Raw genomic sequence first — 57,671 nt, 5'->3', positions numbered from 1 at the left:
AAGTAGACCTTTACCTGATCGTACCCTGTCTTCACAAACACATGATCCAGGGCCTCCACCGCATTTCGACTGTTGTATAGTTCCAGCGCCTTATTACATCCCTTGATAAACCGGGTGAATGAAAAAGGCTTTAACAGGTAGTCTACCGCATCCATCTCATAGCCGGTTACGGCGTGGTCCGAATAGGCGGTGGTAAAGATCAGCAGGGGCTTGCGGGGCAGACTATTAAAGAAATCGATGCCGGATATATCCGGCATTTTTATATCCAGAAATATCAGATCTATACTTTCAGTTTGTAAGAATTCCAGCGCCTTGAAGGCATCCGTAAACTCCGCAACCAGTTCAAGGTAGGGTACTTTGGAAGCATGGGACTTAACGATCTCCAGAGCAATGGGTTCATCATCAACGGCAATGGCTTTCATAGGTACTTATATAGTAGGGGGCACGATCATGCCAGTCGCAGAGTCAGGTGAACAAAAAATTCTTTTCTGGTTTCGCGTATCATTAACTCGTGTCGACCCGGATAGAGCAGCTGCAACCGTTGCTTTACGTTGGTCAGTCCTATTCCACTCTTATCTTTTTCCGGATCGTTGGCCAGTTTAGGGTGCTTGCTGTTATGTACATCAAAGTAAAGTACTTTATCTTTTACTTCTAGCGTCACTACTATATGCGATGGCTCCCGCAGGCTAATGCCGTGTTTGAAGGCATTTTCGACGAAAGGGATCAGTAGCATGGGAGCTATCTGGACGGGCTGTACCTGCTCTTCTATCTCGGTCTGTACAGTTATCTGCGGATTCGGGTCGGTACGTAATTTCTGTAGGCTGATGTAATTATTCATGTACTCAACCTCCCGGGCTAGTGGTATTTTATCCTGCATATTTTCCTGTAACATAAATCGCATCATATCTCCCAGTCTTTCGATGCCTTCACTTGTTCTCTCGGCTTTTTCCTGAATGGCTGTCCCATAAATCGTATTCAGGGCATTGAACAGAAAGTGTGGGTTAATCTGTGACCGTAGAAAGTCAAAATTGGCGTGGGTTTGTCCCAGTTCCTTCTGGAGTACATAGAGTGCTTCGTTGCCTTTGGTATACCGCTTGAATAGTACCCAGGCCAGGGGCACTGTGATCAGGAGCTGGCAGACTACATTAAAAAAAGCAGTTCCCATAGAAGTTTCCGGATCATCGGATAAGATAGTCAGGATCAGAAACAGCGCGGGTAACAACAGGATCAGGGCCGGTACCATGCGAAGCAGGTACGATCGGAAGGGCTTCCTTTTGGCCGATGCTGCCGGAATGAACCAGAAAAAACCTAAACAGTAGACAAGAATACCGGCAGGAATCATCGAACCCCAAGACAGAATAAGAAATGAATCAGCCTCCACAACAAGCAGTAGAATAATACTGATAAACCAGACCACCATAGCTCCCAGACTATCCTTGGTGACGGTACGATACTTATGCGGAATAGCGTCTGAATCATTGATCAGTAACAACCCCAGGTATTTGATTAAAGAGTAAATACTAACCAGAAAGACAAGGAGTAAGGCGACACCGTAACCATTACGGAAAACTATACTATATACTTCCTCATTGGAGGCATAGGTACCATAGAGGTAGTATCGCGAGTAGGTTTCGGTTACGCCCAAAGTAAAACCGGTGATCAGAAACACTAAAAAAACTAGGTACAACTGGTTTTGTACCTCTTCCCGCTGGAATAACCGGGGCGCTATCCGGAAATTGAGTAAGAGAAAGGCCAGATATAAGGCAGTGTAGCGAATACTATTTGGAATTAAGTAGTTCTCGTAGAAGTCAAAGGGCAGACCAGCTTTTTTGAAGAGATGCTGAGGAGTATCCTGCAACTTGTCCGCGGAGAACAGTGTAGCCAGAATGGATATATAAATAAAGGTGGCAAGCCAAAGTTCGACTCTACTGATGGTTTCAGGTTTTTTAAGGGTAGCTAGCATAATGTAGTTATAATATTAGTACTCAAAGCAGGCATAATCTACTTACTCCTTTACCTTTTTAGTGTTAAATTCCAGAAGCGCCAGCCCAAGAAAAAGGACAGCGTACCCTACTGATATCAAGGTCAAAGTTGAAAGACCAGGAGCGAGCTTTGGAAATACTACCATCATAGGAATGACATTGGGGAAGTACTTTGCATAGGGCCAGTGGAGTTCTGCAACCATTACGGCAGATAGAATCCATAAGCCAATGCCTACTCCAATAGGCAGCAGGAAGCTTTTAGAGCGGATTCCCAGCCAGAACTGGAGCCCGAGGGTAGCCAGGATGGACATGTAGCTGATGGCATTCATTTTTAAGAACTCCATCCAGTTTATGGTATGCTCCCAAAGAACCAGGGTAGGATATAGTACTGATTTGGTTGTAAGCGAGACAAGCATGAACAGGTTATGGAGCAGTATGAACAGGAGGATCAGCACCTGAATGACCAGTAGTTTGGAGAAAAAAATATGACTGGTGGATTGAGGAGAAGTGAGTACTTGTTTCCAGGTGTTGTTTTTGTACTCTATCTGAGGTAGTAGTGTAGTAATGAGAACAATGTACATGGGCAGAAACATAATGTTCATAGCCCGCTGGCCCTGCCTGAAGTATATATTCCACGGGTCGGTCTTCAGTTCATTCAGGCCTTCACCCGATTCATAGTCAAAGAACATGAAGAAAGGCACCAGGATGGCCGCGGTACAGCACAGGTACCAAAGCGAGGTTCGGCGAGTCTTGAGTAGCTCAGTCCGGAAGGAGGTCAGCAGGTTCATTCGTGGCTGGGGGTTAAGGTAGGGGTAGTGGTTAAGTCAATGAAAAGCTGCTCGAGGTCGTGTACTTTGGGCTGAAGCAGGTAAATATCAAGGTCCTGCTCAAATAGGGTGCGGCTGATCTCAGCGGCCTGTTTGAAATCCTTGATGGTTATAGAAAGGGTTTCTCCGCTTCGCTCGGGGTGGTAATGATACAAGGCTCGGATGGCAGCGTCGTTATCAGAGGTGTGCACCAGCAGCCGTGAACTATATTCCTGCAGCCGGAAGAGTTCCTGAATAGAGCCCTGAAACTGCATACTGCCCTTGAAAATAATACCCAGGTGGGTGACCATCTTTTCAACTTCAGATAGGATATGGCTGGATACCAGTATAGTCATCCCCTCCTCCCGGTTAAGCTTTTTAATCAGTTCACGAAGTTCAATGATTCCGCTGGGGTCCAGTCCGTTAGTAGGTTCGTCCAGAATAAGCAGCTCCGGCTGAGGTAACAAGGCCAGGGCCAGGGCCAGGCGTTGCTTCATGCCCAACGAAAATTGCCTGAACATTTTACGTCCTGTCTGGCCCAAGCCTACCAGCTGAAGCACATGGTCCATCCTGGCTATGGAGGCGCCATATATAGGCCGGTATACTTCCAGGTTTTCGCGGGCTGATAAATGTCCGTACAGCGAGGGTGACTCGATCAGAGAGCCTACCTTTCTTAAGATGTCACTCCGATTGGTGTGTAGCTCCTGCCCGAATATCTCTATATTACCCTGCTGTACCTTCAGGAGGCCAAGTAGCAGGCGTAGTGTAGTGGTTTTACCGGAGCCATTAGGTCCCAGAAAGCCGTAGATCTGTCCCCGCTGAATATGCAGGTTAATATCTGCCAGTGCCTGGAACTCTTTGGAGTAGCTGTACTCCAGAGCGGTGGTTTTGATGATGGAAGAGTCTCTCATGGTTACAAATAAGAATGGTATAATGGCTAATTGATGAGTAGGTACTAGTTGGTCGCTTTGACTTCCTGGCTTGTAGTTTGATCAGGATTGCCAGGTTTGCGTAAGGCTATCGTTACATCCCATCGGCCTTCCTGATGCTTTATGCTTTCGGCCAGATTATTCCTGGTCCGGAAAACCAGTCGCTCATCTTCATCAATGGAAGGAATGAATGCATGATTGCCCTGGTAGAGCAGCCGGAAAGGTCGTCCTCCCACAAACTGCGCCTTTAATTGGCCATTTTCACCAAATACGAGAAGTTCACGCGTCCCCTGTTTTAGCTGATAAGTGTAGGTACCTGCGTAGCGTGCTATTGCCTGAGGAGTCAGTGGAAGGTCATGTACCTGTACTCCCAGCGCTTCGCGGGCCAGCGCTTTAACAATTTGCCCCGGATTTCCTTTTCCGGAGTTGGTCAGTACTGCAACGGAAAGGTCAGAGTCAGGATAGTGAGCCAGCGCGGTAACAAAGCCGTTAGCTCCTCCCCCATGGAAAACCTGCCAGTGCCCATTGAGCTCGTCCAGCTGCAAACCGTACCCATAGCCAACTGTATCGCCTGACATAAGTACGGTGGGTGTAGTCATCTGTGCCAGGGCCTTCGGTGAAACCACTTTCCCGGTGTGAAGCAGATACGACCACCTTACCAGCTCACCGGCCGTAGCACACAGGGCCCCTGCCCCACTGCCTATCTGCATACTCAGATAGCGGGCATTTTGTAGTTTATTCTTTTCGAATTCGTATCCTTCCGCCCGATTTGGAATAATTCTGGCCTCATTACAGTAAACTGTTTTAGTAAGTCCCAGTGGCTGCAACAGCTCCCGCTCTACATAGTCGGCCCAGGGAGTACCAGTCACCCGGCTTATGATTTCGGCCAGTAGATAATAAGCGGTATTGTTATAGGCATATTTTTCTCCGGGCTTGAAATCAAGCGGTTGCTTTCCAAACAGTTCAACCATCTCATCATAGGTTAGATCTTGTCTAAACCGTTGCCGGTTTTCTTCTGCGAGCGCACGGTACCCCTTGATGCCCGATGTATGATTAAGCAGATGGTGAATGGTGATGTGATGACCCTGTGCCGGATACGCAGGCAGGTATTGGGTTATCGAATCTTGCAGCGAGATTTTCCCGGCTTCCACGAGCCGCATGATGGTGGCCGCCGTAAACTGCTTGGTTATTGAGCCTATCTTATATACCGTTTCGGGGCCGGCGGCAACTCCCATCTCTACATCGGCGATACCATACCCACGGACAAACACAGTTTCACCCTTATGAGCGATGGCTATGGTCAATCCCGGTGCGTGTCCGGCCTTGATATAGGCCTTGGCTAACGAATCAGCGGTGGCTTCCACTGTGTTAAGGTGATGTACTCTACCTGAAATGCTTTTTGTAGTTGAAGCTTGGTACTTACTAGCTTCAACCTGCTGAGCGGAAGCTGTATTCATCAGCCTTAAAACCAAAAACAGGATGCTCACGCAGATTTGTGTAACAAATAGTCTTGTAAGAAATGAGGTTTTCATGATACGTGGAATTAGTTCTCAGATGGACGCTGCTAGTAGGCAAACAAGGTTAGGCAACTAATGCGGCGACTGAAAACAGATGTGACGAAAGCCCCGAAATATGGGACGGAATCACTGATCAGAGCAGTATGCCAGTAAAATTGACGACTGCTGGCAGTAGCTGGTATTGCTCAGAATTGGGAAGTTTGCGATATTGTAGCCACTATTCAGGAGATGGCCTTAGGACAGTTAGTTGGTGCTCTCCCTGTACACATGCCTCCTAACTACCTCTTATCATGGAAAAAGCTCAGCTCGAAACGCTCAATACCCCGACGGACTATCAGCGACTGCCCCGATTAAGTTCTACTTTTTTACATTGGTCTTCGGTCATACTGGTAGCTACAGTCTGGGCCAGTGCCTGTCTATTTGGCTTGTATATACTGGCTTTTTACGCCGCTGCTTTGTATCAGGGGGATATGGAACGCTGGAATGAGGTACTACCCGGCCTGTATGATCGGGGCTCGGCGGCCACTACTTCGGGTATAGGGCTTCACTTTGCTACGGGCGGGATCATCCTGATCCTGGGTAGTATTCAGCTTATGAGCAGCGTCAGGGAGCGATACCCTGCCGCTCACCGGTGGATAGGCCGCGTGTACGTTCTGGCCTCTCTACTTGCAGCTGTGGGTGGCTTATCATTCATTGCTCTGAAAGGTACCATAGGTGGTCCTGTTATGGACATTGGATTCGGACTCTACGGAATATTAATGTTTATAGCAGCCATCCAAACGTACCGCCACATCAGAGTGGGTCGTGTGGAACAGCACCGGGTGTGGGCACTCCGGTTATATGCTTTGGCGATTGGCTCCTGGCTGTACCGTATGGACTATGGCTTCTGGTTTTTCTTTACCAAAGGCATAGGTCATACCGATACATTCTCTGGTCCCTTTGATCAGGTAATGGCCTTCTTCTTTTACCTTCCCAATCTGCTGGTTACCGAAGCATTCATTCGGGCTAACAACTACCGGGCCTCTACTGCATTGAAAATACTAGCCTCTGTCATCCTGCTACTAGCAACCTCTTTTCTAATATTGGGCACATACTTTTTTACTATACACTATTGGGGACCAGCTATATTGAACTGGTTGCCTGATCTTACATAGTAGGTAGCTGTTTCAGTAGATGCAAAATAGCAATTATTGAAGAAGTGTTGAACTTCATAGACAGAAGTCTGAGGAGCTCTTTGCCCACTCTTATACCCATTCAACATCTACTCATAGTTATAACTCCACTTTACATTCGTTTTTTTACCCCAACTAAGCACTTTCTTTCGCTTTCTACTGAATATCAGCCTACAAATCAGGAATAAGAGCTTATGTCACCCGTTTATATTTAAATTTTTTACTAGTATAGTCCAAATCTGTTCACTAATAACCTGTCTGGTACACTATTTTATTATTTATACTATATGCTGAATGTACCATTTCAGATTTATGTCTGGTAAGTCATTCACCATTTAAACAGTATAAGTTACACTTATAGATTTGTTAATCTTAATTGTAATAAAATTAGAACATATCCACTCAAAATTATGAACAGGATAAAATCACCTCATCAACTCCAACCCGGCGATTGCTTTTACTACCGCAATAGTATCGGCGAAGATATAAAGCTTTGGAAAGTAGTAGCAACCGGTCTTAATAGCCTGATTGCTTCTGGCGAAAATGTATATTGTAAAGTACCTTTTTACTACGAAGAGTTAGCAAAGCCGGAGGGACACTTCTGCTACGTGCAACCTCAGCCGAGTTTCTTTAGCTCGATCATGTCGGCTTTCGCTCACCGGCAACACCAGAGCGAAGCGGATTGGGATGATTTGCCTGCTCAACCTGCAGGTGGTTTTGCCATGTGAGCTTGTGTGACTTCTGACACATACCAGATCAAATAATGAAGTCACCAAGAGGACTATCTACATGGTAGTAAGTACCTACTGATTCAGGCTGGATACACTATATAGAGGTAATGGGGAATGGACATCAGCCTTAGACCAATTATCATGTAGTGTCCATTTTAAAAGCTACACGTCCAGATACGTATAAGCCGGAGCGACTCTGGTGAATACAGATCAGGAGTACATGCTGTTTTTAAGGCTAAAGCCTCGATATTTCTTGTATCCTATACAACTACAAACGAGATGTAGGGGTGTATCTACTATAGATAGTAAGCCAACTGGCAGGATATTGATCTGGTATCCTATTTTTCATCCTTCCTCCTTATTTATTCACTGGCGCAAAGTCTAGTGACTTCACTCTATAAATCCATAGATGCATAGCCATGTAGGGCTTGCTGCATACCATACCTATTATGAATAAGTCCTTACTAAAAAAATTTGTTATTCCTGCTGCACTTACTGTCACAGCCCTGATATTACTTGATGCTTATTTTCTGGAAAAGTACTTTTTTGAGATTAAGAAATTCAGGATTGGTCGTATTAACTCTTCCGGACGCCCTATCCGACTACTACAACTTTCAGATCTACACCTCAAGGACCACCTTACCTATAACTACATTCGTTTAGCAAAAACCGTTAGAAGGTTACAACCTGACCTCATTCTGATTACCGGCGATGCCATTGATACACATGGCAGCATAGACATATTACAATCATTTCTTGATCTGCTGGACACGGATACTCCAAAAGCTGCTATTCTTGGAAACCATGAATACAGTGCTGACATAGATATTAAAGAGTTGAAGAAGCTTTATGAACAATATAATTGTAACCTGCTCATTAATGAATCCAAAGCATACCAGATCCGGGGGGAAAGAGTTATGGTTACGGGTTTGGATGATTTACTCAACGGCGAAAATGATATTCAGAAAGCTTTTAAAGAAGTAAAAGCCGAAAAAAACCACCTGGTATTGATACATAGCCCCCAACATCAGGAAAGCCTGAAAGAAGTTCTTGCGGATATAAATGGGTCACGCAGGTCAGAAGATAGAATCAATGTGCAGTACCTATTCGCCGGACATAACCACGGTGGTCAGATAACTCTTGCGGGACAGATTGTTCCGTACTTACCTGACAAATCAGGTAACTACCTTAAAGGTTGGTATAATCAGGCCCCCCCTTACTTGTATTTATCCAAAGGATTTGGTACCTCAACTGTCCCCTTCCGATTTGGGGCCAGGGCTGAGATTACAAGCTTTCTGTACAATACCTAAAGATCAACCTTAATGACTTTAAAGGTGCAGAATGAGTTGTAGGAAATAAATAATATACTATATAATTGTTAGGATAGTGTAGTGGAATAAGTTAGTGTGGGTCATCTGGTAATAAGTCCTGTCAGGTAATAAGCATTGCCTGACGGGACATTAATTATTCATTGATTAATGAATGTAGCTCTACCTATATAGAACTACTAACCTTGGTACCTTCAGATGAGCCACCTTCGGTTATAGCTATTAAGAAACTTCACCTCCTTTGTACCACTCATCAATCAACCGGGAAGCAATAGATAGTGGAGGAGGTAGTTTTATGGTACCATTTTGAAGCTTTTCTGCAAGTTCTTCCCTCGTCACCCATACGGCCTTCTCTATTTCCACCTGGTCAAGTTTGTAGTCCATACTAGTGGACTGTGCCGTAAATCCAATCATAATAGAAGCCGGGAACGGCCACGGCTGGGAAGAGTGATACTGGATGTTTTCCAGCACCAGGCCTGTCTCTTCCATTACCTCACGCGCCACGGCATTTTCCAGACTTTCCCCAGGTTCCAGAAAACCAGCTACCGTGGCATACATACCCTCCGGCCATATTGATTGTCGTACGAGCAGGCAATGCTCACGGTAGGTAATCAGCAAAATAATGGCAGCATCGGTTCGGGGAAAATGTCGAAGCACACAGTTCGGATTTATACACTGCAGTACATGGCCGCCCTCTATACTTAAGGTCTTACTACCACACCGGCCACAGTACTGATGCGTACGATGCCAATGAACCAGGGCTCTGGCGTAGGCATAGAGGCTGCCTTCGTCCTGCGTTAGGAGCACTCCTATGTCCCTGAGGTCTTTGAAGTGTTGTTCAGCCGGGAACAGAGTGGCAACGGGAGAGTCATCGGGCAGGGCAAAGGCAAAGTAGGTAACCCCTTCAAGAATACCCAGAAAAATAAGCGGTGCTGAATCTGTAAGCAAAGGAGTAGCTTGGTCATAGGAAAGATACACCGACTGTATAGGATCGACTGCCGTTACCAGGTTCTTATTCTTCCAGACCGGAATGAAGCGGGTGGCCGGATCATGTAGCTTTGACTGTATATACTGCTCATCTACCCTTGATTCAGATACGCGCTGCAAGGTACCGGCTGCAAAAACATTGGTTTTCTTGGAATGATAGCTTAGCATAGAAGCCCTTATGTTTGACATCATGCAGTATAGTACTACGAACAACCAAATCTGGGCTGTAGTTTTTGAAACTACTACCACAGCAATCTCTCTCCCCTACTTGAAGCTAAACATAGTTTTGATACTTTTAAGAATTGATTTTGCTTTCGCCTTATCACCAACTGCTTATACTTGTTTCACACTATAAATAATTAGCCAATGAAATTCAGAAAACTTGGAAATACCGGTGTAGAATTGTCTGCCATCGGACTGGGTTGTATGGGGATGAACCACGCCTATGGCCAACCCGATGATAAAGAATCTATTGCAACCCTGCAAAGGGCCATTGAGTTGGGCATTACCTTCTGGGATACAGCAGACATGTACGCCAATGGGGAGAATGAAAAATTAGTGTCGGAGGTACTGGTACCTAATCGTGATAAAATATTCCTGGCTACCAAATTTGGTTTCAAGCTGGATGATGACGGGAAGCAGGTATTTGATGGCTCTCCTGCCTATCTAAAAATTGCCGTGGAGAGGAGCCTCCGGCGGTTACGTACCGATTACATTGATCTTTACTATGCCCACCGCGTAGATCCTAATGTACCCGTTGAAGAAACCGTAGGTGCTATGGCCGAACTGGTCAAAGAAGGTAAGGTTAGGTACCTGGGACTATCAGAGGCTTCGACCGCATCCATCCGGAAAGCCCATGCTGTACACCCGATCGCTGCGCTGCAGAGTGAGTACTCGGTACTGACCCGTGAGGTAGAGGATGAAATACTCCCTCTGACCCTCGAACTAGGCATTGCCTTTGTACCATTCAGTCCGCTGGCCCGGGGTCTGGTAACGAATACCCTTGATATTTCAAATCTAGGTGAAAACGATTTCCGGCGGAAGCTACCCCGCTATCAGGACGAATATGCCATAAACAATCAGAGGTTGGCGGAAGAATTCGCAGCAATAGCCAGCTCTAAAAATGCGACACCGGCTCAACTTGCCCTGGCATGGGTACTTGCACAGGGCGAGACGATTATTCCAATACCCGGTACCAAGAAAAGAAAGTACCTGGAAGAAAATGCTGCCGTGGTTGACATAACCCTGACAAACGAGGATTTAGTCGCAATTGAGAAGTTACTCCAGAAGTACCCTAATACTGGCCCCCGCTACAATGCTGAAATGGCTAGAATGACGAATCATTGATAGAGAGCTTAGAATGTGTTTGGGATATGAGAGAAACTGGTAGCCGTGTCATCTTTGTGGTCGCCAAACAACAAAGCAATGACCAAACAGTTTACTAAACTGACGGCACAGGCCGCCCTGCGACTCCCAGTGGGCTGCAATATCGCCCTATCTCAACCTTAATCGCAAGCGTAAAATTGATTTATACGAAGTTATGAATGCTATTTTATGGTTACTCCGTACAGGGTGTCAATGGCGAAACCTGCCCGATAGTTTCCCGCCTTGGCAAGCTGTATATTACTATGGCTCCGGCCACCCGGTTTAGCCACTGGAAAACTGATGGTACTCTTGAGCGCATCAATCGGGAGTTGAATCAGTTAGATCGAAAACAAGAAAACCGCGAAGCCTATCCATCCGTATTTTGTATTGACTCTCAGAGCGTTAAATTAGCTCCGATGATCTGTGAACATCGAGGCCTTGACCCGCACAAGAAAATTAACGGCCGAAAAAGAGAACGCTTAGTGGATACGGGCGGGCGTTTATGGGCTGCTGACGTGCATGCGGCAAATGAGGCTGATGGCAAGGCATTTTTACCTTTGATAAGTGATATTTTATGGCATGGTGAACGAGTTGAAAAGGTTTTTGGCGACCAGTCTTATGGAGGCGTTTTTGCCAGGGAGTTATCAAAATGGGATATCGATTTTGAAAAAGCATCCCGCCCAGAATCGGCTCAAGGCTTTGTACCTGTCGCCAAGCGATGGGTCGTTGAGCGAAGCATTGCCTGGACGAATTTCTTCCGCCGAGTAGTTAAAGATTATGAGTATACAGTATCTTCTTCGGTTGCATGGTTGCTTCTAGCAAATATTCAGATAATGCTGCAACGAATCAAGCCAAGGAACCAAGCTTAATTCCCAAACACGTTCTTATGGTGATTCTGGAGAGGCACCCAGCTTCGCGTGAATTAAATTTACAGTAGTAGCTCATTACGCTACTAAACCAAAGCCCGAAAGACTAACTACGTTGGACCTTCGGGCTTTTTAGCTATTCAGCTATACTACTCCATTCTCACTTCGCAAACTATACCGTACACGCAAAGTAACTTTTGCAAAGAAAGTAGTAAGGCTTCCAGTAAAATTTTTGTTCTTTTTCTAAGAAAACGTAGACACGTAATCAATTCAAATACAGTGACTAGATAGATGTCAATAAATTTATATGTGTTATTTTCACACAAAGCCCGTAGGGGTAAAAGAATCGCCAGGTAGTCCATGATTAAACTTAAACTATAATTTATTAAGTATAATACCGGATACTTGTACTCTTTCTTTTATGAATAGGATCAAAATATTTAAATGATTTTAGATTAGTAAACTATTCAACCTCCCCTCGCTCCTGACGTGGTAGATACTTTGATGATTCGAGTAGATGACCTTTAAAATGGTACTATTCGCACAAAGAGATAAGTCTAAATCCACCTGATGTACTTAAAAAAACAAATTATTTGCCTATGCCTAAACCCTAAATGCTTCCAAAATTCCTAAAACTGGATTGCGCTACGACAGTACTGGACAACCTATTGTCACAACCGGTAACGGTGCCATCAATAATCATATACAATGTCTTTTTTGATATTAGCATCCTTAACAACTCAATTTATTTATGAATAAACCTTTGACTAATTCCAAACCTAACCATCGGCTTCCAGGACTACTCCTGCACATAAGCCTGGCCGTTGGTATATCGAGCTTAGCCATGGCTACTCCCTCTGAAAGGGATAGATCTCTATGGACTGTAAGTCAAAAGATCAACGTAGCCGACGTGACTGTTAGAGGTACTGTAACCGATGAAACAGGCGCACCCCTGCCCGGTGTAAGTATACTTGTAAAAGGCACTTCCAGAGGTACTACTACGGATGTAAACGGTACCTTTAGCATAGCCGTACCCGATCAGAGCGCGGTACTGGTATTTAGCTTTGTCGGTTACGAAACGATGGAGACGCCAGTTGGTAACAATACCAATCTGAATATCCAGCTAGCCACCAATGTAAAAGCTCTGAGTGAAGTCGTAGTAGTTGGGTATGGTACCCAGAGCAAGAGAGATGTAACCGGTTCTATTTCGTCACTCAACACCCAGGTAGTTAAAGATATGCCTATCACCAATATAGGTGAAGGCATGGCGGGTCGTATGCCTGGCGTACTGGTACAGCAGGCGTCAGGTTCACCGGGAAGTGGCCCTGCTATCAAGATCCGGGGTTTGGGTTCTATCAGCGCCGGTAATGGCCCGTTGATCGTGGTAGATGGTCAGCCGTTGAACCCTGGTGATCCAATCACTGGAAACCTGATCAGCGGCAGTGGTCTTAACCTCATCAACCCCAATGACATCGAATCTGTAGATGTCTTGAAAGATGCCTCCGCCACGGCCATATTTGGTTCGCGTGGAGCCAATGGGGTGGTGATGATCACGACTAAGCGGGGTAAAGCAGGCAAGAGCACCGTTAGCTTTGACTACTATACGGGTATTCAGGAGGTAAGCAAGACCATGGATATGCTCAATGCTCAACAGTTTGCTGATTTTAATAAAGATGGTTCGAACAATGCCTATCTGGATCGCGTGCCTGGAGCCTCTATTAACGATCCTAATAGTGCTCGTCCCTCCGGTCAGCGCTACCGTTACCCCAGAGGTGAATTTCCTAATCTGAATTTCGATGATCCGGCCAGCTTACAGTCTTACGACTACCAAAGCCTGATTTTCCGGAAGGCTCCCATCAGCAACTACCAGCTATCCGCCTCCGGCGGTACCGATAAGGTACAATACATGGTATCGGGTAACTACCTAAAGCAGGATGGTATCATCCGAGAATCGGGTATAAACCGTTATACATTTCGTTCCAATATTGATGCTCAGCTTCTCCCGAAGGTAAAGGTAGGTATGAGCCTTAGCCCCAGCTACACCATGGATCGCCGGGTGAACTCAGATGGTCACTGGGCCAGCAACGGAGTTATTAACTCGGCCCTGGCGCTGGTACCTGTCATTCCTGTATTTCAGGCAGATGGTGTAACCTATAATTCGCAGGCTTCGGTAGCTGCTCCCTACGACTGGCCAGGTGTAACTAATCCTGTAGCTAACATTACCGAAGCTGATAATCATGTCAATACACTTCGTCTGTTAGGTAATACGTACCTGGAGATTGGTATCTGGAATAACCTGAAGTACCGGGGTAGTGTAGGTGGTGACCTTACTTTCCTGCGGCAGAACCAGTTCCGCGCCTCTTCGATGCCTCTTAACCAGCTACTCCCCCCTAACGTAAGTACAGGTTCCTCGGCCACGAACGAGAACATCAGCTGGGTAACCAACCACGTACTTGACTATAATTTTGAGATGGGTACCGACCACCGCTTCAGCGCGTTGGTGGGGGTGGAAGCCCAGAAGAATACCTTCGAGCTCAATCGTATCGAAGCCAATAACTTCCCAACTGATATTGTACGTACAGTCAATGCCGGAGTAATATCGGGAGGTACTTCGCTTAAAGAACAATGGTCCATGGCCTCTTACTTCGGTAGAGTAGGTTATACCCTGCGCGACAAGTATATATTCAATGCCTCGGTACGTCGTGATGGCTCCTCACGCTTCGGAGCCAACAAACGCTATGGTACATTCCCTTCGGCATCAGTAGGCTGGCGTGTCAGCGAAGAGCCTTTCCTGAAAGATGTAGCCGCAATCTCGGAGCTGAAACTGAAAGCCAGCTTTGGTCTGTCCGGTAACAATGCTTTTGCTAATTATGGCTCAGTAGGTACACTGGCTATTGATAACTACGTATTCGGAGGTGGACTCAGAAATGGATTGGCTACCAACCTGATCGGTAACCCGAACCTGACCTGGGAAAAGAGCCGCCAGACGGACATAGGTATGGAATTGGGCTTGCTCAGAAACCGTATTTTCCTGACCGCCGACTACTATTCCCGTATTACTTCAGATCTGCTTCTTCAGGTACAGGTACCATCGGTAACCGGCTTTACATTTGCTAACCAGAACATCGGTAAGGTAGAGAACAAGGGAATGGAATTAGGCCTGATGACCCGTAATGCCGTGGGTAAATTCACCTGGACTACGGATCTGAACTTCTCCTTCAACCGTAACAAGGTACTGGCTCTCGGGCCCACCGGTGACGCTATTCGTAGCGGATCGGGCGTAGGCGAAACCAATATCACAGTCATTGGTCAGCCCCTTGGTAACTTCTTCGGTTATCAGCAGCTGGGTGTATTCCGTGATCAGACCGATCTAGACTCTTATCCTCACTTTGCGGATGCCCGTCCCGGCGACGTAAAATTTGCTGACGTTAACAATGATGGTATTGTGGATGCCAATGATCGTACAATCATCGGGAACAACCAACCTAACTTTGTGTATGGCTTTAACAACACTTTTACGTACGGTGGATTTGATCTTAGCATCTCAACCCAAGGTGTGCAGGGTGGCGAAATCCTGAATCTCAGCCGTCGCTTTATCGAAAACCTGGAAGGAAACCAGAACCAGCTTACAACCGTACTGGATCGCTGGCGTTCGCCTGAGCAGCCCGGTAATGGCACCGTACCCAGAGCTAACATGCGTACCACCGGTAATACCAATGCTATTTCCAGCCGCTGGGTAGAAGATGCCAGCTACTTCCGGATCCGGAATATTACGTTAGGTTATAACATTCCCCGTACCCTCTCTGAGCGTGTAAAGGTTCAGAACGCCCGGGTATATGCTGGTGTTCAAAATGCCTTCACATTCTCAAAGTACCTGGGATACAACCCGGAAGTAAGTGGATACGAAAGTGCGTTGACCGGCGGAGTTGATTACGGTTCTTATCCCCTAGCCCGTACCTATACCATCGGTGTGAACTTCTCTTTCTAGTCAAGGAAGGTTTGTGATCAGGAAAATCCCTAAATAAGAAACAACATGAAAAAGAAAATAATAGTAGCATTCCTGGCAACGCTTAGCCTGACTGCATGCCGGGAAGAGTTCCTGGACCTGACTCCGGTTTCGACCACCAGTACCAATAACTTCTTTAAGACGCAGGCTGACATGGTTACCGCCATCAATGCTGCCTATGCCATACTACAGGCCCCCGGTCAGTACGGCAACTACTACATTGTAGCAGAGATTCCTTCGGACAATACGACGCCTGTACTATCTGGATCAGTAACGGATCAGGATGAGTTTGATAAGTTCTATATCCGTACTACGAATCCGGTGCTGCTTGAGCGTTGGAATGACGGCTATAAGGGTATCTACCGTACCAACACGATCCTTGATCGCATCGGTTCAGTGAACATGAATGAAGAACTTAAGATCCGGATAACCGGAGAAGCTAAGTTTCTGCGTGCCCTGATGTACTTCAACCTGGTGCGGGTATTTGGAGATGTCCCCCTGGTACTGAAGGAGATTTCTGATCCGGCCGAAGGGTATGAGTACGGCCGTGCGCCCGTTACAGAAGTATATGCTCAGATTGTAAAGGACCTAAGTGATGCAGAAAAAGCACTTCCTGCCAGCTATACCGGCGCTGATATAGGCAGAGCAACCAGTGGTGCCGCCAAAGCACTATTGGGAAAGGTATACCTGACCAACAAGCAGTACGCCGAAGCCGCTGCCAAGCTCAAAGAGGTAATTGATAGCGGTCAGTACGCATTACTTCCCAACTATGCTAACGTATTCAATGCTGCTAATAAAAACCACCGGGAGTCCATCTTTGACGTACAGTACAAGAAGGGACTGGTACCGCGTGAGGGTAGTGGATTTGCCAACGCTTTCGCTCCCGAAAACTCCGGTAACGCTGTCGTATTGTTTGGTGGTGGTGGTAACAACCGTCCTACGCCCGACATGGAACAGGCTTACGAAGCTGGTGACGTACGTAAGAATGTTTCGATGGCCACTAATTACGTCAATGCAGCGGGCAACCGTGTCGACTACTACTTCGTTAAGAAGTACCTTGATACTCCCGTTGTATCCGGTGACTCTGACGACAACTGGCCAGTACTACGCTACGCCGATGTGCTATTGATGTATGCTGAGGCTTTGAACGAACTGGGAAGAACCGCCGAGGCTCTCCCCTACCTGAATCAAGTTCGTACCCGCGCAGGGCTAAGTGCAGTCTCTATAACCGGCCAGCAGGAGATGCGTCTGGCCATTGAAGAGGAGCGCCGGGTTGAGCTGGCTTTCGAAGGTCACCGCTGGTTTGATCTGGTCCGTACGGGACGTGCGCTGCCTGTATTAAAGGCCAAGGCAGCGGCAATCGGAATTAAGACAGACATAGACCAGGATAATCTGATATGGCCGATACCACAAAGCCAGATCGATATTAATAAAACCAAGATCCAGCAGAACCCTGGATATTAATAATCTTACATTGAAAAAACAGCCGCCCTTGCACTATGCAAAGGCGGCTGTTTTGTTTAAATCCAGGAAACGAACGCTTCTTTTATTAGTATTTCATATATGGTCTTTGCTGGGCAGCTGCGACTTTACTTCTATTTGATCACTACCTATTGAAGGTAATGTAGTATATTAGCCCTGGTATCTACTTATGTAGGCAGTATTAAGTATTAATTCATACAAGTAAAATTTAAAGCATATGTTACTGGCATTATTAAATTTCTTTAAAGGTCGGGTTACCAAAGAAGCTATCAATGACGTGAAGAATAACAAAAACCGGATGTCCCGTCAGGAAGCCCTTCAGCAGATGAGGAACATAGCTTCCAAGCGCACCAAAGAGTAGAGAATTACTATCCACCTCTCCCTTTACTTTAAGGCACCCTCTCCTACCCTAACTTACGCCAAATACCTTGGCGGTATAGGCGCCAATATTCCCAACACTGCCATCGGCTATTTTAAGACTGATGTCGTACAGGCTCTTGTTTATTTCCGGCGTAGAAAACTTTTCTACGATCAGGGCAGCCTGGTCACGACGAAGACGGAAATCATTCACCAGGCGGCTAAATAGCAATGTGTTAGTATCATCAATCGTCAGGGGTATCTGCTTGCCGTCCTTTAACTTGATCGAAAATTCCACCTCTACATATTTTCGTCCCTTCTTGATGCCCTTGTAGTCTACTTTCAGGTCCGTCTTTTCGTTGATCTCCTTTTTAGCCACATTCAAAATCCTGCGTACAAAATCATTCCAATTCTGGTACTGCTCTTCCCCTTTCTTTTCATCGTAGAGGTGCAGCCTCTTTTTTATTTCCAGCAGGTTTAGTTTCAGGTGCCCCAGGTCCTTGTACTGCGACAGCATTTCATAGATCCGCTTGGCGTACTTGCTGTTCAGGCTTAGCGCCATGTGCAGCTGAAAGGTGGTGAAGTTCTTTTTCAGGTCAAAAAAGTAGGGGCGTATCTTAGGATCAAGGCTGATTTCAATGATGCCCTGCCCGTAGATATATTCGGCTGATGAGATCAGCGAAGCCTGCAGGAGGTTACCATTGGGCCTGGGTATGCTCAGCACGCGCCCTACGAGGCTCTCTGTGGCTCGTTTGAGGTCTTCGTAGGAGTTCTTGGTATGGGTTAGGTCCATCAACTCCCTGACGGAAATGTAATACAGTGTATCGGATTGGTCGGTTTGCTTAAGTTGCCCCATCAGCAGGTACACAATATTCTTTTCCAGAGCGGACATCTCATACCGGGCACTGGTAATCGCATTATCCTGCGTAATAAGTTTATGGGCGACTTCCTGGGTAGCGTTTTTTTCCTTAGCTTTCATTGGTGTTTAGGAGATAATCTAATGCAATATAAGAAAAACAAGTATACTACTGCGACAGTGGATAAGTTTTGTCGCAATTGACGAGGATTTTGTCGCAGGTCTCCGAGGATTCTGTCGCATCAAACGAGGATTAAGACGCAGATCAACGAGGAAAGTGTCGTATGTAACGAGGAATATGACGTACCAAACGAGGATTATGTCGTAGCACCACCTCATAACTAGTTGTATTACAATCTATTATAACACCCTCAAATAACAAGTATTAAAATCATAAATAAATACACAATAGATTGCTGTAGACTATTAGGGGGCTTTATAGTGTGGATAACTCTAGAAATAGAGGAGAAAACTAGAAAAAACAAAGAAAAACAAGAATCAATAACCTATTGAATTAAGTAGGCCCGGCACGAGGATTTTGTCGTAGTTAGCGAAATAGTTCTGATATATAAGGAGTTATCACTATCCTGGATTTACCAGGTTTAGTATCCGGTTCTTACATAAATAGTTGTTGGTGACTCCACCTTCTACCCGTACTGAGAATAACCAAAATAGAGCTCCTCCCCCACTCTATAAGTGATCTTATTTCTTTCATCCCACACCAACTTCGAAAAGTCTAACAAACTGTTAAACCCATACCTGAACGCTACTATTTTCACGAGGATTTTGTCGTAGTAGCATTTTTTTTTGAAATCAATGGTGGACTATCACGAGGATTCTGTCGTAATTGAGCCTATACACTACCTTGCGTTTTAGATACTCTTTCACTAGGTTTTTGTCGTAATTCCGAATTAAACCTTAAGTGATGATGCTCCGCTTCTACTAGGATTTTGTCGTAGTTTACACTACTTCTCCTGATGACAAGTCTCACTATTTCCCATTCCGTATCACAAGTAAAACAAACAAGAATAATCACGAGGATTTTGTCGTAGTTGCTCAACTGATACTACTAGTAAAACCTGAAGATCTTCGTACATTAATGTATATCCTCACTAGGATTTTGTCGCAATATATTTCTGCCAGCCCCTGCCAGCTTTGTCTTTTCTACGAGGTTTTTGTCGCAGTTAGTACTTCTTAAGTTGACGAAAAAATGGACATGCATCCACACAATCCGATGGATGCAGACCATAAAATACACGAGGATTTCGTCGTAATTAAGGGACCATTATTTAATCTGCTCCTTACATTCACTAGGATTTTGTCGCAATTGAGCCTCTACTGGTCTAGCTACTCCTACCTGCATGGCTTAAATAAGAGTCCGTTTCACGAGGATTTTGTCGTAATAAATCATATAAACCCATTTTACATCAACCACTTACATATGAAACGGGAGCATAAGGGACAAAATGTCCTATATGCTCCCGCAACAGTTACTAAGCTTACTACTACTTCTTTGAGAGTTCTTTAAGGTCAGAAGCGCAGGCAATGATTTCATCACATATCTTGCCTATCTGGGTAGCTCCTTTATCGAGTTTGTAGAGCAGATCTGATAGCTTTTTCTTCAATTCCAATTTCCTGTCAGCATATATTGCCGGGTATTGAGCTTTTTCCTCTGACTTACCTCCTTCTGATATCTGTACAAACTGGCTCAGATCATCTATCGTCTCACCCGTTGTTAAAAAGGCTTTGGCTAGTTGCTGGATATCGGATTTCTTTACGCTGGCCTTACCACTCAGGATATCTTTACGCAATGAGGGAGATAACTTATCCAATCCTTCCGCAAATTCGGCGTCACGTTTGATCGTTTTCTCGCTGACATTAAACTGCTTAGCTAAGCGCTGGGAGGTAGATCCCTGGGTGTCGCTACCAAAAGGGTCATTTTGTCCCTTATGATCTTTAGCATCCTCTTCATCAAATGGGACATTTTGACCCTTTTGCGCCGATCGATCATATTTGCCTCTACTACTCTTCTGAGCATTGTATTTTTTACCACGCAGGTAGGATATTTGCTCCGGCGACAGGTTTCTTCTACCCAGTTGGTTGTCAATCATGTATTCACGTACTTCAGTAAGCGAGGGAAATGATACCAGGTGAATCTTGAAGTCAAGCCCATTTTTCTGACATATCCGGTAGCGGTTATGCCCATCAATGAGTACAAACGTATGGGAGTTATTATCACCAGTGTTGCTGATCTTATCTTCAGTGGTTTCCCATATCAGTAGAGCTTCGCGGCATCCCTCCTTGATTATATTTTCTTCCAGTTGTCTGAATTCATCCTCCTGCAGGGGCGGAATCAACTCTTCCAGTTCTGGTAGTACTTTGATCTGCCTACGGATTTCCTCGTGTCGGAGAAGACCCTGATCTTTTATCATCTTTTTCTCCCCTAAGAAGCTCTGGTATTTCTTCATTTGTACAATAAGTTAAATGCGGGCAGCAGCCCCTCTCCTACTATTGTTTTATTAATTTGAGTAATCATTTCCGATAGCTTCCGGATATTAGCTCTTTGGCCAGGTTCATGTAGTCCTCAGCTCCATTGGAGTTTTCGGAGTAGCTGAATATATCCTGTTGCGCTATCTGGGATTCCTTGATCGTTACATTATTCCGGATTTCGGTCTTAAAAATTGGAAAGTCGCCCAGAGACTTATACACGTATTCAATCATGTCACGATGTACCTTAAGTCGCTTATCCACCATAGTAAGTACAATACCCTCTACTTTTAACTCATAGTTGATACGGTCACGTACCTGGAATATACGATCAAACAGATTACTTACCCCTTTCATGGCGGAGGCTTCGGGCTGTAAGGTTATAAGACACGAATTGGATGCTACCAGGGAAGAGTTGGTGAAGATATTGAGAGCGGGCGGACAATCGATCAGGATGTAGTCGTACTGGGGACGAAGTGGTGCCAGAGCATTGCGTAGCTGATTGACCCCTCCTACTGCCTGTACAAGTTCCAGATCAGCATAGGCCAGTTCCAGATCACTTGGAGCCAGATCATAACGCTCCGCAATGGAATAGAGCGGTAGTGGTTCGCTCTGCAGTAGTGCATTGACCACCTGACGGTCCAGTTCATCTATCCCAAGTGCCTGGGTCAGATTACCCTGTGAATCCATATCTATCAGCAGTATCCGGTTGCCCAGGATAGAAAGTGCCCTTCCCAAGTTAATGGTAGTGGTCGTTTTACCTACTCCTCCTTTGTGATTGATGATAGAGATGACCTTGGCTTTGGCATGTTGCTGATCTTTGAATCCGTACTTCGTAACAACCGGTTGCAGAGCCTGAAGGTGTTTATCATTCAGGTTGCGTTTGCCGGCTACTGCTTTGGATAAGGTACTGGATGGAAGTCCCGCTTCCTTTTCTATAACTGACAGCGATAAAGCTGGATTTTTTTGAAAAAACTCTACTGCTTTTTCGTGAGTAAGCATACAAAGACTTTTAGGGTTAGGCGTGTTATTTAGACAAATAAAGGTTTTTGTAAAAGGAATGTCAAAGTTTATGGACACTTTTTTCAGTTTCAGACCTATTATTTATCATATAGTAGTTGTTTTTTATGATGCTGCCTTTCTTTATGAAGACAAAAGCATCTTCTACACTGACAAACAAATGAAAATGGTGGAAAAAGTAGGTGGAAAATGTACTATTCTTATTTAGTTTTACACTCAGTTCTTCATTTAGCTATGGACGACCTCAGGTCCTTCTTCTATGGAATACATTAAACAAATTGAATCGTACTACAATAGGATTGACACAGAAGCAATACCTTACCTATCGGTTGACTGCATCATTTTTGGCTTTCATGAAAATCAACTGAAGGTACTGCTGGTCCGATGGAAGAATACCGATGAATGGAGTTTGCCCGGTGGATTTATACATAGGACGGAGTCGGTGGATGACTCGGCTAAGCGGGTACTTGAGGAGCGCACCGGGCTTAGAGATATTTTCCTCAGGCAGTTCCAGACCTTTGGTTCAGCTGAGCGATATGATACGGAGGATACCTGGAAACGGTTAAATCTGCCCATGGTGCAGTTCAGATGGACCAATCGGACCATATCCATTGGCTACTACGCGCTGGTTGATTTTTCGAAGGTAGTCCCCCAGCCCGATTTTCTGACTGAGGTATGTCAGTGGTGGGATGTAGACCGTATACCACCGTTGCTCTTTGACCATAACGCCATTATAGAATCAGCCCTGAAGACCCTGCGGATACAGCTCAACTGGCAGCCCGTTGGCTATAACCTTCTGCCGGAGAAATTCACCATGCCCGAGCTGCAACGCCTTTACGAAACAATACTGGGGCGGTCACTGGACCCACGCAACTTCCAGAAGAAGATCCTGGGCCTTCAGATTCTGGATCGGCTGAAAGAACGGCGCAAAGGAGGAGCACATCGTTCCCCGTACCTGTACAGTTTTAATAAAGAGCGGTATGAGGCGGCCCTCGAAGAGGGAAGTCTGATGTTCCTATAAAGAAAAGGCCCTGCTACTGATAGCAGGGCCTTTTCTTTATATATAAAATTGTAAGTACTATTACTGCTTTACCAGCTGGATATCAGCATTAAGCCGTATTTCATCACTTACCACTACACTACCGGCTTCGGTTACGGCATTCCAGTTAAGTCCAAATTCTTTTCGGCTTATTTTACCATTTACGGTAAAGCCGGCTTTTGTCTGTCCGTAAGGATCAACGACAATCCCACCATGTTCGACATGTACGGTTACTGGCTTGGTAATTCCTCGTATGGTAAGTTCACCCTGCAACTCAGCTGTATCGTCACCGGGCTGTTCGTAGGACTTGCCTACGAATCTGAGTTGGGAGTGATTCGCTGCATCAAAAAAATCAGGTGATTTGAGGTGTGTATCACGCTGGTCATTATTGGTATTGATCGAATCTACATCCGCTGTAAAAACAAGATCTGTGACATTACTAAAATCGTCTCCTTCGGTTTGGGCTGTCACATCAAAGGTGCGGAAGTACCCCGTAACCGTCGTGATCATCAGGTGCTTTACCTTAAATTGCACTTCGCTGTGCGCAGGATCCAATGTCCATGTAGCCATACTTTCTAATTTATTTGTGGAACATATATTAATGACAACTCTGCTTTACTCCATCCGGTACTTATCTACAAAATCCTGGGTAGCCTTATCCCCTTTCCGGACAAATGGCCTGATAATGAGACGGGTACCATTCTCATAAGTAAAGAACTTATACAGCCAGTTGCTGAGTACAACCAGCTTGGTACGGAAGCCGATCAGGTACATAATGTGTACAAACAACCAGGTAACCCAGGCAAAAAATCCTCCCAGATGAATATTACCCGGCAGGTCAGCCACAGCGCGATTACGGCCTATAATGGCCAGCGAGCCCTTATCAAAGTATTCAAACTCCACCATGGTTTCATTCCTGATCTTACGTTTCAGGTTTTTGGCAAGTAGCTTCCCCTGCTGTATAGCCGGCTGAGCTACTCCCGGGTGACCTTTGGGATATTTATCTGTTCTCATCAAAGCAACATCCCCTATTGCATAGATGCCTTCGCAGCCTAGTACCTGATTATAGCGGTCGACAAGTATTTTGCCCCGTTCGACCGACTGTGGTGGTAACCCCTCGATGACTGCTCCCGTTACACCGGCAGCCCAGATCAGCGTATGTGCCCGTATCTGTTCACCACCTTTGAAGGTAACCGTGTTTCCATCGTAGGATTCTACGAGGGTATTAAGATGAATGATAATTCCCAGCTTCTCGAGGTACTTTCTGGTCTTTTCGCTACTCTCGGGTGCCATGGGGGGAAGTACCCTATCCAAACCTTCGATCAGGTATATATTCATTTTTGTAAAATCCAGCCCCGGGTAGTCAGTTGGGAGAATGTGGCTGCGCATCTCGGCCAAGGCTCCTGCCAGCTCTACCCCCGTTGGCCCTCCTCCTACGATCACAAAATTGAGTAGACTTTGCTGTACTTCGGGATCTTTGATCATACTGGCCTGCTCAAAACACTGCAGAAGCTGACTCCGGAGGTTAAGGGCATCGGGTATTTTCTTAAGTGGGAAGGAGTACTTCTTGATCTGATCATTCCCGAAATAGTTGGACTTGGTACCAGTGGCTATAACCAGATGATCGTATGTAAGATCACCAATGACGGTTTGTACAGTTTTGGCGACCGGATCTACGGACGTAACACGTACCAGTCTGAAATGAAAGTCTTCGTAGTCGTCACTACCAAACATTTTGCGGAGTGGCTCGGCAATGGAATCTGGTTCCAGTCCGGCGGTAGCCACCTGGTACAGCAGCGGCCAGAATCCGTGGTAGTTCTGTACGTCGAACATGACGACTTGGAAGTCTTTACCTGCCAGTTTTTTTGTGAGATTGATACCACCAAAACCTCCCCCTATGATCACTACTCGTGGTTTGGTAGTGTCGGGTATATTGAGTGAAAGCTTGTCTATTTCGAGCATAGTCAATTGGAATGAGAAGTGAGTATGAATAGGTTAATCTGTATTGAGGGCAAAAAATTATGCCACGTCCGGGAAGGGTAATGCTTACCTCCTGCCTCACGTATCCCTCATTCACTGCTGCATAAAATCCTCAGTATTCAGCCCGTCCGGTGCAGTTGCCAATCCTTAACTACATATTTATTAATGAACAGCGACTTTATAAGGTTTAGGTATATGCATCTATACGAATTGACCACGGTTGCTATACCGAACTTAGTATTTCATAGATAAAGGAAAACGTATTCGGAACAAAGTACCTTTACCCGGAAAGGATTCAATGTCCATAGAAGCATTGAGCATTTCGCAGAGGCGCTTTACTACGTACAAACCAATACCTTCGCCACCAGCTCCGGTAGAGCTAAAATTAGTCTCATTCTTCAATATAGATTCGTTGAAGGCGACTGATTGCTTATTGTCGTTGTTTTTCAACGCTTCCTTATCGTAGATGGCGGTGTTTTCGAGGGGCGGCTTCAGGTGGTTGGCAAGCAGGATTACCAAGCCTTCCGGGAGTCCGGGTCCGGAGTCCTGAACAGTGATGGTCCAGCGCGATTCTTTCTCAGAAGCCCAGGTAACAGATACTACGCCCGTAGCTGTATAGTGGAGCGCATTCAGCAGCAGGTTCTGTACTATTCTTTGAATCTTGAGTTCGTCCAAAGTTACCTGTAGCTGCTTAGGTCCATCAACCAGTAGCTTCAGGCCGCGTTCTTCGGCCATAGGCGTGGCACTCTCGACTAATTCATGAAGCATTATGGACGCATCAAAAGTGGTGATTTCGAGCTTTTCCTGTCCGGCTTCAAGGCGAGCCAGGCTCATGAGCTGCTGTAGCATGTTCTGGACATTGTTAAGGTTCCGGTTCAGCATTTCTACCAGCTGCTTTTTTTCCTGTTCAGTTTTTCCCTCAATATCCAGCATAAAAGCTGTACTTTGTATCACACTCATACTACCACGCAAGTCATGGGAGGAGGTACGTAATATATTATCTCTTTCCCTGGAAAGCTCATTAAGTCGTTCCATGGCCTTTTCCAGATTGGCCGCACGGCTGGCTGCTTCCAGATGCTGTAATTCTGAAAATCGACTGGCACTGCCATCAATATTGTCACCCATAATCGCTATAAGCGAATGATAGGCTTGTTGGATCACAGCGGGCTGAGTCTGTGGATACAACCGCCAGTAGAGTTCCAGCTCGTTGGTGAGGCACTGGTACAGATATTTTATTTCGGTGAGAAGAGATCTCAATGAAAACCCATTGTGCCAGCGATGAAGGCCATGATGGCTACTAATGATTACAGGATCGTCATCACTTTTGACAGATTGTAATCGGGCGTCGAAGATATTCAGGAGTACTGGCACGAGATTGTTGAATTCCTCACGTGACATTGTCTTCAGCGATGGCATATCAATATCCTCTTCGCAGGTTCTGCGCCAATTGTTCAGGATAGCTTCCCGCCGACTGAATAAGTACGTAGCTAGATGAATTGACTGTTCATTGTTTTCATTAGTTGCTGTTGACATGCTCGTTATGAATTTTAACCAACAGGTTAGGTAACTTATATGATTATTTAGAAGCGATTGTATGGACTGTAAACAGCTATTGTATGAAGTCTGAAATAGAAGTTTACAAGTACTTAGGGGTAAACAGTAAAATATAACCCTTACCTTGTCAGGGTTGTTGATGGGGAGTCGCCACCAGACAAGGGTAGTGGAGCCCCATATAGATACAACCGCTATTAACCCCCCTTGTTATAAATGAATTATAATAGTTCACATATATTAATAATAGAGGACAATCCGGATCAGTGGGTCATTATAGAGTCTGCGATCAGGGATAAACTTCCCGGAGTAGAAGCTGTGCTGGCAACCAATGAGGGGGAAGCTATGTCCCACCTGCATACGTGTCTGGATAGCAAGGGTAATATGCCCAAGATCATATTGTTGGACTTATACCTGCCAAAGCCGGAGAATGGCTGGCAACTATTAAAAGAATTGAAAAAGGAGGGATCAGCCTTTGTACAGATACCTGTTGTAATCCTTAGCTTCTCTAAGGATACAAATGATATATCGAAAATGTATAATTACGGAGCTACTGCTTACCTGGTGAAGCCGACGGACTATAGCGGCTGGCTGAAGTACTTTGAAACGTTGCGACAGTACTGGTGGGATACAGTCACCTTGCCCGGTCAGAGTTTCTGATTACTTGTAAATAAATGAGGTTCAGGACTAGTAAAGTAAAGTCCTGAACCTCATTTATTTATAACAAAGGGCTTTAGATCTCCTTGTTGTAGACCTGAGCATCTACGACCGCAATGGCTACCATATTCACAATATCCCGGGTAGATGAACCCAGCTGCAGAATATGAACCGGCTTGCGCGTACCCATCAGGATAGGTCCAATGGTTTCGGCTCCGCCTATTTCCTGTAGGAGCTTGTAGGCTATATTGCCTGAATTCAGATCAGGGAATATCAGCGTATTGGCTCCTTTTTCCGCTAATTGGCTGAATGGGTAATGCTCCTGAATCAGCCCCTTGTTAACGGCTGTATTGGCCTGGATTTCGCCATCAATGATCAGATCCGGATATTTCTTTTTGGCTTGTCTGACGGCTTCGGCTGCCTTGGAGGGGATAGGCCCCCGGCTAGATCCAAAGTTGGAGTAGGAGAGTACCGCCATACGAGGTTCAGTATCAAAGAACCGCACTGCCTTTGCCGATAATCCGATAATATCACAGAGTTCTTCGGCCGTAGGATCTACATTTACCGTCGTATCAGCCAGGAAGTAGGGCTCCTTACGGGCCTGTACAATGTACATACCAGCTACGCGGTTGACACCGTCTTCAACGCCAATTACCTGCAGGGCAGGAATGATAGTCTTGGAATAATCACGCGTAAGACCCGAAATAAGGGCATCGGCCTGGTTGGTTTCGACCATGAGGCTACCGAAGTAGTTGCGCGACAGCACCGCTTGGCGGGCATCCAGCAGGGTCATACCTTTCCGGTTGCGCTTCTGGTACAGGAGTTGAGCAAACTCTTCGCGCAAAGCTTCTTCTTTGATAGGATCGACAATCGTTGCCTCTGAAAGATCCAGGCCGTGTTCTTCTATGATAGCATTAATTTTTTCCTCATTACCGAGCAGGATAGGGTTGGCTATTTTCTGTTCGAGTACTTGCTGGGCAGCTTTCAGGATCTTGATATGGTCCGCCTCGGCAAATACAATTCGCTTTGGACTTTTTTTGGCTCTGGATACAATCCGGTTCATCAGCTTCTGATCAATACCGATTCTTTCCAGGAGTTCCTGCTCATACTGTTCCCAGTTCTCAATAGAGCGACGCGCTACCCCGGACTCCATGGCGGCCCGGGCCACGGCCGGACTTACGTGCGTAATCAGTCGGGTATCCAGGGGCTTAGGAATCAGGTATTCCTTGCCGAAGGTGATTGTATTATCTTCGTATGCTTTGTTAACCAGTTCAGGTACAGGCTCTTTGGCTAATTCGGCCAGTGCCTTCACGGCAGCCAGCTTCATCGCCTCGTTGATCTCCGTGGCCCGTACGTCCAGCGCTCCACGGAATATATACGGGAATCCAAGTACGTTATTAACCTGATTAGGATGGTCAGAACGTCCGGTAGCCATGATCAGGTCCTCCCGGATGGACATAGCCAGATCATAGGAAATCTCAGGGTCAGGATTGGCCAGGGCAAATATGATGGGATCTTTGGCCATGAGTTTCACGTATTCTGGCGGCAGTACATTCCCCGCTGACAATCCAATGAATACATCCGCACCGACCATGGCTTCTTCGAGTGTGGTGATGTTTCTATTGGTGATGAACTGGGTACGGTATTCATCCAGGTCCTGACGATCGGCATTGATAATACCATCCTTGTCAAAAACGACTACGTTTTCTACGTTTAGCCCCAGCGACAGGTACAGTTTCAGGCAGGATATAGCTGCCGCGCCGGCACCATTCATGACCAGTTTGATGGTACTGATGTCTTTGTTGACCAGTTCGAGGGCGTTGAGCAGGGCGGCGCTGGATATGATAGCGGTACCGTGCTGGTCATCGTGCATGAGCGGGATATTCATTTGCTCACGCAGGGCTGTCTCGATCTGAAAACACTCCGGCGCTTTGATGTCTTCAAGGTTGATGCCCCCGAAGGTAGGCTCCAGTGACCGCACAATGCGGATAAACTCGTCTGGATCGGTACAGTCGATCTCGATATCAAACACGTCTATACCGGCAAATTTCTTAAATAGTACGCCTTTCCCTTCCATAACGGGCTTGGAGGCATCAGGACCAATGTTACCAAGTCCCAATACGGCCGTACCGTTGGAGATAACACCTACCAGATTCCCCTTTGACGTATATTTATAAACATCTTCCTTGTTCTTAGCTATTTCCTTACAGGGTTCGGCTACTCCCGGTGAGTAAGCCAGGGCCAGGTCAAGCTGGGTACTGAGCATTTTGGTAGGGACTACCTCTATCTTTCCGGGTTGATCCAGTTGGTGATAGTTAAGGGCGTCCTGTTTGTTAATTTTTATCATGGTACTTGTTGAATGAAGTGTCTCAATAGCAGAGATAGTTTTGCTCTAGGTGCTTTTTCGGATCAAAAGTAAAATCAATTTACTGATTTGAGGCACTGATTTGCCAATTGAATGTAATTTACAACCTGAGAGTAGATGGTGCCAACAGACAATTTACGGTAGATTCTCAATTAGTAAACTCACAGAATCAAATAAGTTCACCAACAAAAAAGCGGGCGGCTGTCAGCGCAATGCCCACAACCGTCCGCTCTCTACTAATGTAGTGCTTTATTCCGGCTCGTATACGGGAGCGGTTTCTTTATTTTTGTTTTTGATCAAGAATGAAGAGAGAAAACCGGTCAGGAACAGGGTCGTAGTACCAAAAACAATGGTCAGATAGCCATGGAAGGGACTGACGAATTGTTTGGATGTACTGTCCGTAAACAGGATAGGGGAGAGGCTCATCCAGAGGATCACGATCAGCCCCAGAATCACGCCTGCGATGGCTCCTTTTCGGTTGATCTTATCTACGAATGCTCCCAGCAGAAACAAGCCCAGCATGCCCCCGCTAAATACAGAGGCCATTTTCCACCAGGCGTCCAGTGCACTTTTGACATTGATCATGGCAATGGCTATGAGTATACCCAGTATACTTATACCCAGCGAAGTACCATACAAAACCCGCATAGAGGTCTGATCCGTGACTTCTGTGCGGCTGAAGCGCTTGAAGTAGTCGGTCAGGAAAACGGTAGCCGAGCTATTGATACTCGTCGATACGGTACTCATACCTGCCGCGAATATGGAGGCAATCAGTAAGCCCGTGAGACCCGGAGGTAGTTTATTGACTATAAAGTAGGGGAAAACCCGGTCGCTCATAGCTGCATCACGGAGTACTACCGGAAGATCAGCCGGGACGGCTGTGTAGTAGGAATACAGGGAAGTACCAATCAGAAAGAACAGGAACGAGACCGGCAGGTACAATAACCCGCCAAAAAAAGCGGAACGTTTGGCTTCGCGGTCCGAACGCGAAGCCATATACCGTTGTACGTAATTCTGGTCAATGCCGTAATTCTGGAGGTTGATAAATATACCGTAGATTAGTACTACCCAGAAAGTAGACTCAGTGAGGCTTGACCCAAAGCTACCCAAACTGAATTTATCATCCTGACTGGCAATGGTAAAAACCTGTTCGACGCCACCGGGCATCAGGTACCAGATGTAAAAAAGACATAGCAATGCCCCGCATATCAGAATGATCCCCTGTATGGCATCTGTCCACATAACCGCATTGATCCCCCCCAGCAGCGAATAAACCATGACTGTAAGGCCTGTCACAATGATAATAGTCTGGATGTCCCAGCCCAGCAGGGTCGTGACCGGCAGCGCCAACAGATATAGGATAGTACCGATCCGCATAATTTGGGTAAGCAGGTAGCAGGCCGACACGTAAATCCGGGCCCAGAGCCCAAAACGCATCTCCATATAGGCGTAAGCGGATGGGCTGTTGATCTTACGATAGAGCGGTACAAAAAACTTTACCGCCATCATGGACGAAATCGGCAAGGACAGACTGAATACAAAGGCGTTCCAGTTGGATAGGTAAGCTGTACCCGGCAGGGCCAGAAAACTAATACTACTCACAAAGGTCGCGAAGATGGACATGGTCACTACCCAGGCGGGGAAGTTGCTGTTACCAAGCGTAAAGGCGGATGACGAGTTGCTTTTGGAGTAAAAAGAGCTTCCAAAAAGGGTGATACCACCCATATAAAGCACAAATACCAGCAGATCCGTGAGTTGCAGATTCATATCAGAGGGAGGTAGTTATGTCCGAGTACTGAGCAGGTTGTAACACCAGCGGGAAACCGTGCTGACTGGCCAGAGACTGGAAAGAATCCATAAGCGCCTGGAAGCGGAGGCGATCCACCTGTGGCATCGTTTCACAAGGCACGCGAGTGGTAGTTTCGATCTTCAGCCCACGTTGCTGTAGGAACAGCTTGGCCGCATAGGGATAGAAGCTGTGCGTGACCCGGTCCATCATGGTCAGGTGGGCGTGCAGCCGGGTTACTTCCTCATTTCTTCCATACTTCCTGTACTGATCCAGCAGGTAGCGGTAAGGCTCGGGATAGTAGTTGGCGGATATAGGGGAAATACCACTGGCTCCCGCATCCAGCGAATCAAGGGCGGTGGTGGTATCGGCATTGTATAGGTTAAAATCGGAGTCTTTAATGGCCTGCGCTTTATGCTCAATGGCTCCTGAGTGGCAACTGGTGTCTTTGTGGTACAGGAAGCGGCCCGTCTGCGCCATCCACTGCATCAGGCCCGGGCTCAGCAAACGCTTATAGGGTACCGGACATTCATATACTCCTAAGGGTACCTGCCCGGTCTGTTCCAGGATTTGTTCCAGTCTCTGGCGAAGTACGTCTTCTCCTTCATCCGGCTCGACCAGCATACTGGTGATCAGTATCACAGCCTGTACACCGGTATCATGGATCTTCCTGATAAATTCGACATTCTCAGTTACTGACCGGCTGAATGTACCCGTGGCTACCACCGGCACCCGCTCATTGCTATGCTTCACTACCTGTGACGTTACCAACAGACGCTCTTCTTCAGTCATCTGGTACATCTCACTCGAAAGGCAATTGGCGAATAACCCATTGGAACCGGCATCAATATAGAATTCCGTTAGCCTTTCCAGCCCGTCCAGATCTACCTCATTTGATTTAGTGAAAGGGGTAAGCATTACGGGCCACAGCCCCTCAGGCAATTTCATCAATTGTAACATAATAGCTGAACAAGGTTAAAGTAAAGGCTCCTGATTAGGATTATATATAAAAACTAAAGGCTTCTACCCGGAGTCTCTAATCAGTAGTACCTTCTTAATTATGATTCAGGCTATTTGCAGCATTTGATTTCGTAGTTTCTTAGAGCAGAATATTACTTCTGATAACTTGTGACTCCTGCTAAGGCAATGAATCATAGTTTAATAAAGACTTTTTTACGGTAAAGCAGGTAGGCCGGGATAAAGTTGATGCCCACAAAGATGAGGGCACACGTCATACTAGCAAGCTTTGGAGCTACTCCTGCCGTGGTAAGTCCAGCCACAACATGATCATTCAGGGGGGAGCCTCCGAAGGGAATCTGGTAAAAGGGGATGGAAAGAATATCGGCCAGAACGTACACCGTGATGGCATTAGCCCCGAATATAATACCCGGTGCCATACCGCCTTTTCGATCCAGCATATCAACCAGGAAGATCATTGCGCCCAGTAGGAGGGAGGCCATACCTGATGTGACCAATACAAAGGAACTGGTCCATAGATTTTCATTCACCGGGAAAAGGAGCCCCCAGAAGTATCCCAGTGCAGCGGTGAAGAGTCCGGACGTCATCAGGTAGTTTACCTTGCGGCCCTGGTCATTACTACTAAACAAGAGCCTTCCGGCCAGCATACCCGTGATACCCGTTGCGATGGCGGGAAAGGTACTCAGGATCCCCTCCGGGTCCCAGGTTCCCTGCCACATCCGGCCCGGCAGGTACTGAGAGTCAACCCATGCGGCCAGGTTTACCCCCGGCTCCAGCATGACCCGCCCCGTACCGGGTGTTGGAATCAGGGTCATAGCCAGCCAGTAGCCTATGAGGATCAGAGCTCCAATAAAGGCTTGTGCCCGCCAGGTGGTACGTAAGAACAGCAGGGCACATACCAGAAACACAATGGCTATCCGGTGGAGAGTACCCGTCCAGCGTAGTTCGGCAAACTCAAAGTTGGGCAGGAGGTTCAGGAACATTCCTACGGCAAAGATCTTCAGCGAGCGAATACTAATTTTCCGGTATACCCCCGAGCCGAGTTTTCCTTCATCTTGCTTTCTGCCATATGCCAGGGCGATGGAGACGCCCACGATGAATAGAAAAAAGGGAGCGATCAGATCCGTAAAGGTTAATCCGTTCCAGACCGAGTGCTTCAGCGTAGGGTATACCTGGTCGCCATCCCCTGGAAAATTTACCAGTATCATGGCTGCAATGGTAAAGCCACGCATGGCGTCGAGCGAAATCAGACGGTTTCGGGGGCGCTCCATTATCAAAGTTTTAGAAATTTTGTTGATTAGTAGTAATTTGATTACTGCTTTCAGTACTATACAGGCTACTTAACCGCCCTTGAAGATGATAAAAAACATATATATAGCCTTATTCCTGCTCAGTATAGTGGGTTTGGTAGGGTGCTTGTCGTCTGGGAAAACGGCTTCCGAAACCGAACCTCATGTGTCGGTGACTTGGGAACTAGTAAGCAATCTGACGCAGAAGAATGATGAGTTTGAGGCTATGTTCGTCATGACCAACAACAGCAAACTGACACTAGGCGATGAGAACTGGGCGCTTTTCTTCAACATGGCTCCCCGGCCTATTGTGGCCCATTCCAATCCGCAGCCTGCTTCCATCCAGCATATCAACGGAGACTACTACAAACTAGTACCTGAGCGGGGATTCAAACTGGAGCCCGGTGCTACGATCGAAATCAGGTACAAGGGTACCGAAGGGGTGATTAAGGAAACGGACGCGCCGGTAGGTTTGTACTTTGTATATTATGGCAAAAAACAACAGATCGTACAGGTAGATGATTACAAGATCAAGCCATTTGTCAGGGACGAGCAGATCCGTAGAAGCCGGGATGATCTGGAACCCTTGCCTACTCCCGAACAGACCTATCAGGAGAACCTGGGGCTGAATGAATTAGATAGTGAAGCCATTCTTAAGATTATACCTACCCCGGTACGCGTCGTGACCGGGACCCGTACTTTTCCCCTCGATGGCCGCCTGACTATACATTATGAGAAAAGATTTGAAAACGAGGCTCTGTTTCTGAAAACAAAACTGGAAGCCCTTACCGGCCGCAGTTTTCGGGCTAGTAGTACTCCACAGGTGGCACCCATGGGTATTTATCTGAGAACGGGGAATGTGAGTGTTAACAACAAAGAGAAGGAGGCTTACCGTCTACAGATTGGTGAAAGTGGTATAGCCATCACCGCCGGTGATCCGGCGGGGGCTTTTTATGGGGTACAGAGCCTGCTGGCTATGATCCCGGCTGAGCACTACCTTGCTTATTCCAGATCTATTCAGCTCCCTTTTAGTCTGGTGGAGGATGCCCCCCGTTTTGATTTTCGCAGTCTGCACCTGGACGTGAGTCGCAACTTCCAGACTAAAGAATCCATTTTTCGTATCCTGGATCTGCTGGCATTTTACAAGATCAACCATTTCCTGTTATACACGACCGAAGATGAAGGCTGGCGCCTGGAGATTGATGGCTTGCCCGAGCTGACGGAGGTAGGTGCGCAGCGTATGCATACTGCCTCTATGGATGATTCGGTCATGCACCCCGCCTACGGTTCGGGACCGGTGGCATACCAAACCGGAAAGCACGGAAGTGGGTACTATACCCGGAAAGATTTTATCGAAATTCTTAAATATGCCAACGAAAGGCATATCAAGGTTATACCAGAGCTGAACCTCCCGGGACACGCCCGGGCTGCTATCAAGGCCATGGAGGCCCGGTACCAGCGGCTGATGAAGGCAGGAAAAGAAAAGGAAGCCGAAGAGTACCGTCTTATTGATCCGGATGATAAATCGGTGTACCTGTCGGCACAGGGGTATAAAGATAACGTAGTGAGTGTGGCGCGGGAATCGACTTTTCGTTTTTATGAGAAAGTAGTGGATGAAATGGCGAAGATGTACCAGGAGGCGGGTCTGAAGATGGATGTGATCCATGCCGGGGGAGATGAGGTACCCGAAGGTGCCTGGACCCGTTCACCCATGGCCAGCCGGTTGCTGGAAACTCTGCCTGATATCAAAGATCCCAGGAACCTGCAGACCTACTTTTTCAGAGAACTACTCAAGCGCCTCGAAAAGCGAAACCTGACCGTACATGCCTGGGAAGAGACAGTACTGATCAAAACCGCTACCGGCAAAATGGCACCTAATCCGGAGTTTGTGGGGCGAAAGGTAGTACCCTACATCTGGAACAACATGTTCGACTACCCGGACCTGGGGTACCGGCTGGCCAATGCGGGTTATCCTGTAGTACTATGTAACGTATCCAACTTCTACTTCGATCTGGCGTATTCCAATGATCCTAAGGAGCCGGGGTTGTATTGGGCCGGATTTGTTGATACGCGTAAAGCCTGGACCTTTGCCCCCTACGAGATGTACAAAACTACCTATACTACCTCTATGGGTAAAACTCTGGATACGGGCAAGGTACCTGCGGGTTGGGAGGTTCTCAAACCCGAAGCACGCAAAAACATACTGGGACTTGAAGCACAACTTTGGGGCGAAACCATCAAAGGGCGTGACATGATGGAGTACTACCTGCTGCCCAAACTCCTGGGGTTTGCCGAAAGCGCCTGGTCACCGGAAAGAGAATGGGAGAGCAACAACGACCCCAAAAAACGTGAAGAGGAAATACAGACAGGATGGAATAGATTTGCCAATACACTGGCACAAAAAGAGCTGCCGCGGCTAGCTATACTAAACGGCGGGTACAACTACCGTTTGCCACTCCCAGGGGCTGTCATTGAAGAAGGTACTCTAAGCGCCAACGTAGCCTTACCTGGACTGGCTATACGGTACACCACCGATGGCTCCGAACCCAATCTGGAATCTACCCTATACTCTAAGCCGGTACGTGTATCAGGTACCGTAAAGCTCAAAAGTTTCGACGCCTCCGGCAGATCCAGCCGTACCACGCTTGTAAAGCCCCGGGAAGTACTGACCAGGAGGTAATGGTGTAATCTTATACGTTCATGACTTGCGCATCTGGCTACAAAGCTCTTTGTGCTACTACTTGTGAATCTTTTACTTACTTTTCAGCCATTTCATTACTAGCAGTGGCTACTGGTCTGCTAGTTGAACCTTATTTATTTGATGCTTCATTCAGCCTGTACTGAATTAATTCTAACTGGTCAATAGTACTTATCCTGCGCTTTGAGGTATACCTCTTAGCCGATTCATCATGGGCATCCTAGATTACAATCCTGAAAGAAATACGTACATCAGGCATAAGGGCCAAAATGTCCTATATGGAAAATGTAATTTTCATGATTGACTTACAGTTGCCTGTTCATTTAGAAAACGCATTGAATTTCTGTGATTTAGGGAGTGAAAGTGTAATGGTATCGACTGTTTAATTATTGTATTTGTACAAATGGCTCGTTTGGCTAAGTGTTATAAAGTCAGCATCGGGCGCCATAATACCATACATCCACAATGACTATTGGTGTAGATTTAGGAGGGAGTACCATCCGGGCTGGCATTGAGAAGGACGGCGCTATAACTCAGCTATCCATTGTATCCCTGCAGAACAAGGATTCGGAGCAGGCTACTGTTTCTCAACTCCTGGATCTGATCAGGCCGTATACCAAACTGCCGGTCAAGGGAATTGGGATAGGGGTACCTTCCGTAGTTGATATCAAAAACGGAATCGTCTATAATGTTGTCAATATACCTTCCTGGGAGCGGGTAGAGCTTAGAAAAATACTGGAAGAAGAGTTTGGACTACCCGTGTTCATTAACAACGACGTTAACTGCTTTACCCTGGGCGAACATCGGTTCGGACTGGCTAAGGAGTACAGCTCCGTAGTCGGAATAACCATAGGTACGGGGTTGGGATCAGGACTCATCACCAACAACCGCCTATATATGGGGCACAACTGTGGGGCAGGGGAGATAGGTATGCTGCCTTACCTGGATCAGAACCTGGAGTACTACGTATGCAGCAACTTTTTTGAAAAGAAGCACGGCCTGACTGCCTACGAAACGCATAAGGCCGCCCGTAAGGGAAGTACCCGAGCCCTGAAGATCTGGGAGGAGTTTGGGGTACATCTGGGTTTCGCCATCAAAGCCGTCATCTATGCGTATGATCCGGAGGTAGTCATACTGGGTGGTTCTATCGCTAAAGGCTACGACTACTTTAAGGAGGCGATGCATCATAGTCTCGACGACTTTGCATTTCCTCAGTCCGTAAAGCGATTGAAGATTCTGCGCTCCCAGGATGATTGTATCGCCCTACTCGGGGCAGCAGCGCTGGTACACCAGGCGCTGAATCAAACTCATACGGCTAATCACGTATAAAAGGAGCCTGTTCCGTTTAGCCTTTTGCTTTTTCTCGTATATTTCAGAGAGTACTTTACTTGGGTACTGCTATAACTTATCATCCTAACCCTGCTAAAAGTTATTTACCAATTGTATGAAAAGAAATTCCCTGCTGGTATTCTTAATCTTTATCATATTCTTTGTCATCTCCTTCCTGAGCAACATCCTCGGCCCCATTATCCCTGACATAGTTGATAGCTTTGACCTCAGTATTGGTCTCGCCGGTTTTTTACCCTTTGCCTTTTTTGTTTCTTATGGGGTCATGTCCATTCCATCGGGTATTATGACCGAGAAGTACCGGGAGAAAAAAGTCTTATTCTGGGCTTTTGTGATTGCCTTTGCCGGTGCCTTACTCTTTGCCCTGGTACCCAGCTTCCCTATCGCCCTGACATCCCTGTTTCTGATTGGTATAGGTATGGCCATGCTGCAGGTGGTTATTAATCCTCTGCTACGGGTAGCGGGGGGAGAGGAAAACTTTGCTTTTAACTCCGTACTGGCGCAGCTTTTCTTTGGAGGAGCCTCCTTCCTGAGCCCCCTGCTGTACAGCTACCTGGTACGTAATGTACATTCAGGCGAAAGCTCTCCGATTATGAGTCTGTTCAATAGTGTGGTGCCGGCCGAAATGAAGTGGGTATCGCTCTACTGGGTGTTTGCTCTGATTGCTTTACTGATGGTACTGGTCATTGCTGTGGTACGATTTCCGGCCGTTGAGCTGCGTGATGATGAACGTATGGGTACGGGTGAAACCTTCCGGGAGTTGCTGTCTAACCGGATGGTACTACTTTTTTTCCTGGGGATCTTTTCATACGTGGGTACGGAGCAGGGTATTGCCAACTGGGCCTCCAAGTTTTTGCAAACCTACCACGAGGTGGATCCGGCTACTACGGGAGCCAGTGTGATGTCCTACTTCTGGGGCCTGCTGACGATTGGTTGTGTACTGGGGCTGGTACTGCTCAAATTTTTTGACAGCCGTCGGGTACTTATGGCATTTACGGTGGGAGCGGTCGTGGCGTTACTGGTGGCGCTGTTCGGATCAAGGGAGACCGCCATTTTTGCTTTTCCGATCACGGGATTCTTTGCTTCGGTGATGTGGTCCATTATAGTTTCGCTGGCGCTCAATTCGGTACCCAATCACCACGGTACGTTTTCAGGTATACTCTGCAGTGGTATAGCCGGAGGGGCAGTAGTCCCGCTAATTATCGGGGGACTGGGAGAAGTTGTCGGACTCCGGATGGCTATGCTCTTTAACCTCTTCACCCTTGGGTATATACTTAGTATTGGATTCTGGGCTAAGCCTTTGATCAACAACGCTACCGTGAGAAGCTTTAAGGATTTGTTCAAGTAGAAAAACCTGTTTGTAGGGCTTATAGTACAGCTGATACGTAGTACTACATGTATAAGATTATACTGCTTATTGATTTTGCGGAGGAGTATAGCAAGGACCTGCTCAAAGGGATCAGCAAGTACTCCAGTGAGTATGGACCCTGGATATTCTGCCGGATGCCGCTTTTTCACCGCGAGACCATCGGACTGGAGGGCATACTCCAGTGGGCGCTCGAGTGGGAAGCAGATGGTATAATCGGTCAGCTCTATAATGATAAGGATATTCAGAAGATCGTACAGGCGGGTATACCCGTGATCGCGCAGGACTTCAAGGAGCGTTTTTCTGAGATACCAAATATAACGGGTGCCTACCACGAAACCGGTGTAATGGCCGCAGAGTACTTCCTAAAGAAAGGCTTTACCCATTTTGCCTTTTATGGATTTGGAGATATTGTATGGTCCAGGGAACGCGCCGAAGGCTATGAGACACGAATAAAACGCGCCGGCTATAGAGTACATTCTTTTGAGAATACCATGGACAGCTCTGGTGAGCTATGGTACTATAAGCCCAGTTCGCTCAGTCAGTGGCTCAAATCGCTGCCCAAGCCCATAGCTCTGTGGGCCTGTGACGACAACCAGGGGCAGCATATTACCGAAGCCTGCCGGCTCTCGGGCATACGTATACCCGAAGAGGTAGCCGTACTGGGGGTAGACAATGACGTCATGTTGTGCGAACTGTCTGACCCGCCGCTGTCGAGTATAGCACTGGATGCCGAAAAGGGGGGCTACGATGCCGCCAGACTGCTCGACTACATGATCCGTAACGGCTTATCCGAGTATCAGGATATAATAGTGAAGCCCACGCAGATCATAACCCGGCAGTCTACGGATATCTATGCGACCCATGATCATCACATTGCCTCTTCGCTCAAGTACATCCACCAGAATATTGAGCGAAACCTAAGTGTGGAAGATGTAGTAAAGCAGGTACCTTTATCACGGCGATCGCTGGAAAAGCGTTTTCAGGATATTACGGGGTACCCGATTTATAAGTACATCTATAACCTCAGGATAGAAAAGTTTACGCAGAAGCTGCTGGAAACCGATATGACCGTATTTGAGATAGCCCTGGACATGGGGCTAAATGACAGCAAAAACATAGCCCGGCAGTTCAGGCAGGTGAAGGGATGTAACCCCATCGAGTACCGCAACCGCTACCTGGCAGGACGTTCGTAATATGCATAATTGATTAAGTAACTACATAATCTAAAACCCGATGATATTCCAGATCACCTCTCTTTTACTACTGGGTACAGCCCTTTTTTCTCCGGATCTTCCACCAGCCTACGTACCACAGTCTGATTGGACATGGCTTTTTAATGGTACTACTACCAGCCAGTGGACCAGTAGCAAGTCGGACCAGTTTCCGGAGCGAGGATGGCTCGTAGCATATAAATCACTGACCGTGAATAAGGGAGGAGATAAGACCCATAAGGCTGGAGATATTATTACCCGAAAGACATACGATAGCTTTGACTTACAGTTTGAATTCAAGCTGGCTCCGGGAGCTAATACTGGCCTGAAGTACGCGGTCAGAAAGTACCCGGATGGATCGTGGCTGGGGCCCGAGTATCAGTTGATCGATGATACCGGAAATAAAGATATTGCCAAAGATAAGGATGATAAGCGCCGAACCGCCAGCTTATACGAGCTGATGGCGCCTTCGGCTCGTAAGCTGAAGCCTATCGGGCAGTGGAATACCGGTCGTATCGTAGTGAAGGGCAATCATGTGGAGCACTGGCTCAATGGGACCAGAGTAGTTGAGTACGAACGAGGCAGTAGAGCATTCCTGGATGCTAAGGCTGCCAGTAAGTTTAAAGATATAGAAGGCTACGGAATGGGGGAGGGGCATATTCTGCTTCAGGACCATGGCGATGAAGCCTCATTTAGAAACATCCGGATCAGGGAGTTATAAAGTACAGCCGCATCAAAAAAGAGCCTTTACTTGTAAAGGCTCTTTTTTGATGCTCACTATATAGCTTCCGCCTTAGGAAGGCAGGCCTCCAGCATTCCTGACCAGTTGCTTATCCTCGATCAGCCGGTGTAGATTCTCTACGTACGGAACGTACTCGATAAACGTCTCGGGCTTTACCACGTAGTCGGCAGCACCCATGTTCAGACATTTGTCCACGATTGTCTTGGTAGAGGAGGTAGAGGTAATAATTACAGGTATATGGTTATAGGTAGGATTGCCTTTGATACCCAAAATAATATCATAGCCATTTTTACCCGGCATATTCAGATCTGATAGAATTATGTCCGGTAGCGTAGCTGTGTTATCTGTTAACCACTCAAGCAACACATCCCCGTTACGAACCATGGTTATGATTTCGAATAAGCCTGATGAATCAAAGCCCTGTTTCATAAAGAACTGCTCATCCTCATCATTCTCCACTACTATGATTTTAAACTTTCTCATTCTATTGTAGCAATGGTAGTTTCTCTACCTTTTCTTCATTGATCGTAAAATAGAAGGTAGTGCCTTTACCCTTTTCGGATACCGGCCAGATTCTTCCCCGGTGGCGATCTACTATTTTTTTACAGATAGCCAGCCCTATTCCTGTACCAGGATACTCTTTCTTCGTATTTAACCTTCTGAATATCTCAAATATTTTACCGAGATCCTCCTCTGCAATACCTATACCGTTATCAGTGATGGCAAATTTTACCTGTCCGTCTTCCTTATTACACTTGATCATGATCCGGGGACTATCAACATCGGTAAATTTCAGCGCATTGCTCAGCAGGTTTTGGATCAGTTGCACCAGTTGTATGCTATCTCCGTGTATGGTATCCACGTCACTTTCGATGATAATCTCAGCGTTAGTAGTTTCGACCGTAGTTTTTACATTCTGCAAGGCTATATTGAAAAGCTCTTCCACTCTTATTTCGTCCTCAGCAATCTCTTTCTTGCTTACCTGGGTGTAACTCAGCAGATTCTGGATCAGCTCTTTCATCCGGTTAGAAGCGTTGATCGATTTGCTGATATAGGTTTTCAAGTCTTCGTACTGCCCCTGGTTCAGCTTCATGTCTATCAACTGCAGAAAGCTTTTGATTGTTCTTACGGGTTCCTGCAGGTCATGGGATACGATGGAGGTAAACTGTTCCATCTCCTGATTGGCAAGCATTAGCTCGTCGTTGGTGGCCTTAAGTTCTTCACTTAGCTGGCGATAGCGCTCATAGCTATCGCGAAGGGCTCGTTCGGAGGCCTTACGCTCCGTCAGGTCGCGGGTAACCTTAGAGTAGCCAATGAGGGTGTTGGTATGATTGTATACGGCCGTTATGACTACACTGGCCCAGAACATAGTACCGTCTTTCCGCAGACGCCAGCCTTCTTCTTCGTATTTACCTACCTCCCGGGCTACTCTTAGCTCGTGCGATGGTTTTCCATTCATGATATCTTCTTCCGGATAGAAGATGGAGAAGTATTTGCCGAGGATTTCGTCGGGGTTATACCCTTTCATTCTCCGGGCGCCTTCATTCCAGCTAATGATCCGGCCCTTTTCATCCAGCATAAATATCCCGTAGTCGGTTACCTGTTCAACCAGCGAACGATACCGCTCCTCTGACTGGCGTAATGATTCTTCGTTTTCTTTTCGGTCGGTCAGATCACGTGTTACCTTCGAGAAGCCAATCAGTTGGTTCTGTTCGTTAAATAGGGATGTAATCACGACATTGGCCCAGAATACAGAGCCATTCTTCTTGACCCGCCAGCCTTCTTCTTCGTACTTACCGGTCGCAATGGCTATTTTAAGTTCGCGTTCTGGCTTTCCATCTTCCAGATCCTCCGCGGTATAGAATGTAGAGAAGTGTTTGCCAATGATCTCATAGGAGCTGTACCCCTTGGTACGCCGGGCACCTTCGTTCCAGGTAATGATATGTCCGGTGGGGTTCAGCATAAAGATAGCGTAGTCACGTACTCCTTCTACCATCAGGCGGTAGCGTTCTTCTGACTGGCGTAGCTCTATTTCATGCTTTTTACGGTCGTTGGTATCGTGCAGGATGCAGGAGTATCCTACATGCTCCTCCTGTTCGTTATAGAGGGGAGTCAGGGATATTTCACACCAGAATTTGTCGCCGTTTTTACTGAGCTTCCAACCCTCTACCAGAAATTTTCCATTTTTAAAAGCCTGACGAAGCTCATAATCAGCTCTAAGGCTATCTTCCTTGTTGCTGTATATCAGGCTAAGATGATTATTGAGTAACTCATTGGCCGTATAGCCCGTAATGGTAGTGGTTGCTGGATTGGAATACTGAATGTATCCATCTTTATCCAGCATTATAATCGCTTCCTTGATATTCTGAAGCAGGAGATGGCAATTGGGTTGCATGTATTAGGTGACTAACTCTAAGTTATAACTGGTAGTCAAAATTATGGAAAAAAGTGAAAATATGTAACCGATGGTACTACTAATGCTCCGGAAAGAGATAACGTATATACTAAGGGTTATACTACATCACTAGTCGAAACTACGTCTATGATCGTTTGTTTAAGAATAAAGTAAAAAGTTTAAATGTTTTTGAATAGCCTGGATGTCGTCTGAGTATATACGACATGATCTGAAAAATTTGATCTGTTTAGTAGACATACTCTACACTGCCTACTTTACGGGTAAAAGCTGTTCTTGGTACCAGCTCATCCTTAGAGTGTAATCGGCTTTTGAAGGTTATATCCCTTCACACGTACATAAGGGTCATTTTGTCCTATATTCTTACCGCTACACCGTACAGTCAGGGCTTTGCTTTCACCGGGTAGCAATGACACGTAATTATCCGACCAGTATACAGGTAGTACCGCCGGGCCATCAACACCCTGAGCCAGTTCCAGTTCCAGGAAGAAGGCTACTTTATCCGTTGGGTTTTTAAGAGTAACTGTTACTTCCCATTCATCATCCCCTTTGGTCACTTTTTTAGATGCTTGCACAGGTACTCGTGGTAGCTTATCTAGTGCCGTGAAGTCGGCGTATTGTTTCTGAGGCGTATAGTACCAGAAGTATTTAGTCCAGTCCAGTTGGTCGGGGCGGGAGGCCAGCCAGTAGAAGTTATCGGCTACTACTTTGTTGGATGCGTCTTTAAGCTTCAGGTCCAGGAAGTATACCTGTCCATCTCCTTTTAGAGGTATAAGCTTAGCCAGATTTATGACCTTATTCTCGGCTACACTTATCAGGGTATCTTTGCTATATACGACCTTCGACAGCTGATCCAGTAGTTGTAACTCCGCTCTATAGTCTTTGATAGGTTGGCGTGTATCGTTGCTCAGGTGTACGGTATGTTGATGGTAATCGTAGATGAGGTTCAGGGGCTGTCCTGCCTTCTTAGTGCCGTAGTAGGCCCCGGTAGGCATGAGGTAGTAGTCGTAGAGCTGCCAGTAAAACTCTGGCCAGGGCGAATTGAGCATCCATTGTACGACACCGGTAGCCGTAGGACGATTGATAACAAAGGCTTCGAACATGGGGCAAATGGCTTCGTAGTTCATCACCTGTGCTTTCAGGGCAAGTTCTTCCAGGTCTTTGGGCTTGCCATACTTGTTGTTAAGTGCAGTCAGGTACACGCCCAGGGTGTTGAAGTCTTTGCGGCCCGAGTGAAAATTCCACATAGGATTATCTGCTGGCCACAGATCAGCGTCGGGGATCATCCGACGGATACTCGCTGCCGGTGGTACCTGCGGTCCGGGACCTGTTTCGGAATTGAAGCCAAAGGCACCGCCCAGCTTTTTGTCTTCGTACCAGTACACTGGTGGGACGTATTCGTAGGGACCGTTCATCTTCATTCCCGAAGAGCCGGTCAGTTCACTTTCAAAAGCTCCCGCTGATAGCAGGAAGGGGCGGGTAGGGTCGTACTGGGCCAGCGTTTGCAGGTACCTTTTTTCGAGTCCGGTTTTGGGCATGGCGTCACTGCCACCGGCCCAGGTAAATATGCTTGGATGGTTGCGTAGCCACTTGACCTGATCCCGAAAATAGTCAGAGAGTAAGACCTCTTCGTCCGGTGTGAGCTTAACGGCATACCGGTCTACGCCTTCGTTGATAGGCAGGTTTTCGTCCCCGGCTTTCATGTTCAGTTCCAGACCCAGGTAGTCCGGCCATTCCCACTGACAGCTCCAGCCCACCATGAGCAGGATCCCGTTTTCGTCGCAGAGGTCGTAGATGTGGTGGTTATTGCCCCAGAAGCCTTCAAAACGAAGGGAGTTGAGATTCATTTCTTTGACGTAGCGAATCTGAGCCGCGTCCTTCTCTGGCATATAGCGCAGGAACAGGTCATCCACCCAGCCCCCACTCTTGATTAGTATCTCCCGGCCGTTGACCTTATAGCCCCGTACGCCCTTGTCGTTGAGATAGGTCTCGACCTTTCGGATACCAAACCGGACCTGCTGCTGGTCGAATAATGTACCCTCTTCTTTCAGTTCCAGTTGCAGGGTGTACAGCTCAGGACTACCTAAGCCATTGGGCCACCACAGGCGTGGATTCCGGATGCGGAGCTGATCAAATTCTTCCGGTGTAAAAGTGACTATTTGCTTCTGATGAGGAGCCAGGCTTACCTCTTTTTCCAGCTTTATATCCTCGATGGTACCGGTTACTACTACTGTCCGAGGGGAACTGCTGTGGTTGGTGAGTTCAGTACTTACTTTCAGCGTTGCCTCCGCGAGGTTCTTTGGGTCCAGATCGGGATGTACAAAGGGCGCGTCTATAGACACTTTACCGGTGCGTTTCAGACGGATCTCGCGGTAGATACCCATGTAGTGATCGGGTGGGGTAGGTGCCCAATCGACAAACCCCATGTAGAAGTCGCGCACCTTGGGCGGGTGTACCTTGACCATGAGTACATTGGTACCGGCCCTGGCCGCTTCGGTGATATCCAGCTCGAACTGGCGGAAAGCGCCAAATAGGGTATCCTGCGCGGCAATTTGCTTCCCATTGAGCCAGAAGTCAGCCCGATAGTTGATGCCGTCTACCAACAGGCGGAGCTGCTCTTTTTCCGCCTCAAAGTCAGCTACCTCAAAGCGGGTCCGGAACCACCAGGGATCTTCGAAGGGTTTGCGAGATATCGTTTCCAGGTTTTTGCCAAAGAACGGATCTTTATATACTCCGGCATCGACTAGGGCACCCAGCACGGTGGTAGGCACGGAAGCCTTTATCCAGTTGTCGGTTGGGTAGGATTCTGATGATAAGGTCTGTACATCAGCCGGTACCTCTCTTGATGAAATGATTGTCCAGTTGTCGGTGAGGTTCTGTTCTTCTACGTGTACACCTGTACTGCATCCGGAAATAAATAGACTGAGTAATAATATAACCAGAGGTAAGGAATGGGTACTAGTGGTAAATCGCATTGGGATCTTGAAAGGGCTAGGGTCTAGGTTAAAGAGCTGCCGGAGTAGGTACCCGACGAACAGCCTCTTGGATTTTGAAGATGGCGCGTGCAAAACTTTCCATATCCTCGCGGGTACCCAGCATGGCGTGCTGGAGTATCCATACGGCTTCCTCACTACAGGCCTGCTCCGCTACGGGACAAAATACACTCGAGTAGTCAACTTCATCAGGGATGGCATAACACATGAAGTTTTTTTGCTGGAAAAGCGGTTGCCTGTAGAGGGGATGCGGGTACCCCTTGAAACAGGGTACTCCCTCTGCCGCCAGCATCGCTACAAACTCATCTTTGGGTACTCCACCGAATTGGGTCTTATCGTACTTGAATATATAGAGGTGGTAGGAGTGAAGAGAATCTCCAAATCCTCTTGGCAAAGGTGTAACGCCGTCGATGGTACTCAGCAATTTGTTGAGATAGAGTCCGTTGCTATTCCGGGTGCGGGTCTGCTCTTCCAGGCGCTTGAGCTGGTGGGATAGCAGCACCGCCTGGATCGGCGTGATCCGGTAGTTGCAGCCCGGATTGTAGTGGTCGTACCACTGGCCGCCTTCCATACGACCGACATTGCGAAGTGAGGCCATCATCTGGTAGAGCTGCTCATCGTTGGTGACTACTATACCGCCTTCCCCACTGGTGAGGTTTTTGGAAGACTGGAAGCTAAAACTACCTATATCTCCAATAGAGCCCAACTTTCTGCCTTTGTACTCAGCCCCGTGGGCATGGGCCGCATCTTCAATGACACGCAGACTGTGGCGACGGGCTATGTCCATGATCCGGTCCATGTCACAAGCCTGTCCCCCAAAGTGTACGGGTATAATGACCCGTGTACGTTCCGTGATGGCCGCTTTGATGGCTTCGGGGCTGATGTTATAGGTGTCAGGATCAATATCTACAAATACAGGTACACAGTTGGCCTCGATCACCGTGGAGGCCGTGGCTATAAACGTATAGGGTGGTACTATGACTTCATCACCGGGCTTGACGCCACAGGCAATCAGCGCCAGCCGGAGGGATACCGATCCATTGACACAGCTCACGGCGTATCGGGTGCCGCAGTACGCCGCAAACTCCTTCTCGAAGGCCTCTACCTCCCCCTTGCAGTCAGGATTGCCCCAGGCGCCGCTTTGAACGATTTGCATGACCGCCTGTACCTCTGACTCGTCAAAGATAGGCCAGGGAAAAGTACGGGTGACGGTTTTGGCCCCTCCATGGATAGCCAGGTCTGTATGCTGGTTCATATATCTTTAAGATAGATCATCCTGAGTACTGAGCAGAACAAAGGTACTACTCCTTTATTTAGTACTTGTCCGTATACATTTTAGACTACCTGATACCAATAATATTTCGGACTTAATAGCCCTAAATTATAGAGTTTCAGTAGTATAGCTAAAGCTACCTCAGATTTTTTTTTACCCTTTTCTATTCACATCAACTAGGCTTTCTGTATGAAAAGCAATGCACTCATAGCCGGTTTGGTTGTAGTCGGTATCTCATTAGGCACGGCCTGGGCTATACGTGGGCAGTTTGGTCATGAGCAGGGCGCTGCCTGGGCTGGAGCTATTGGTTCATTGAGTATCCTCCTGATTGCTAAGCGCGGTGACTGGTACAACCGGGCATTTAAGGCAACACTGGCCGGGGCACTTGGGTGGGGGATAGGAGGGATCATGAGCTATGGGGCTGTGGTCGGTTATGGGCGGGATGTGGAGTTCGTCAATGTATATTACGGATTATTCATGCTCTTTGTCATTGGTGGGTTGTACGGCTTTATGGGTGGAGGTTTGTTTGGGCTGGCCTTAGCAGATGGTACACAGGGAGAGAAGGTAAACTGGCCCCAACTCATTGTTGAAATGACGGTAGGTGCTATCCTTTTCTACTTCTTCTTGATTGAGCAGTTTGGGTGGCTGATGACGCCTCCCCGGTCGGAGCTTTGGGCAGCCTCTCTCGGTATGGCCTCGGCTCTGACCTGGTACCTGGTTCGAAGTGGGTACTACGCTCCCTTACGGGTTGCGGTTTTCGCAGGACTGGGAGGAGGCTTTGGATTTGCGTTGGGTAATTTCCTGCAGGTACTGGGCCACGTGTCGGGAGTCTCATTCAACTTCTGGAATGTGATGGAGTACTCCCTGGGCTTTTTTGGTGGGGCCGGTATGGCCTACGGTACCTTTACTTCCCGGTGGGGAGAGGTGAAAGAAAAACAGAGCAGAAACAGTACCTTGTTCCCGTTGCTGTTCCTGGTTCTGCTGATTCCTTATATCGTGTGGGATCAGTCTTTTGAGACGGAAGGACTTTCTAAAACCTTTGATAGCATTGGAGCTGAACCAGGTATGGTGAAGGAAGTACAGTGGGTAGCGCTTCTGTTAGTTCTGGTACTGACGGGGGTGTGGGTATACAGGTACTACTCCCAGAAGGGTACATCGGCTACCTACACCTATACCGACATTCTGACTTTTTTCCTTGGTCACTTCGCCTTGTACATCGTGTACAGCCTGCTGATCACCGGAGCTTTCCTCAGTACCTACCGTATCGAGCAGTACCTGTACCTTGTCAATTTACTAGTGATAGCGCTTCTGATTGGAAAAGTCAAATCTGGATTCACCGAAAGGGGAGTAGCCGTCAGAGAGTGGAGTGCCGGACTGGTGGGAGTAGTAGTACTGATAGCCCTGCTATCGTTCATTGCTATCAGTACCCACGACGAGTTGCCCCACGCCCAGAAGCGATTTAATCAATTGCAGGCCCGGAAATAGAGAAGTATTGAATTACCGCTTTTCGGGCGTATTAGGTGTTTTATCAACCAGGGTATTGGCTTTCCCCTGCTTCTTTTCCAGTATGAACGAATCATACAGTTCCCCGGTAGCCGTATAGGCATTATAAAGGAGCTGGTTGTCCTGAATGGTTATGATCTGGAACATCTGGCTGTTGCCAGCCTTTCTGAACATCCAGGGATCATCCGAAAGATCGTACATCTTGGGTCCCGCTACCGATACTACGTACATAGTACCCGATAGCTGGGCCCGGCGGTTTTGCCCGCTGGGGGTGTTACTCACCATGCCCCGCCCGTACGCATGGTCATGGCCCTGCAGTACTATATCTACTTTATGTTTGTCCAGGATAGGTTTGAATCGGTTGCGGAGTTCCACATTTTCCCGATTGGGCTTGGTGGAGTAGAAGGGGTAGTGGATGGTCAGGACCGTCCAGCGGCGAGGATCGTTGGTTAGAATGGAATCCAGCCATTGTGCCTGCTTTTGGGCGTAGTAGGGTGACTCATCAATCTGCTCGGCATCCAGGGATATGACTTTCAGATCATGGTAGTTGACCTGGTAGCAGGTTTCTTCCAATCCTTTTGGACCATTCTGTGGTAAGTTGTACTGGGGGCGCCAGTGCGGCGAAAGCTTTACGTTCCGGTACTCATGATTGCCGGGCGTCATGACGCTGGGAACGGAGGCGTGAATGAATGAACCGGCTTGAAACCACTCCCCCCACTCAATGTCATGATCGTGACGGTTGATGAGGTCACCGGCGTGCAGCATAAAGCTCACCTCGGGCATTTTCTTGTAGGCCTCCCGGATCACTCTCGACCAGTGCGATTTGACATCATTCTGGGCGTCGCCAAAGTACAGGAACGATAGGGCCCGGCCTTTGGTACTCTCCGGCATTTTGAACTGAAACCACTCGCTCCATCCCTTCCCAAACCCTACCCGATACACATAAACGCTACCCGGTGTGAGGCCGTTGATCACGGCTGAATGGTAGTTGGCGCTTACGGCAGGCTCCTGCTCGTGCCTGGTCCGCAGGTATTGAGTAGTAGCGTTGATCTGACGGAGTTGTTTGGTGAATTGCGTTCCGTCGGTTGATCGAGCTACTTCTATTACTCCCTGCTGTACGGTCGTATCCGTCCGCCAGTTTACCGCCACCGACGTTTCGGGTTCAGCGGTCAGATTGAGGATAATGCGATCGGGAACAGGGGAGGGGAACATCAGTTTGACATCTAGATTCATCTCCGCCGCCCTGGTCAGATCCCGGGGAGTGGCGGCTGTCTGGGCCCATGAGGTACCGGAACAGATACTAAGTGCCAGAACAAAAATTGAAATACTAGTTGTAGAACAGATACGCATGAAGTGAAAAGGGTAAAGTTGTAACAAAAAGAGGCGGAATCCACTATTCCGCCTCTGGAAGTATTAAAATAACTCAATTATACACGCTTACCAGGGCTTTCCGGTTCCCTGGACGATCCAGGGTTTGGACCACTGGCTATTCTTTCCTCTCAGGCCGGAGTGAGGTGTTACTTCAAGACGGTTGATAGCCTGGTCGGCGTTGGATGCATTGTAGTTGGTTTCGTTGTCGCCGTAGTTAAAACGTAAGGGCAGTACGGGTTCGGCGGAGGCCGGGCCGGCTTTCAGAGCCGGGAAGCCGGTTCTTCTGAAATCAAACCAGGCTTCGGTGGCGGCGGTCCAGCTGGCGAGCCATTTCTGCTCAATGATCTGAGCCAGGGTATTATTAAACTTCACCCCTGCCTGCTGAATGTACGTGTCGTACTGGTTGCCCACTCCCCAGGTTTCCAGCGACGCTTTAACCCCATTGTTGTAGTGCATTTCGGCACTTCCCACCGACCAGCCTTTGAGCGCTGCTTCGGCAAGGATAAAGTGGGACTCAGCGGCCGATGCCAAACGGGCTTTCAGCAGGTTGCCGCTGTTCTGACGGTAGATGTCTGCCAGTTGAGATACGTGCTGGTTCTGTACGGTCTGGCCCGGTGTTGGGTTGTTGTTGTGGTAGTCGGGCTGACGTAAGCCGGCCGGTACTCCTACGTAAGCATCCGTATTGAGGGTACCAGTGTACAGGGTAGGGTTGTAACGACGGGTAAACGTGTGCCCCTTCTTCTTCTCTTCCTGGTACTGTACATCAGTAAGTGCCCGTACGCCCTGCTGAATCACACCATCTTTCCGGATAAATTCATCCACCGCGGTAGTAAGGGTCGGATCAGCCACCCACTGTACGTGTACCGGAGCTACCCACACCTGTAAGCGGGGATCTTTGAGCTGCTGTAGCTTGTCGATCAGGGTCTGCGCTGGTTTCTTTCTGCGGAAGTTAGAGCCCTGATCAGAGTCAAACGCCACGGCAGTAGGCCATGAATTACCCGCGGTAGCACCGATAAAGCTGGTGGTGGCATCATTGGCCGGCTCTTTAATATAAATACCGGAGTTATGGATGCTCTCAATTCCTGCTTTGGCAACTGCCGGCATTTTTTCTGAAACACGCATGTAGTACCGCAGCAGTAACGTGTTGACAAACTTTTGCCAGTTTGCCGCATTTCCACTGTAGTAGATGTCATATTCATTAAGTACTCCGGTTTTATCGCCAGAAGCGAACAATTCCGAAGCCTTCTTGAGGTCTTCGATGATGCCCGTATAAATTACTTCCTGGCTGTCAAAGGCCGGAGTAAGAAGGTCATTGGACTCATTCCCTTTTACGGCGTTGGTATAGGGAGCATCACCCCACAGGTCCGTAATATTTCCAAAGATAAAAGACCGCATGGTAAGGGCTACCCCCTGGTGGAACTTGTAGTCCAGTTCGACTGCCCGCTTGTACATTAAGTCGTTGTTGCGGAGCATATCATACCAGCCATTCCAGTCCTGTGGTCCCCAGTTGTAGTGGTTGTATCCATCAAACCAGCCATCGTGCTGCGTATGCTGTACTACCCCGGCTATATCGCCATAGCCAAGATTGAGGTAACTGAAGGCTGCATTTGACATGACCGTAGGCATGATCATATTCGGGTTTGCCGAGGCGGGGTCTACCCCGTTGGGGTTTTCATTAAGCTGTGTCAGGTGCTCCTCACAAGAAGTGAAGACCACGATGGACAGAATGAAGGCAGTTTTGGTCAATATTTTTAACATATTCATCGCTATTGATTTAGATGTTGGTCACTACAGGTTAAAGCTCAGTTTGAAACCAAATGGAATAGTCCATGGGGTCACGTTCTGCAACTCAATACCTTGTCTGAATCGGGCTCCGTCGTTCTGGAAAGCTCGCTCCGGATCGATTCCGATTTTGGCGGCAGTCCAAAGCAGGATATTCCGGCTAAATACGGAAATATTGGCATTACGGATACCGGCAATTGTAGGCAGGTTATAGCCAAAAGAAACCTCACGAAGCTTAACGAAAGAAGCATCAAAAGTAATCTGCTTGTTAAAGCTCCACGGATAGGTATCTGTGATGGGGTAAATGTTTGTCCCGGGGCCACCCAAATGTTCGGTGAAGGTACCATCGGCATTCTGTATTACACCAGGTACGAAGGCGCCATCGCCATCAGGTCCCATACCACCCGTTGCGGCGGTATAGCCACCCACGCGGGGGAAGTTACCGTTTTGAGGAATGATGTATTTCTCTGGATCAGACTTGAGCAGTGCAGCCAGCTCATCCTCCGAATAGAGACCTCCCTGGATCAGGTTGTCGATCTGACGTTGTGAACGCCAGTCCGATTCGCCGTAGCGGTAGGTATAGCTCTGGAAGTTACCACCCATCCGCCAGTCCAGGCTGGCTGCCAGTGTAAACCGCTTGTACGACAGCGTAGTCTGCATACCCATGATAAATTTCGGGTTGAAGTTACCTACCTTTTCGCGGGCTTCGCGCGTGTTGACAGCTATCCACTCCCCATTACGATTGAGGATAGGCCAGCGGTAGTAGGGAGAGTTAGGATCATCGACATAGGCGTAGCCGCGGCTGTAAATATTACCAATCTCTTCGCCCACTTTGGTAAAGGCGCCTCCTCCGTTGTCATCCCACAATTGAATGTAATCTACGCCCGGTGCCAGTTCCTTTACGGTGGTACGGTTGCGGGTAAGGTTCAGGTTTACATCCCAGTTCCAGCCGTTCTTGTCCCTGATCGGGCTGCCTCCCAGGCTCAGTTCGATACCCCGGCTGGCCAGCAGACCGGCATTGATCAACTTACTGGTATAGCCGGAAGATGAAGGAGACGTGATGCTCAGGATCTGATTGCTGTTTTCGACGTAGTAGTAGGTACCTTCAAAACGCAGACGGTTTTCAAAAAGTCCGATGTCTATACCTACTTCGGTTGAGGTTGCAATCTCAGGCTTGAGCTGGGAGTTAAGCAGAGTACCCGGTACACCAAGGGTAATCAGGCTTCCGTAGGTCTGGGTAATAAGGGTAGGTTCCAGGCGGTATGGGTCCGTATCGGTACCCACCTGTGCCCAACCGGCACGAAACTTCAGCAGCGATACCGACTGGGGTAGGTTAAATGTATAATTAGCCAGCCAGCTCAGTGATGCTGATGGGTAAAAGTACGAACGGTTTTCGGCCGGTAGTGTACTTGACCAGTCGTTGCGGGCGGTTAGGTCCAGGTAAAGCTGATCCTTGAATCCAATTGAGGCCATACCGTACAGGCTGTAGATGGCCTTCTGGTAGCGGTAGTTATTAACCAGCAGACCGCTTCCCCCCGTACCCCGGTTGATATTGGCTACGTTATAAAGACCCGGTACTACCAAACCGGCCCCCCCGGCGCTACCGATGTAGGAGTCCCGGTATGACTGGATCATGTAGTTACCACCTCCGGATACACTCAAGTCAAAGTCGCTTACTTTTTTGCGGTAAGTGAGCAGGAAGTCAGTATTAGTTTCCTGACGAGAGAGGTCCTGCAGGTGATAGGCTCCTTTACGTTCGCGGGTGTAGCTCCAGGGTATTTTAGTTTCGCGGTTTTCAAAGAATACATCGTGCGAGGCCCGGGCAAAGGCAGAAAGCTCAGGCGTGATCTGCCAGTCCAGCTTCAGGTTACCATAAGCTCGGTCACGGGTGAAGCCATTGGTGATACCGTAGGCAATGAAGTAGGGGTTATCATCACCGGTTGTTGGGGACCGCTGCTGGATCTGCTCACCACCGGGTATCCAGTAGTCTTTCAGGTCGCGGATATCGATGTGCGGCCACTGGTATACCGCCTGGAGGGCATTGGCACCCCGGTTACCCGTAGCAGGGCGGTCATTGGACTTAGAGCGAACAAAATTAAGGTTAGTGTTCAGCTTTACCTTTGGATGAATATCAAAGGTACCCGAGGCCGCCAGTGAGTTTCTGAAAAGGTCCGAGTTAGGGATCATGCCCTTGCTGGACATATTGTTATACGAAATACGGTATACGGTCTTGTCAGTGGAGCCGGAGATAGCTAGGTTATTGGTAGTGGTGATACCGGTTTCCAGGAAGTTCTTCATATTGTCCGGGTAAGACTTCAGCTCGGTTGGAATTTTCTTACCATCAGCGCCCACGGGGCTGGTCCACTGCACGGCGGTATTTCCAGCATCCAGTTCGGGGCCGCCCCAGTAAGCCGAGCTTTCGTTGAGCTGGGCGTTGCGGTCACCCGATCCGTAGCGGTAGTGGAAGTCGAGGTAGCGATAGGGTTTCTCAAATACATTACTGGTAGAGAAGGCTACGCCAAGTCCCCGGCCTCGCTTGCCGGATTTGGTAGTGATCAGGATTACCCCGTTACCGGCGCGAGAACCATAAAGGGCCGCCGCACTGGGGCCTTTCAGTACCGATATGCTTTCGATATCTTCGGGATTGATGTCTGAAATGGCATTTCCGTAATCGACCTGGTTACGGTCACCCATCTGGCGTACGTTATTCAGTGAGTTGGCTACGGGTACTCCATCGATCACAAACAGGGGCTGGTTATCCGTACTGAGCGAGGTAGCTCCCCGGATGATCACACTTACCGATGAGCCCAAGCCACTGGTCTGGTTGATCTGTACACCCGGTACCCTTCCGGAGAGGGCGTTGAGTACGTTTTCCTGAGCTACCTGGTTGATGGCGGCTCCTTCTACTTCACCAACCGAGTAGCCTAGTGACCGCTTCTCTCTCTGAATACCCAAGGCCGTAACTACCACCTCCTGGAGGTTTTCAGAGCTTTCTTCCATCGTAACGTCCACCGTACTTCTTCCGCCGACAGGTACTTCTACCAACTTATACCCGATGTAGGAGAATACCAGGGTGGCGTTGTCGTTAGGAACATCAACCGAATACGTACCCGAGGCGCTGGTGGTGGTTCCGGTCTGGGTTCCTTTTACCAGTACGCTTACACCCGGCATGGGGGTGCCGTCGGCCTGTGAGGTAACCCTACCGGTGATAGTACGGAGTGGCTGGTTGGCGAATGCCGGGAGACACATTCCAATCATGATCAGAATGGAGAGCACTCGTCGCAGCGTTAGTGGGATAATAGAGTGTTGTTTCATAGGTTAATAGTTAAGTTGTATGCCTATTTAATAAAGATTCTGTAATTGGGACGGTAGCTGAGTGGTTCTGTTTATTGAGGTAGTGTAAATCCTTTGATGTAGTAGCTATTATCTATATGACTTATCGTTTTGTATGTTACCTATGATACTGATAAGTACTCAAAAAAGACTATTGAGGTATAAAGGTATTTCATGATTTAATATTCTGGTAATACAGTTTATAACTACTTAATACAGAAGCGGCCTTTTCTCAAGAAAAGGCCGCTTCTGCTTCATCGGGGCTGACATCAGGTCATAGTACTTTAAGAGGATCCAGGACGAAAGCCCGGGTACTGACCGTGTAATCTCCACCACCAGGGGCTTTATACCTGAAGTCTACATAAAAGGCTTTATAGCCATTATCCGGATACACTACCGGTATACCTCCACTGGTATTCTTTTCAACCCGTTGGCTAGTCCATTTTTCATCCCGAAAGTCACGGTCAGTTGAGGTAGCAGACCAAATGACCATATCAATCAGATCTTGCGCCTGGGCTTGAGTGGTGAGTACCGCTTCCTGCTGGCCACTTACGATATTCCAGGTAGGAGTGGGATAGGCTTTGTTCTGTAAAGTGGTACCCAGAAAGGCGCTTAGGGCTTCAAATGCTTGCTTACCTCCCCCCAGATCATGTCCGGCATTGGGTACATAGTGTATCATGTTCTTTCCCGGAATGTCAGAGTAGTAATGCTTAATGGCATCAATGGTCCAGTATTCATCATTGGTCCCTATAAATATCATTTTGGGCATTGTAAGCTTAGTTCGGTAAGAGTAGGGGTCAATCATGGTATTGATGGCCTGGCCCTGCTCGGTCTTGGCACCCTGCGGGATACCAAGCTTTACGTAATCATTGATTTGTTCACTGTAGGCACCATAAGTTTCTAACTGGTATTCAAGGTTGGCCGGCATGTTGAGTACATCAATGACCATGGGGGCAATGGCGGCAACCCGTTTGTCTTCACTGGCTCCCGTGAGCCAGGTGGTCCAGCCACGTTTAGAGGCACCAGAAATGACAAATCGATCTACCTGATGCTGTAGTTTCTGCCTGGCAAACTGCTGAACAGCGTCCATCGCCCTGACTGCACTCTTGACCATCGGGAAGAGTAACGGCCAGGTACAATCGCCGTCCTTTTTGAATTGGTGCAACGTGTAGGAGATGAGCGCATCTTCGGTCAAATCTCCGTAGAGTGGCTGGTTCGGAGTTTGCTTCAGGAGTGCTACTATGGCTTTGTTTTCAGAAGCTACTTTGCTCAGTGCCGGCCAAAGCTTATCATTGCTGCTCCAGTTGGGCTGTTCATTTTTGTTGGATCCACCACTGATAAAAAGTAGTGCGCCGTCCTGGTTCATGTCCTTTGGTACAAGTAGTGTTAACTGATGCCTCCATGTATGCCCCCGCCACTTCTGAGAGGAAAGAAGCAGGTTGTATCCCGTTACATCGTTTAGTGTAAATGTATCTTTCAATTCCCAGGTAAAGGTCTTGTCCCCATTGTTCAGGTAGCTTTTTAGGGCAGTCTGTGGAGTGACTTTGGTCTGGGCCGCAATCCATGTAGTATGTACTACGCAGATCGCTAGCAGGAGTAGTTGTCTAAATCTAGGGCTGTTCATAGCTAACTATTTACTGAAAGTTGATACTAAATATGCAGTTATTCAGGATAAAAATCAATGGTTTACCGGTTCCCTGAATGATCCACGGCTTAGACCAGGCGCTGTTTTTATTATCAGCCTGAGAAAAGCTTGTTACTTCCAGTCCGTTCAGCGCGGCATCAGCATTGGCCTTATTAATGTTTAGTTCTTCCTGCATGTAATAGAACCGGAGTGGAAGTGCCCGCGCTTTGCGGCGGGGCCAGCTTTCAAAGCCGGAAACCCGGTACTTCTGAAATCAAACCAGGCTTCTGTAGCGGCAGTCCAGCTGGCTATCCATTTTTGTTCCATGATCTGCTTTAAGGTACCCTTATAAGCTACCCCTTCAGTGCTGATGTAGTCATCATACTTTATAATGCTCCCCAAAAACTGGACAGTAGTTTAAAGTTTAAAATCATTAACTTAGATCTACAAGATGTCCAATTATGGCCAAATCGACC

41 protein-coding genes and 1 pseudogene (1 of these 42 running past the window's edge) are annotated in these 57,671 nt (G+C 47.5%); 17 read left to right on the top strand and 25 right to left on the bottom strand.

Annotated features, from left to right (window positions below):
• The 5 genes in view from JUB14_RS19845 to JUB14_RS19825 are tightly spaced (at most 44 nt apart) and all read right to left on the bottom strand, a layout consistent with a single transcriptional unit that may run on beyond the window.
• Nucleotides 1-422, bottom strand: the 5' portion of a protein-coding gene (locus tag JUB14_RS19845; protein ID WP_207508572.1) for a LytR/AlgR family response regulator transcription factor. It extends 262 nt beyond the left edge of the window; only the first 422 of its 684 coding nucleotides appear in the window; its start codon is at nt 420-422; the stop codon falls past the left edge of the window.
• Between the two features lie 26 nt (nt 423-448).
• Entirely contained in the window at nt 449-1,963 is a 1,515-nt protein-coding gene (locus JUB14_RS19840; RefSeq protein WP_207508571.1) for a sensor histidine kinase, read from the bottom strand.
• Nucleotides 1,964-2,005: 42 nt separating this feature from the next.
• Nucleotides 2,006-2,770, bottom strand: coding sequence for an ABC transporter permease (locus tag JUB14_RS19835; RefSeq protein ID WP_207508570.1), 765 nt, complete (start codon nt 2,768-2,770; stop codon nt 2,006-2,008).
• Entirely contained in the window at nt 2,767-3,699 is a 933-nt protein-coding gene (locus JUB14_RS19830) for an ATP-binding cassette domain-containing protein (RefSeq protein ID WP_207508569.1), read from the bottom strand. The genes JUB14_RS19835 and JUB14_RS19830 overlap by 4 nt, the downstream gene beginning before the upstream one ends.
• Nucleotides 3,700-3,743: 44 nt before the next feature.
• Nucleotides 3,744-5,174: a serine hydrolase domain-containing protein gene (locus JUB14_RS19825; protein ID WP_207508568.1), complete on the bottom strand. Its 1,431-nt coding sequence runs from the start codon at nt 5,172-5,174 to the stop codon at nt 3,744-3,746.
• Between the two features lie 350 nt (nt 5,175-5,524).
• Here JUB14_RS19825 and JUB14_RS19820 point away from each other — a divergent pair, with 350 nt between their 5' ends.
• The 3 genes from JUB14_RS19820 (at nt 5,525) to JUB14_RS19810 (ending at nt 8,447) form a co-directional block, all read left to right on the top strand.
• Complete coding sequence (locus tag JUB14_RS19820; protein ID WP_207508567.1) at nt 5,525-6,388, top strand: DUF2306 domain-containing protein; 864 nt, start codon at nt 5,525-5,527, stop codon at nt 6,386-6,388.
• Nucleotides 6,389-6,816: 428 nt separating this feature from the next.
• On the top strand, nt 6,817-7,134 hold the full coding sequence (locus JUB14_RS19815; protein ID WP_207508566.1) for a hypothetical protein: 318 nt from the start codon (nt 6,817-6,819) through the stop codon (nt 7,132-7,134).
• Nucleotides 7,135-7,586: 452 nt separating this feature from the next.
• Nucleotides 7,587-8,447, top strand: a complete 861-nt coding sequence (locus JUB14_RS19810) for a metallophosphoesterase (RefSeq protein WP_207508565.1) — start codon at nt 7,587-7,589, stop codon at nt 8,445-8,447.
• A 240-nt stretch (nt 8,448-8,687) separates the two neighbouring features.
• Here JUB14_RS19810 and nudC read toward each other — a convergent pair whose 3' ends face one another.
• Complete coding sequence (nudC, locus tag JUB14_RS19805; RefSeq protein ID WP_207508564.1) at nt 8,688-9,620, bottom strand: NAD(+) diphosphatase; 933 nt, start codon at nt 9,618-9,620, stop codon at nt 8,688-8,690.
• 198 nt (nt 9,621-9,818) lie between these two features.
• On the opposite strand from nudC, the gene JUB14_RS19800 reads away from it, so the two are divergent.
• The 6 genes from JUB14_RS19800 (at nt 9,819) to JUB14_RS19780 (ending at nt 17,532) form a co-directional block, all read left to right on the top strand.
• The gene (locus JUB14_RS19800; RefSeq protein ID WP_207508563.1) at nt 9,819-10,799 is read left to right on the top strand and encodes an aldo/keto reductase; all 981 of its coding nucleotides are present in this window, start codon (nt 9,819-9,821) and stop codon (nt 10,797-10,799) included.
• Between the two features lie 139 nt (nt 10,800-10,938).
• Nucleotides 10,939-11,103 carry a transposase gene (locus tag JUB14_RS28180; protein ID WP_374757827.1) on the top strand — a complete coding sequence of 55 codons (165 nt, stop codon included), beginning with the start codon at nt 10,939-10,941 and terminating at the stop codon, nt 11,101-11,103.
• Nucleotides 11,081-11,686 carry a transposase gene (locus JUB14_RS28020; protein ID WP_374757826.1) on the top strand — a complete coding sequence of 202 codons (606 nt, stop codon included), beginning with the start codon at nt 11,081-11,083 and terminating at the stop codon, nt 11,684-11,686. Before JUB14_RS28180 ends, JUB14_RS28020 begins: the two co-directional genes overlap by 23 nt.
• 748 nt (nt 11,687-12,434) lie before the next feature.
• Nucleotides 12,435-15,671: a SusC/RagA family TonB-linked outer membrane protein gene (locus tag JUB14_RS19790; protein ID WP_207508562.1), complete on the top strand. Its 3,237-nt coding sequence runs from the start codon at nt 12,435-12,437 to the stop codon at nt 15,669-15,671.
• A gap of 45 nt (nt 15,672-15,716) precedes the next feature.
• The gene (locus JUB14_RS19785; RefSeq protein WP_207508561.1) at nt 15,717-17,153 is read left to right on the top strand and encodes a RagB/SusD family nutrient uptake outer membrane protein; all 1,437 of its coding nucleotides are present in this window, start codon (nt 15,717-15,719) and stop codon (nt 17,151-17,153) included.
• A 235-nt stretch (nt 17,154-17,388) separates the two neighbouring features.
• Nucleotides 17,389-17,532: a hypothetical protein gene (locus JUB14_RS19780; RefSeq protein ID WP_207508560.1), complete on the top strand. Its 144-nt coding sequence runs from the start codon at nt 17,389-17,391 to the stop codon at nt 17,530-17,532.
• Between the two features lie 48 nt (nt 17,533-17,580).
• Here JUB14_RS19780 and JUB14_RS19775 read toward each other — a convergent pair whose 3' ends face one another.
• The 3 genes from JUB14_RS19775 to JUB14_RS19765 all read right to left on the bottom strand — a co-directional run bounded on the left by JUB14_RS19775 (nt 17,581) and on the right by JUB14_RS19765 (nt 21,873).
• Complete coding sequence (locus JUB14_RS19775; protein ID WP_207508559.1) at nt 17,581-18,507, bottom strand: replication initiation protein; 927 nt, start codon at nt 18,505-18,507, stop codon at nt 17,581-17,583.
• A gap of 1,382 nt (nt 18,508-19,889) precedes the next feature.
• A complete protein-coding gene (locus JUB14_RS19770; protein ID WP_207508558.1) occupies nt 19,890-20,852 on the bottom strand; it encodes a ParB N-terminal domain-containing protein in 963 nt (320 codons plus the stop codon).
• Between the two features lie 64 nt (nt 20,853-20,916).
• Nucleotides 20,917-21,873 (bottom strand): ParA family protein, encoded by a 957-nt coding sequence (locus JUB14_RS19765; protein WP_207508557.1) that lies wholly within the window; start codon nt 21,871-21,873, stop codon nt 20,917-20,919.
• Between the two features lie 277 nt (nt 21,874-22,150).
• Between JUB14_RS19765 and JUB14_RS19760 the strand changes: the two genes are divergently transcribed.
• On the top strand, nt 22,151-22,912 hold the full coding sequence (locus JUB14_RS19760; RefSeq protein ID WP_207508556.1) for an NUDIX hydrolase: 762 nt from the start codon (nt 22,151-22,153) through the stop codon (nt 22,910-22,912).
• 60 nt (nt 22,913-22,972) lie between these two features.
• On the opposite strand, the gene JUB14_RS19755 is transcribed toward JUB14_RS19760, so the two are convergent.
• The 3 genes from JUB14_RS19755 to JUB14_RS19745 all read right to left on the bottom strand — a co-directional run bounded on the left by JUB14_RS19755 (nt 22,973) and on the right by JUB14_RS19745 (nt 26,443).
• Entirely contained in the window at nt 22,973-23,500 is a 528-nt protein-coding gene (locus JUB14_RS19755; protein ID WP_207508555.1) for a YceI family protein, read from the bottom strand.
• A 45-nt stretch (nt 23,501-23,545) separates the two neighbouring features.
• Nucleotides 23,546-24,892 carry an NAD(P)/FAD-dependent oxidoreductase gene (locus JUB14_RS19750; RefSeq protein WP_207508554.1) on the bottom strand — a complete coding sequence of 449 codons (1,347 nt, stop codon included), beginning with the start codon at nt 24,890-24,892 and terminating at the stop codon, nt 23,546-23,548.
• Between the two features lie 252 nt (nt 24,893-25,144).
• Nucleotides 25,145-26,443, bottom strand: a complete 1,299-nt coding sequence (locus tag JUB14_RS19745) for a sensor histidine kinase (RefSeq protein WP_207508553.1) — start codon at nt 26,441-26,443, stop codon at nt 25,145-25,147.
• A 234-nt stretch (nt 26,444-26,677) separates the two neighbouring features.
• Here JUB14_RS19745 and JUB14_RS19740 point away from each other — a divergent pair, with 234 nt between their 5' ends.
• Complete coding sequence (locus tag JUB14_RS19740) at nt 26,678-27,121, top strand: response regulator (protein ID WP_207508552.1); 444 nt, start codon at nt 26,678-26,680, stop codon at nt 27,119-27,121.
• 73 nt (nt 27,122-27,194) lie between these two features.
• On the opposite strand, the gene JUB14_RS19735 is transcribed toward JUB14_RS19740, so the two are convergent.
• The 4 genes from JUB14_RS19735 to JUB14_RS19720 all read right to left on the bottom strand — a co-directional run bounded on the left by JUB14_RS19735 (nt 27,195) and on the right by JUB14_RS19720 (nt 33,518).
• Nucleotides 27,195-29,465 (bottom strand): NADP-dependent malic enzyme, encoded by a 2,271-nt coding sequence (locus JUB14_RS19735; RefSeq protein WP_207508551.1) that lies wholly within the window; start codon nt 29,463-29,465, stop codon nt 27,195-27,197.
• 267 nt (nt 29,466-29,732) lie between these two features.
• A complete protein-coding gene (locus JUB14_RS19730) occupies nt 29,733-31,250 on the bottom strand; it encodes a sodium:solute symporter family protein (RefSeq protein WP_207508550.1) in 1,518 nt (505 codons plus the stop codon).
• 1 nt (nt 31,251) lies between these two features.
• Complete coding sequence (locus JUB14_RS19725; protein WP_207508549.1) at nt 31,252-32,217, bottom strand: dihydrodipicolinate synthase family protein; 966 nt, start codon at nt 32,215-32,217, stop codon at nt 31,252-31,254.
• 203 nt (nt 32,218-32,420) lie between these two features.
• Entirely contained in the window at nt 32,421-33,518 is a 1,098-nt protein-coding gene (locus JUB14_RS19720) for an acyltransferase family protein (RefSeq protein ID WP_207508548.1), read from the bottom strand.
• An 85-nt stretch (nt 33,519-33,603) separates the two neighbouring features.
• Here JUB14_RS19720 and JUB14_RS19715 point away from each other — a divergent pair, with 85 nt between their 5' ends.
• The 5 genes from JUB14_RS19715 (at nt 33,604) to JUB14_RS19695 (ending at nt 40,882) form a co-directional block, all read left to right on the top strand.
• On the top strand, nt 33,604-36,216 hold the full coding sequence (locus JUB14_RS19715) for a family 20 glycosylhydrolase (protein ID WP_207508547.1): 2,613 nt from the start codon (nt 33,604-33,606) through the stop codon (nt 36,214-36,216).
• Nucleotides 36,217-36,699: 483 nt separating this feature from the next.
• On the top strand, nt 36,700-37,563 hold the full coding sequence (locus JUB14_RS19710) for an ROK family protein (RefSeq protein WP_207508546.1): 864 nt from the start codon (nt 36,700-36,702) through the stop codon (nt 37,561-37,563).
• 115 nt (nt 37,564-37,678) lie between these two features.
• Nucleotides 37,679-38,929 carry an MFS transporter gene (locus JUB14_RS19705; RefSeq protein WP_207508545.1) on the top strand — a complete coding sequence of 417 codons (1,251 nt, stop codon included), beginning with the start codon at nt 37,679-37,681 and terminating at the stop codon, nt 38,927-38,929.
• 47 nt (nt 38,930-38,976) lie between these two features.
• Nucleotides 38,977-40,143 (top strand): AraC family transcriptional regulator, encoded by a 1,167-nt coding sequence (locus JUB14_RS19700; protein WP_207508544.1) that lies wholly within the window; start codon nt 38,977-38,979, stop codon nt 40,141-40,143.
• 40 nt (nt 40,144-40,183) lie between these two features.
• Nucleotides 40,184-40,882 (top strand): 3-keto-disaccharide hydrolase, encoded by a 699-nt coding sequence (locus JUB14_RS19695; RefSeq protein ID WP_207508543.1) that lies wholly within the window; start codon nt 40,184-40,186, stop codon nt 40,880-40,882.
• Between the two features lie 72 nt (nt 40,883-40,954).
• On the opposite strand, the gene JUB14_RS19690 is transcribed toward JUB14_RS19695, so the two are convergent.
• The 4 genes from JUB14_RS19690 to JUB14_RS19675 form a co-directional block, all read right to left on the bottom strand.
• Nucleotides 40,955-41,386, bottom strand: a complete 432-nt coding sequence (locus tag JUB14_RS19690) for a response regulator (RefSeq protein ID WP_207508542.1) — start codon at nt 41,384-41,386, stop codon at nt 40,955-40,957.
• Nucleotide 41,387: 1 nt separating this feature from the next.
• Complete coding sequence (locus JUB14_RS19685) at nt 41,388-43,298, bottom strand: PAS domain-containing sensor histidine kinase (protein ID WP_207508541.1); 1,911 nt, start codon at nt 43,296-43,298, stop codon at nt 41,388-41,390.
• 311 nt (nt 43,299-43,609) lie between these two features.
• Nucleotides 43,610-46,291: a glycosyl hydrolase 2 galactose-binding domain-containing protein gene (locus JUB14_RS19680; RefSeq protein ID WP_207508540.1), complete on the bottom strand. Its 2,682-nt coding sequence runs from the start codon at nt 46,289-46,291 to the stop codon at nt 43,610-43,612.
• A 28-nt stretch (nt 46,292-46,319) separates the two neighbouring features.
• Entirely contained in the window at nt 46,320-47,564 is a 1,245-nt protein-coding gene (locus JUB14_RS19675) for a DegT/DnrJ/EryC1/StrS family aminotransferase (RefSeq protein WP_207508539.1), read from the bottom strand.
• A gap of 207 nt (nt 47,565-47,771) precedes the next feature.
• Between JUB14_RS19675 and JUB14_RS19670 the strand changes: the two genes are divergently transcribed.
• The gene (locus JUB14_RS19670; RefSeq protein ID WP_207508538.1) at nt 47,772-49,067 is read left to right on the top strand and encodes a hypothetical protein; all 1,296 of its coding nucleotides are present in this window, start codon (nt 47,772-47,774) and stop codon (nt 49,065-49,067) included.
• A 12-nt stretch (nt 49,068-49,079) separates the two neighbouring features.
• Here the strand turns inward: JUB14_RS19670 and JUB14_RS19665 are convergent, their stop codons facing one another.
• The 5 genes and pseudogenes from JUB14_RS19665 to JUB14_RS19645 form a co-directional block, all read right to left on the bottom strand.
• Nucleotides 49,080-50,435, bottom strand: coding sequence for a purple acid phosphatase family protein (locus JUB14_RS19665; RefSeq protein ID WP_207508537.1), 1,356 nt, complete (start codon nt 50,433-50,435; stop codon nt 49,080-49,082).
• Between the two features lie 87 nt (nt 50,436-50,522).
• Nucleotides 50,523-52,214, bottom strand: a complete 1,692-nt coding sequence (locus JUB14_RS19660; protein ID WP_310586170.1) for a SusD/RagB family nutrient-binding outer membrane lipoprotein — start codon at nt 52,212-52,214, stop codon at nt 50,523-50,525.
• Nucleotides 52,215-52,244: 30 nt separating this feature from the next.
• Complete coding sequence (locus tag JUB14_RS19655; protein ID WP_207508535.1) at nt 52,245-55,553, bottom strand: SusC/RagA family TonB-linked outer membrane protein; 3,309 nt, start codon at nt 55,551-55,553, stop codon at nt 52,245-52,247.
• A 292-nt stretch (nt 55,554-55,845) separates the two neighbouring features.
• Nucleotides 55,846-57,195, bottom strand: coding sequence for a PhoPQ-activated pathogenicity-related family protein (locus JUB14_RS19650; RefSeq protein ID WP_207508534.1), 1,350 nt, complete (start codon nt 57,193-57,195; stop codon nt 55,846-55,848).
• A gap of 10 nt (nt 57,196-57,205) precedes the next feature.
• Nucleotides 57,206-57,579, bottom strand: a pseudogene (locus tag JUB14_RS19645) (SusD/RagB family nutrient-binding outer membrane lipoprotein); the annotation flags it as partial.
• Nucleotides 57,580-57,671: the final 92 nt, after the last annotated feature.

It is taken from the genome of Telluribacter humicola (assembly GCF_017355935.1).
Lineage (GTDB): Bacteria > Bacteroidota > Bacteroidia > Cytophagales > Spirosomataceae > Telluribacter > Telluribacter humicola.
This window is presented reverse-complemented; position numbering and strand designations above follow the sequence as displayed.

Excerpts from the sequence above, each read along its gene's own strand:
- JUB14_RS19840 (WP_207508571.1), bottom strand. The coding sequence starts at position 1,963 with ATGCTAGCTACCCTTAAAAAACCTGAAACCATCAGTAGAGTCGAACTT.
- JUB14_RS19835 (WP_207508570.1), bottom strand. The coding sequence starts at position 2,770 with ATGAACCTGCTGACCTCCTTCCGGACTGAGCTACTCAAGACTCGCCGA.
- JUB14_RS19830 (WP_207508569.1), bottom strand. The coding sequence starts at position 3,699 with ATGAGAGACTCTTCCATCATCAAAACCACCGCTCTGGAGTACAGCTAC.
- JUB14_RS19825 (WP_207508568.1), bottom strand. The coding sequence starts at position 5,174 with ATGAATACAGCTTCCGCTCAGCAGGTTGAAGCTAGTAAGTACCAAGCT.
- JUB14_RS19820 (WP_207508567.1), top strand. The coding sequence starts at position 5,525 with ATGGAAAAAGCTCAGCTCGAAACGCTCAATACCCCGACGGACTATCAG.
- JUB14_RS19815 (WP_207508566.1), top strand. The coding sequence starts at position 6,817 with ATGAACAGGATAAAATCACCTCATCAACTCCAACCCGGCGATTGCTTT.
- JUB14_RS19810 (WP_207508565.1), top strand. The coding sequence starts at position 7,587 with ATGAATAAGTCCTTACTAAAAAAATTTGTTATTCCTGCTGCACTTACT.
- nudC (WP_207508564.1), bottom strand. The coding sequence starts at position 9,620 with ATGCTAAGCTATCATTCCAAGAAAACCAATGTTTTTGCAGCCGGTACC.
- JUB14_RS19800 (WP_207508563.1), top strand. The coding sequence starts at position 9,819 with ATGAAATTCAGAAAACTTGGAAATACCGGTGTAGAATTGTCTGCCATC.
- JUB14_RS28020 (WP_374757826.1), top strand. The coding sequence starts at position 11,081 with ATGGCTCCGGCCACCCGGTTTAGCCACTGGAAAACTGATGGTACTCTT.
- JUB14_RS19790 (WP_207508562.1), top strand. The coding sequence starts at position 12,435 with ATGAATAAACCTTTGACTAATTCCAAACCTAACCATCGGCTTCCAGGA.
- JUB14_RS19785 (WP_207508561.1), top strand. The coding sequence starts at position 15,717 with ATGAAAAAGAAAATAATAGTAGCATTCCTGGCAACGCTTAGCCTGACT.
- JUB14_RS19780 (WP_207508560.1), top strand. The coding sequence starts at position 17,389 with ATGTTACTGGCATTATTAAATTTCTTTAAAGGTCGGGTTACCAAAGAA.
- JUB14_RS19775 (WP_207508559.1), bottom strand. The coding sequence starts at position 18,507 with ATGAAAGCTAAGGAAAAAAACGCTACCCAGGAAGTCGCCCATAAACTT.
- JUB14_RS19770 (WP_207508558.1), bottom strand. The coding sequence starts at position 20,852 with ATGAAGAAATACCAGAGCTTCTTAGGGGAGAAAAAGATGATAAAAGAT.
- JUB14_RS19765 (WP_207508557.1), bottom strand. The coding sequence starts at position 21,873 with ATGCTTACTCACGAAAAAGCAGTAGAGTTTTTTCAAAAAAATCCAGCT.
- JUB14_RS19760 (WP_207508556.1), top strand. The coding sequence starts at position 22,151 with ATGGAATACATTAAACAAATTGAATCGTACTACAATAGGATTGACACA.
- JUB14_RS19755 (WP_207508555.1), bottom strand. The coding sequence starts at position 23,500 with ATGGCTACATGGACATTGGATCCTGCGCACAGCGAAGTGCAATTTAAG.
- JUB14_RS19750 (WP_207508554.1), bottom strand. The coding sequence starts at position 24,892 with ATGCTCGAAATAGACAAGCTTTCACTCAATATACCCGACACTACCAAA.
- JUB14_RS19745 (WP_207508553.1), bottom strand. The coding sequence starts at position 26,443 with ATGTCAACAGCAACTAATGAAAACAATGAACAGTCAATTCATCTAGCT.
- JUB14_RS19740 (WP_207508552.1), top strand. The coding sequence starts at position 26,678 with ATGAATTATAATAGTTCACATATATTAATAATAGAGGACAATCCGGAT.
- JUB14_RS19735 (WP_207508551.1), bottom strand. The coding sequence starts at position 29,465 with ATGATAAAAATTAACAAACAGGACGCCCTTAACTATCACCAACTGGAT.
- JUB14_RS19730 (WP_207508550.1), bottom strand. The coding sequence starts at position 31,250 with ATGAATCTGCAACTCACGGATCTGCTGGTATTTGTGCTTTATATGGGT.
- JUB14_RS19725 (WP_207508549.1), bottom strand. The coding sequence starts at position 32,217 with ATGAAATTGCCTGAGGGGCTGTGGCCCGTAATGCTTACCCCTTTCACT.
- JUB14_RS19720 (WP_207508548.1), bottom strand. The coding sequence starts at position 33,518 with ATGGAGCGCCCCCGAAACCGTCTGATTTCGCTCGACGCCATGCGTGGC.
- JUB14_RS19715 (WP_207508547.1), top strand. The coding sequence starts at position 33,604 with ATGATAAAAAACATATATATAGCCTTATTCCTGCTCAGTATAGTGGGT.
- JUB14_RS19710 (WP_207508546.1), top strand. The coding sequence starts at position 36,700 with ATGACTATTGGTGTAGATTTAGGAGGGAGTACCATCCGGGCTGGCATT.
- JUB14_RS19705 (WP_207508545.1), top strand. The coding sequence starts at position 37,679 with ATGAAAAGAAATTCCCTGCTGGTATTCTTAATCTTTATCATATTCTTT.
- JUB14_RS19700 (WP_207508544.1), top strand. The coding sequence starts at position 38,977 with ATGTATAAGATTATACTGCTTATTGATTTTGCGGAGGAGTATAGCAAG.
- JUB14_RS19695 (WP_207508543.1), top strand. The coding sequence starts at position 40,184 with ATGATATTCCAGATCACCTCTCTTTTACTACTGGGTACAGCCCTTTTT.
- JUB14_RS19690 (WP_207508542.1), bottom strand. The coding sequence starts at position 41,386 with ATGAGAAAGTTTAAAATCATAGTAGTGGAGAATGATGAGGATGAGCAG.
- JUB14_RS19685 (WP_207508541.1), bottom strand. The coding sequence starts at position 43,298 with ATGCAACCCAATTGCCATCTCCTGCTTCAGAATATCAAGGAAGCGATT.
- JUB14_RS19680 (WP_207508540.1), bottom strand. The coding sequence starts at position 46,291 with ATGCGATTTACCACTAGTACCCATTCCTTACCTCTGGTTATATTATTA.
- JUB14_RS19675 (WP_207508539.1), bottom strand. The coding sequence starts at position 47,564 with ATGAACCAGCATACAGACCTGGCTATCCATGGAGGGGCCAAAACCGTC.
- JUB14_RS19670 (WP_207508538.1), top strand. The coding sequence starts at position 47,772 with ATGAAAAGCAATGCACTCATAGCCGGTTTGGTTGTAGTCGGTATCTCA.
- JUB14_RS19665 (WP_207508537.1), bottom strand. The coding sequence starts at position 50,435 with ATGCGTATCTGTTCTACAACTAGTATTTCAATTTTTGTTCTGGCACTT.
- JUB14_RS19660 (WP_310586170.1), bottom strand. The coding sequence starts at position 52,214 with ATGTTAAAAATATTGACCAAAACTGCCTTCATTCTGTCCATCGTGGTC.
- JUB14_RS19655 (WP_207508535.1), bottom strand. The coding sequence starts at position 55,553 with ATGAAACAACACTCTATTATCCCACTAACGCTGCGACGAGTGCTCTCC.
- JUB14_RS19650 (WP_207508534.1), bottom strand. The coding sequence starts at position 57,195 with ATGAACAGCCCTAGATTTAGACAACTACTCCTGCTAGCGATCTGCGTA.